The 51,196-nt window shown below is 41.7% G+C and carries 46 protein-coding genes and 4 pseudogenes; 21 read left to right on the forward strand and 29 right to left on the reverse strand.

Going from position 1 to position 51,196, the window contains the following annotated elements:
* Nucleotides 1-658 precede the first annotated feature (658 nt).
* On the forward strand, nt 659-1,057 hold the full coding sequence (locus tag BLW34_RS09535) for a response regulator (RefSeq protein ID WP_090578755.1): 399 nt from the start codon (nt 659-661) through the stop codon (nt 1,055-1,057).
* Between the two features lie 11 nt (nt 1,058-1,068).
* Complete coding sequence (locus BLW34_RS09540; RefSeq protein ID WP_090578758.1) at nt 1,069-2,523, forward strand: sensor histidine kinase; 1,455 nt, start codon at nt 1,069-1,071, stop codon at nt 2,521-2,523.
* A 53-nt stretch (nt 2,524-2,576) separates the two neighbouring features.
* Here the strand turns inward: BLW34_RS09540 and hemW are convergent, their stop codons facing one another.
* From hemW to BLW34_RS09565, 5 genes are all read right to left on the reverse strand, one after another.
* Complete coding sequence (hemW, locus tag BLW34_RS09545; protein WP_090578760.1) at nt 2,577-3,818, reverse strand: radical SAM family heme chaperone HemW; 1,242 nt, start codon at nt 3,816-3,818, stop codon at nt 2,577-2,579.
* A 35-nt stretch (nt 3,819-3,853) separates the two neighbouring features.
* Nucleotides 3,854-4,447 carry an RdgB/HAM1 family non-canonical purine NTP pyrophosphatase gene (gene rdgB / locus BLW34_RS09550; RefSeq protein WP_090578763.1) on the reverse strand — a complete coding sequence of 198 codons (594 nt, stop codon included), beginning with the start codon at nt 4,445-4,447 and terminating at the stop codon, nt 3,854-3,856.
* A gap of 7 nt (nt 4,448-4,454) precedes the next feature.
* Nucleotides 4,455-5,177 carry a ribonuclease PH gene (rph, locus tag BLW34_RS09555; RefSeq protein WP_090578766.1) on the reverse strand — a complete coding sequence of 241 codons (723 nt, stop codon included), beginning with the start codon at nt 5,175-5,177 and terminating at the stop codon, nt 4,455-4,457.
* 53 nt (nt 5,178-5,230) lie between these two features.
* Nucleotides 5,231-6,040: a type I methionyl aminopeptidase gene (gene map / locus BLW34_RS09560; protein ID WP_090578769.1), complete on the reverse strand. Its 810-nt coding sequence runs from the start codon at nt 6,038-6,040 to the stop codon at nt 5,231-5,233.
* A gap of 76 nt (nt 6,041-6,116) precedes the next feature.
* Nucleotides 6,117-6,716, reverse strand: coding sequence for an SPOR domain-containing protein (locus BLW34_RS09565; protein WP_090578772.1), 600 nt, complete (start codon nt 6,714-6,716; stop codon nt 6,117-6,119).
* 118 nt (nt 6,717-6,834) lie between these two features.
* Between BLW34_RS09565 and BLW34_RS09570 the strand changes: the two genes are divergently transcribed.
* Complete coding sequence (locus tag BLW34_RS09570) at nt 6,835-7,479, forward strand: c-type cytochrome (protein ID WP_090578776.1); 645 nt, start codon at nt 6,835-6,837, stop codon at nt 7,477-7,479.
* A gap of 76 nt (nt 7,480-7,555) precedes the next feature.
* Here the strand turns inward: BLW34_RS09570 and hemL are convergent, their stop codons facing one another.
* Genes hemL through BLW34_RS09585 form a run of 3 tightly spaced genes read right to left on the reverse strand, consistent with a single transcriptional unit; the run spans nt 7,556 to nt 10,350 of the window.
* Nucleotides 7,556-8,842, reverse strand: a complete 1,287-nt coding sequence (hemL, locus tag BLW34_RS09575; RefSeq protein WP_090578779.1) for a glutamate-1-semialdehyde 2,1-aminomutase — start codon at nt 8,840-8,842, stop codon at nt 7,556-7,558.
* A 14-nt stretch (nt 8,843-8,856) separates the two neighbouring features.
* Entirely contained in the window at nt 8,857-9,510 is a 654-nt protein-coding gene (gene thiE / locus BLW34_RS09580) for a thiamine phosphate synthase (RefSeq protein WP_177166006.1), read from the reverse strand.
* Nucleotides 9,511-9,519: 9 nt separating this feature from the next.
* Entirely contained in the window at nt 9,520-10,350 is an 831-nt protein-coding gene (locus BLW34_RS09585) for a bifunctional hydroxymethylpyrimidine kinase/phosphomethylpyrimidine kinase (RefSeq protein WP_090578782.1), read from the reverse strand.
* Between the two features lie 52 nt (nt 10,351-10,402).
* On the opposite strand from BLW34_RS09585, the gene BLW34_RS09590 reads away from it, so the two are divergent.
* Both BLW34_RS09590 and gloA read left to right on the forward strand, forming a co-directional pair.
* Nucleotides 10,403-10,591 carry a rubredoxin gene (locus tag BLW34_RS09590; RefSeq protein ID WP_090541976.1) on the forward strand — a complete coding sequence of 63 codons (189 nt, stop codon included), beginning with the start codon at nt 10,403-10,405 and terminating at the stop codon, nt 10,589-10,591.
* Nucleotides 10,591-10,974, forward strand: a complete 384-nt coding sequence (gene gloA / locus BLW34_RS09595) for a lactoylglutathione lyase (RefSeq protein WP_090541978.1) — start codon at nt 10,591-10,593, stop codon at nt 10,972-10,974. Before BLW34_RS09590 ends, gloA begins: the two co-directional genes overlap by 1 nt.
* Nucleotides 10,975-11,154: 180 nt before the next feature.
* On the opposite strand, the gene BLW34_RS09600 is transcribed toward gloA, so the two are convergent.
* The 6 genes from BLW34_RS09600 to BLW34_RS09625 form a co-directional block, all read right to left on the reverse strand.
* Nucleotides 11,155-11,862, reverse strand: coding sequence for an SAM-dependent methyltransferase (locus BLW34_RS09600; protein WP_090578786.1), 708 nt, complete (start codon nt 11,860-11,862; stop codon nt 11,155-11,157).
* 36 nt (nt 11,863-11,898) lie between these two features.
* A complete protein-coding gene (gene apaG / locus BLW34_RS09605) occupies nt 11,899-12,282 on the reverse strand; it encodes a Co2+/Mg2+ efflux protein ApaG (protein ID WP_090541984.1) in 384 nt (127 codons plus the stop codon).
* Between the two features lie 131 nt (nt 12,283-12,413).
* Nucleotides 12,414-13,871 (reverse strand): TrkH family potassium uptake protein, encoded by a 1,458-nt coding sequence (locus tag BLW34_RS09610; protein ID WP_090578789.1) that lies wholly within the window; start codon nt 13,869-13,871, stop codon nt 12,414-12,416.
* A gap of 11 nt (nt 13,872-13,882) precedes the next feature.
* The gene (trkA, locus tag BLW34_RS09615) at nt 13,883-15,331 is read right to left on the reverse strand and encodes a Trk system potassium transporter TrkA (protein ID WP_090578792.1); all 1,449 of its coding nucleotides are present in this window, start codon (nt 15,329-15,331) and stop codon (nt 13,883-13,885) included.
* Nucleotides 15,332-15,397: 66 nt separating this feature from the next.
* A complete protein-coding gene (locus BLW34_RS09620; protein WP_090578795.1) occupies nt 15,398-16,189 on the reverse strand; it encodes an inositol monophosphatase family protein in 792 nt (263 codons plus the stop codon).
* 2 nt (nt 16,190-16,191) lie between these two features.
* Nucleotides 16,192-16,749 (reverse strand): thioredoxin family protein, encoded by a 558-nt coding sequence (locus BLW34_RS09625; RefSeq protein ID WP_090578798.1) that lies wholly within the window; start codon nt 16,747-16,749, stop codon nt 16,192-16,194.
* 88 nt (nt 16,750-16,837) lie between these two features.
* On the opposite strand from BLW34_RS09625, the gene BLW34_RS09630 reads away from it, so the two are divergent.
* From BLW34_RS09630 to BLW34_RS09655, 6 genes and pseudogenes are all read left to right on the forward strand, one after another.
* A complete protein-coding gene (locus tag BLW34_RS09630) occupies nt 16,838-17,599 on the forward strand; it encodes a 16S rRNA (uracil(1498)-N(3))-methyltransferase (RefSeq protein WP_090578801.1) in 762 nt (253 codons plus the stop codon).
* A gap of 148 nt (nt 17,600-17,747) precedes the next feature.
* Nucleotides 17,748-19,082, forward strand: coding sequence for an amino-acid N-acetyltransferase (gene argA, locus BLW34_RS09635; protein WP_090578804.1), 1,335 nt, complete (start codon nt 17,748-17,750; stop codon nt 19,080-19,082).
* A 270-nt stretch (nt 19,083-19,352) separates the two neighbouring features.
* Nucleotides 19,353-19,625 (forward strand): oxidative damage protection protein, encoded by a 273-nt coding sequence (locus BLW34_RS09640; RefSeq protein ID WP_090578807.1) that lies wholly within the window; start codon nt 19,353-19,355, stop codon nt 19,623-19,625.
* Between the two features lie 72 nt (nt 19,626-19,697).
* Nucleotides 19,698-21,797, forward strand: a complete 2,100-nt coding sequence (gene ppk1 / locus BLW34_RS09645; protein ID WP_090578810.1) for a polyphosphate kinase 1 — start codon at nt 19,698-19,700, stop codon at nt 21,795-21,797.
* 19 nt (nt 21,798-21,816) lie between these two features.
* The gene (locus BLW34_RS09650; protein ID WP_090578816.1) at nt 21,817-23,364 is read left to right on the forward strand and encodes a CYTH and CHAD domain-containing protein; all 1,548 of its coding nucleotides are present in this window, start codon (nt 21,817-21,819) and stop codon (nt 23,362-23,364) included.
* Between the two features lie 69 nt (nt 23,365-23,433).
* Nucleotides 23,434-23,924, forward strand: a pseudogene (locus BLW34_RS09655) (transposase); the annotation flags it as partial.
* Between the two features lie 97 nt (nt 23,925-24,021).
* Here the strand turns inward: BLW34_RS09655 and BLW34_RS17405 are convergent.
* Nucleotides 24,022-24,081, reverse strand: a pseudogene (locus tag BLW34_RS17405) (hypothetical protein); the annotation flags it as partial.
* Between the two features lie 62 nt (nt 24,082-24,143).
* Entirely contained in the window at nt 24,144-24,299 is a 156-nt protein-coding gene (locus BLW34_RS16125; protein ID WP_177166007.1) for a hypothetical protein, read from the reverse strand.
* 89 nt (nt 24,300-24,388) lie between these two features.
* Between BLW34_RS16125 and BLW34_RS09665 the strand changes: the two are divergent.
* A pseudogene (locus BLW34_RS09665) lies at nt 24,389-24,562 on the forward strand (IS3 family transposase); the annotation flags it as partial.
* Nucleotides 24,563-24,954: 392 nt separating this feature from the next.
* On the opposite strand, the gene fba reads toward BLW34_RS09665, so the two are convergent.
* The 11 genes from fba to def form a co-directional block, all read right to left on the reverse strand.
* Nucleotides 24,955-26,019 (reverse strand): class II fructose-bisphosphate aldolase, encoded by a 1,065-nt coding sequence (gene fba / locus BLW34_RS09670; RefSeq protein WP_090578819.1) that lies wholly within the window; start codon nt 26,017-26,019, stop codon nt 24,955-24,957.
* A 129-nt stretch (nt 26,020-26,148) separates the two neighbouring features.
* Nucleotides 26,149-27,630: a pyruvate kinase gene (gene pyk / locus BLW34_RS09675; protein WP_090542006.1), complete on the reverse strand. Its 1,482-nt coding sequence runs from the start codon at nt 27,628-27,630 to the stop codon at nt 26,149-26,151.
* 26 nt (nt 27,631-27,656) lie between these two features.
* On the reverse strand, nt 27,657-28,835 hold the full coding sequence (locus tag BLW34_RS09680) for a phosphoglycerate kinase (protein WP_090578821.1): 1,179 nt from the start codon (nt 28,833-28,835) through the stop codon (nt 27,657-27,659).
* Between the two features lie 221 nt (nt 28,836-29,056).
* A complete protein-coding gene (gap, locus tag BLW34_RS09685) occupies nt 29,057-30,058 on the reverse strand; it encodes a type I glyceraldehyde-3-phosphate dehydrogenase (protein ID WP_090542011.1) in 1,002 nt (333 codons plus the stop codon).
* A 68-nt stretch (nt 30,059-30,126) separates the two neighbouring features.
* Complete coding sequence (gene tkt / locus BLW34_RS09690) at nt 30,127-32,142, reverse strand: transketolase (protein ID WP_090578824.1); 2,016 nt, start codon at nt 32,140-32,142, stop codon at nt 30,127-30,129.
* Nucleotides 32,143-32,301: 159 nt separating this feature from the next.
* Nucleotides 32,302-33,564 carry a sigma-54-dependent transcriptional regulator gene (locus BLW34_RS09695; protein ID WP_090578828.1) on the reverse strand — a complete coding sequence of 421 codons (1,263 nt, stop codon included), beginning with the start codon at nt 33,562-33,564 and terminating at the stop codon, nt 32,302-32,304.
* A gap of 102 nt (nt 33,565-33,666) precedes the next feature.
* On the reverse strand, nt 33,667-35,838 hold the full coding sequence (locus tag BLW34_RS09700) for a sensor histidine kinase (RefSeq protein ID WP_090578831.1): 2,172 nt from the start codon (nt 35,836-35,838) through the stop codon (nt 33,667-33,669).
* 9 nt (nt 35,839-35,847) lie between these two features.
* Nucleotides 35,848-36,414, reverse strand: a complete 567-nt coding sequence (locus tag BLW34_RS09705; RefSeq protein ID WP_256203724.1) for a DUF4390 domain-containing protein — start codon at nt 36,412-36,414, stop codon at nt 35,848-35,850.
* 34 nt (nt 36,415-36,448) lie between these two features.
* Entirely contained in the window at nt 36,449-37,726 is a 1,278-nt protein-coding gene (rsmB, locus tag BLW34_RS09710) for a 16S rRNA (cytosine(967)-C(5))-methyltransferase RsmB (RefSeq protein WP_090578836.1), read from the reverse strand.
* Nucleotides 37,719-38,675 carry a methionyl-tRNA formyltransferase gene (gene fmt, locus BLW34_RS09715; RefSeq protein WP_090578839.1) on the reverse strand — a complete coding sequence of 319 codons (957 nt, stop codon included), beginning with the start codon at nt 38,673-38,675 and terminating at the stop codon, nt 37,719-37,721. The genes rsmB and fmt overlap by 8 nt, the downstream gene beginning before the upstream one ends.
* A gap of 64 nt (nt 38,676-38,739) precedes the next feature.
* Complete coding sequence (gene def / locus BLW34_RS09720) at nt 38,740-39,246, reverse strand: peptide deformylase (RefSeq protein ID WP_090542027.1); 507 nt, start codon at nt 39,244-39,246, stop codon at nt 38,740-38,742.
* Between the two features lie 83 nt (nt 39,247-39,329).
* Here def and BLW34_RS09725 point away from each other — a divergent pair, with 83 nt between their 5' ends.
* The 4 genes from BLW34_RS09725 (at nt 39,330) to BLW34_RS09740 (ending at nt 44,858) form a co-directional block, all read left to right on the forward strand.
* Nucleotides 39,330-40,403 carry a LysM peptidoglycan-binding domain-containing protein gene (locus BLW34_RS09725; protein ID WP_256203725.1) on the forward strand — a complete coding sequence of 358 codons (1,074 nt, stop codon included), beginning with the start codon at nt 39,330-39,332 and terminating at the stop codon, nt 40,401-40,403.
* A 144-nt stretch (nt 40,404-40,547) separates the two neighbouring features.
* Entirely contained in the window at nt 40,548-41,642 is a 1,095-nt protein-coding gene (dprA, locus tag BLW34_RS09730) for a DNA-processing protein DprA (protein WP_090578845.1), read from the forward strand.
* A gap of 64 nt (nt 41,643-41,706) precedes the next feature.
* Entirely contained in the window at nt 41,707-42,165 is a 459-nt protein-coding gene (locus tag BLW34_RS09735) for a Smg family protein (RefSeq protein WP_090578866.1), read from the forward strand.
* Nucleotides 42,166-42,341: 176 nt separating this feature from the next.
* Nucleotides 42,342-44,858 carry a DNA topoisomerase III gene (locus BLW34_RS09740; RefSeq protein ID WP_090578848.1) on the forward strand — a complete coding sequence of 839 codons (2,517 nt, stop codon included), beginning with the start codon at nt 42,342-42,344 and terminating at the stop codon, nt 44,856-44,858.
* Nucleotides 44,859-45,019: 161 nt separating this feature from the next.
* Here the strand turns inward: BLW34_RS09740 and BLW34_RS09745 are convergent, their stop codons facing one another.
* Entirely contained in the window at nt 45,020-45,268 is a 249-nt protein-coding gene (locus BLW34_RS09745) for a hypothetical protein (RefSeq protein WP_090542036.1), read from the reverse strand.
* Between the two features lie 228 nt (nt 45,269-45,496).
* On the opposite strand from BLW34_RS09745, the gene aroA reads away from it, so the two are divergent.
* The 5 genes from aroA (at nt 45,497) to pyrF (ending at nt 50,524) form a co-directional block, all read left to right on the forward strand.
* Nucleotides 45,497-46,798 carry a 3-phosphoshikimate 1-carboxyvinyltransferase gene (gene aroA, locus BLW34_RS09750; RefSeq protein WP_090578851.1) on the forward strand — a complete coding sequence of 434 codons (1,302 nt, stop codon included), beginning with the start codon at nt 45,497-45,499 and terminating at the stop codon, nt 46,796-46,798.
* 37 nt (nt 46,799-46,835) lie between these two features.
* Entirely contained in the window at nt 46,836-47,507 is a 672-nt protein-coding gene (cmk, locus tag BLW34_RS09755) for a (d)CMP kinase (protein ID WP_090578854.1), read from the forward strand.
* Between the two features lie 130 nt (nt 47,508-47,637).
* Nucleotides 47,638-49,356 carry a 30S ribosomal protein S1 gene (rpsA, locus tag BLW34_RS09760; protein WP_090542042.1) on the forward strand — a complete coding sequence of 573 codons (1,719 nt, stop codon included), beginning with the start codon at nt 47,638-47,640 and terminating at the stop codon, nt 49,354-49,356.
* A gap of 9 nt (nt 49,357-49,365) precedes the next feature.
* Entirely contained in the window at nt 49,366-49,662 is a 297-nt protein-coding gene (locus tag BLW34_RS09765; protein WP_090578857.1) for an integration host factor subunit beta, read from the forward strand.
* Between the two features lie 151 nt (nt 49,663-49,813).
* Entirely contained in the window at nt 49,814-50,524 is a 711-nt protein-coding gene (gene pyrF / locus BLW34_RS09770) for an orotidine-5'-phosphate decarboxylase (protein WP_090578860.1), read from the forward strand.
* Between the two features lie 279 nt (nt 50,525-50,803).
* Here the strand turns inward: pyrF and BLW34_RS09775 are convergent.
* Nucleotides 50,804-51,024 (reverse strand): annotated as a pseudogene (locus tag BLW34_RS09775) (transposase); the annotation flags it as partial.
* Between the last annotated feature and the right edge of the window lie 172 nt (nt 51,025-51,196).

Below are 51,196 nucleotides of genomic sequence, written 5' to 3' on the forward strand. Positions count from 1 at the left end.
TTCCTCATCATTTATATCCGTTTTGTATGACATCTCTTAGCTTACTATCAAAAAATACTTGATTCTAATGGAAATCGTTTTGCCAGACAGCTTCTAAGCTTTACAGTCAAAGAATTTACCATAAAACCTCAACAAACGAGGAAAAAGCAGTTTCTGCAAGAGAAGGAAGTAGTTATTCCATAGTTACACGGCTGGGAGCGATGATTGAACCATGCTACCTGTTTAATCCCACAGTGGATCGCAATAGAAAGAGCGCTCCACAATACCTCGATACTGAGGAGGTCAGCTGGATTGAATGCTGGAATGAATACCATGCTAGATGAGGCCACGATACTTAACTTTCGGCATTTATTAGAGCTGCTGGAGCTATCAAGCTGTCTGTTCAGAAAATAATAGCTTTCCTATTTCTGGGGTATATCAATCAAAATTTCTTGCTCACTAAGAACAGCAAGGTGTAGTATTTTTCCCGCGGGAGATTTAAGAATGAGGGCAGGCAAAACTTACAACTCGTTTTTTATGAATAGCTTGATAATAGCCATCACTCTATTAATAGCAAGAGCCTTCATAAATAAGAAAGAATCTATGGATCGAGATGAGGCTTATCATTTCAAGGTCTGCTGACATTAGCTGTTACTTTGATTGAACAAAGGAGGTTTATATGAGACAAAGAATTGCCCACGTTGATGACGATCCCGATATCCGTGATACTGTCCGTCGTATTCTAAATACACACGGATATGAAGTTGATAGCTATCAAACAACGAAAGACTTTATCAACTCATTGAGTGAGCCTTCTGTTGTACCCGATTTAGCTATTCTGGATGTAATGGTTGAATCTATGGATGCAGGACTGACTACATACGTCGAATTACACAATCGTTTTCCTAAAATGCAAGTAATCTTTTTAACTTCACTCGGTGATATGATTTTGCCTTATTTTGAAAATAAATCAGAAGAATGGATCTGTATTATTGAGAAGCCTATTGAGCCATCAGGTTTGTTGTCAATCGTTCGTGATCGTCTGGGAACGACCAAGCCTGAGCTGAGCGTTTCTTAGGACGAGCCATCATGGCTACTGCTGATTTTTCTTGGAACACATCTACGCAGAAATTTACCTTGGCAGGAGGAAAAGAAAGCGGGCAAAAATTAAGTGATGAAATATTAATAGATAATATTCGCTGGTTTATCATTTTTCGATGGGCTGTGATTGGCGTGCTTGTTCTTTTTCAGGTTGTAGCGCTGATAGCATCCGATACGCTCACTCAACTAGGAATCAGGGAACAACAACATTGGCCACTTGCCATTACAGCCATTTTAAGTGCTGCCAATTTTGCCTATATCTATGCATTAGATTTCTGTCAGCCTTCAAAATATAACTCACCTTCAATCATCATTTGGGTGCAGATCATTGTTGATTTATTATGTTTATCGATAGTCGTGCATTATGTTGGAAGTACCGCAACACCTGCTCCTTTCTTCTATATTCTCCATATTGCTTTATCATGTATTTTCTTCTCGGCACTGGAAAGCTTATTTGTCGCAATCATAGTTTCCGCGATGTACTCGATTGTTTTACTCGCTGAAAGCGAAATGTTTTTTCAGGTATCACAATCAGTCCTTATAGACCCATACTTTTCAAGTGAAAGTTTGCATAAAGGTCGTGTTCTAGTATGGATGATCGCACTTGATACTTTGTTTCTTATTGTCTGGTATGTCGTCTCACGCCTTACACTTGTTATTCGTAAGCACGAACAATATCTCCGTGAAGCTTATGAGCAAATCAATCAGGCCCAAGTTGCAAAAGATCAGTACGCCATGCTTATGACACATCAACTCAAAGCGCCGCTCGATGCCATTCGAAGCAAAATCAATTTGATTAAAGGAGGATATTGCGGACAAGTTCCAAGCGAAATAGAAGAAGTACTAACCAGAATTGACAGACGTGGGCATAGTATGTCTAATTTAATTCTGGATGTACTTAGACTCGAACGACTAAAAACAGCCGGACGAAATACGGATGCAATGGAATACATTGATATCTCAGAGACGATTCATAAATGCGTCGATAAACTAGAACCAGTAGCAAAGGCCAGGAATATTGAAATAAAGCTATCGATCCAGAATTTTTTTTCCTGTGGCATCCCGGATCAGATAGAAATAATGCTTGAAAATATCATTGCTAATGCTATTACTTATTCTCATGATAATGCCGCAGTTGATATTGTTTCCATCGTTGAATCATCGGATAACTCAGCAATCGTGACAATCACTGATTATGGGATTGGAATTGAAGAAAAAGACTTACCGAATATTTTTGACGAATACTTTTATTCTCCAAGAGCAGTGATGCATAACCAATCATCCAGCGGCATCGGCCTATCGCTGGTTAAAATTGCTGCAGGCAATAACCACCTACAGCTCAAAGTTACCAGTGCACCAGGCTTGGGAACAGCATTTTCTGTGATTTTCTCAAATATTCGAGTTCCTAAAGGAGGGTCTTGGCCGCTTGTCATTCATCACTAAGATTATTTGTCATTAATTAACATTTAATGATTAAGAGAAATCTTTCTTAATTATTAAATGTTAATGTGCTCTTCACGTTTTTCCGGTAAAAAGATCTGCAGCAAATCATTCAAATACCGCCTGCCAACTACAGTTGGCATAATTCGATGATGATTCCAGCTAATTAATCCTTGTTGCTCTGCTTCGTCCAGTTGTTGTTGTACAACAGTAATAGGTAATCCAGTATGTGCCTGAAAGTTTTCAGGTTGGAAGCCACTGACCAAACGAAGTGCATTCATCATGAACTCAAATGCTCGATCTTCCGCTTGGACTTCGTGTTGAGATTGCACGGGATCACCTAGGGCATCTTCCTTACCTAAAATCTTCTTAAGATACTGCTTAGGTTGTTTATAACGCATTTGCCGTACTATTTTGTCTTGAAAGCTAATTTTGCTATGCGCTCCTGCACCGATACCCAAATAATCACCAAATTGCCAGTAATTCAGATTGTGGCGTGATTGATAACCAGGCTTGGCAAATGCTGAGATCTCGTAGTTTGCATAACCAAAACTTGATACTACTTGTTCAATCATCAATTGCATCTCAGCAGAGAGATCATCATCCGGCAGCGTGGGTGGGAAGCGATAAAATAGCGTATTTGGTTCCAGTGTCAGATGGTAAGCTGATATATGCGGAGCGCCTGAGGCGCATGCAATTTCAATATCATTACGTGCTTCTTCCAAGGTTTGATCTGGCAATGCATACATCAGATCAAGATTCACGTTAGCAAAATTCTTTAATGCAATCTCGACCGCACGATGTGCTTCCCCATCATCATGGATACGCCCCAATGCTTGCAAATGCCTTGGATTGAAGCTTTGAATACCCACAGACAGGCGATTGATTCCTGCAGCACGGAAATCTGCAAATTTTTGTGCTTCGAATGTGCCGGGATTAGCTTCCAGTGTGATTTCAGCAGAAAGCTCCAGTGACAGGAGCATCCTTACATGGGTAAGAATTTTATCAACTGCTTGGGCGCTTAATAAACTGGGTGTTCCACCACCTAGAAACACACTACTGACAGGACGCCCCCAGATTTGAGGTAATGCCATTTCCAGATCACGGATCAGTGCCGACACGTACTCCTGCTCGGGTAATACATTTCCCTTGTTGCCAATTTCATGCGAATTAAAATCACAATATGGACATTTCTTTACACACCATGGGATATGAATGTAGAGGCTCAATGGCGGTAAAGAGGTTAACCTGGGCGAACGAGTATTAAGGATGGATGAAACAGAAATAGCCGTTGCCATAATCAATCAGGTGCACTTTTTTGACACATAAACAGTCAGAGTTTGTTGGTTATAAGAAATTCGCTTAATTTTTTGAGCGCCTTTCCACGATGACTGATCCGATTTTTTTGTTCCATGGAAAGTTCCGCTGCCGTTTTACTCAACTCAGGTAAGAAAAAATACGGATCGTATCCAAACCCCCCTTCCCCGCGTGATTCCAATATGATTTCACCATGCCAACTACTATCAACAATGATTGGTTGTGGATCGTCAGCATGTCTCACCAGGACGATAATACAATAGTAATAGGCACGCCGATCTGATTGATTTTTCAATATGCCAATTAGCTTCTGGTTGTTACGTTCGTCTGATTTTGGCGCTCCTGCATAGCGGGCAGAGAATACACCAGGTGCGCCATCCAGAACATTGACACAAATACCCGAATCATCTGCAAGCGCAGGTAACCCAGTAGCTCGGCTAGCGTGGCGTGCTTTGGCAAGCGCATTCTCAACAAAGGTACCATAAGGCTCTTCAATTTCAGTTATACCCAAACTCGATTGCGGGATGACTTCAATATCAAGCGGTACAAATAATTGTCGTATTTCTTTAAACTTACCTGAGTTATTACTGGCAATGACGAGCTTTTGCATAATTTTATTAATCCGATGCGAGCGCTGATTTTTGCAAGGTAATCAGTTCCTGTATTCCTCGTTGAGCCATGTCCAACATAGCATTCAACTCGTTCCGGCTGAATGTTGCGCCTTCTGCAGTTCCTTGTATCTCCACCAAACCGAGATCCCCCGTCATCACGACATTCATGTCAGTATCACAAGTAGAATCTTCGGAATAATCTAAATCAATCAAGGGTACTCCATGATGCATGCCAACCGAGATAGCCGCAACGTGATCTCGAATTGGATTGCTTACGATCAACCGTTGCGCAAGCAAATGCTCGACTGCATCGTACAATGCTACAAACGCACCAGTAATACTTGCTGTTCTAGTTCCACCATCTGCTTGTATGACATCACAGTCAATCTGAATAGTACGTTCTCCTAATTTCTCCAGATTAATGATTGAGCGTAATGCTCGTCCTATCAAACGCTGAATTTCCATGGTGCGCCCTGATTGCTTGCCTTTTGCCGCCTCTCGCTGCATACGCTCGCTCGTCGAGCATGGCAGCATGCCATACTCAGCAGTCAACCACCCCTGCCCTGATCCTTTGAGAAAGGGAGGAACTTTGTCGACAATACTTGCCGTACACACGACTTTGGTATCCCCACACTCAATGAGTACAGCTCCTTCAGCATGCTTAGTATAACGACGAGTAATCTTGATCGGACGAATTTGGGTAAGAGCACGATTGTTATGACGAAACATCATTGGAGCCTATTATTGAAGATTTTCTGTTTTATATACAATTATTAAATTGTTCAGGTAGCAAAACGATAAGAAGTCGGTTTGGGTGGAGAGCCTGTTGATACTGTTAATACCTCATAACCGTTCTCGGTAACCAGCACTGTATGTTCCCATTGAGCTGATAAGCTGCGATCTTTAGTAATAACTGTCCAACCATCTGGTAGGGAACGGATAGCTGCCTTACCCGCATTGATCATAGGTTCTACTGTAAAAATCATTCCAGGTTTAAGCATTAGACCTGTTCCAGGACGCCCATAATGAAGAACCTGTGGCTCCTCGTGAAATTTTGCACCAATACCATGGCCACAAAACTCTTTCACTACGCCATAACCAGCACTCTCAGCTATCCGCTGAATAGCATGACCAATATCACCCAAATGTTTTCCAGGCCTGATTTCTTCTATCCCTTGCCACATCGATTCATAAGTCACCTCGCACAAGCGCCTAGCCTGTATTGATGGCTGCCCAACATAATACATCCGGCTGGTATCTCCATGATAATCATCATAGATTACCGTTACATCAATATTGACAATATCTCCTCCCTTCAATTTTTTATCCCCTGGAACACCATGACATACCTGATGGTTAATTGAGGTACAAATTGATTTTGGAAAAGGACTGTACCCTGGGGGAGCGTAATTAAGTGGTGCAGGTATAGTTTTTTGAACATCAACCATATAGTTGTGGCAAAGCCTATCAAGTTCACCAGTCGTAATTCCCGGAACAACATAGGGTGTAATGTAATCGAGGACCTCGGATGCTAATCTTCCAGCTATCCGCATTTTTTCAATTTCTTCAAGGGTTTTTATATGAACCGTCACAATTTCTTCCAAAGAATCCAACTATTACATAAAATAAATTTTTTATTTTTTATATTTTAGAGCTTACTACTTGTTTCTAGAAGCGCTCACATTCGGTTATTTCTAGCTTACTATCAGGAAATTGCTGTGCAAGCATAAAAATTTTTTCTTTCACTTCCTTTGTCGGTTCGCGAATAACGAATTTTACTTGCTCCAAACTCAATCTCCTCATATTTACGTTTAAAATACCCTTGCTTTTTAATTCTTCTATTAATTGTGTCGCTAAAGATCGTTCACGTAGCATGCCAAATGATATTGCGTTATGCCACTGACTATACTCATTATTTTGAATATACTGGTAAGGCATATTGAGTTTTTGTAGCTTATTAATTTGCCTTTTAATTTCACGCTCTGTTTTGGGGGAAAGAATATATACCCAATGCACAATAATCTCACCTGCGGGTAACTCACTTAAGTAACTATCTAATTCCAGTTCTGAAATATTATTTTTGATTCGCTGCAAATCAATACCAAATAAATTTCCCCATTTTAAGCATGCTACTCGTGAGGGTAATAATCTTATTTCTTCTAAATACGATTGCGTAATATGTACTTTATTTGTTCGATTCGATTCTAGCTGAATGATCATCAAAAAAACTATGTTAACAAGCAATAATAAGAAGAAAAATATTTTCATTCTGATGGATTATTAGCTATGACCGTTTACTGTTATTAATAAACCTTGTTAGAATGCGTTACTGAATACAGCGCTTTTCTTTTTATGAAAACCTTAAAAACCTTAAAATCTTCAAAATATGAAATTCATTAAAAATACTGCAGTCGTTTTTGCATTTATATTTTCAAATCAAGTTTTTGCCGATACATCTAATGCTCATGGTGATCCTGAAAAAGGCAAAGAAATTGCTATGGGTGTTTGTTCTGGCTGCCATAATGCCGATGGCAATAGCGTTATCCCAAGCAACCCGACTCTTGCTGGCCAGCATGCAGAGTATATCACCAAGCAATTAATGGATTTCAAGGTGGAAGGTGATTCACCGGCAAAACGCGATAATCCGACGATGGCCTCCATGGTTGCAGCATTAACTATAGATGACATGAAGAATCTTAGTGCCTACTATGCTCAACAAAAGACCAAAGTTGAAACTATTAGTGATGGCGATAAATCATTACTAGAAATAGGCAAAAGAGTATATGATGGCGGTAATTTAGAACATAATGTACCAGCTTGCTCAAGCTGTCATTCCCCTAACGGTGCAGGTATTCCTCCTCATTATCCTAAACTCGCAGGCCAGCATACAATCTACACGATTTCGCAATTAGAAGCATTTCGTCAGGGAAGTCGCACCAATGACAAAAATCAAGAGATGCAAAAGGTTGTATTGCGCATGAGTGCGCAGGAAATGAAGGCTGTAGCTGAATATATTGCAACGTTACAGTAGATCAGAATTCTGTTGTAAAGATTAAAAAATAATTGTTAAGTTACCCCGTTGATATTACCGGAGTAACTTAACACTTCTATAATACCCAAGAACTAAAAATACGATCTGCTGCAAACAGTGTTTTGTCTATATCTTCATTATTGTGCATAATTGAGACAAAACCAGCCTCAAATGCAGATGGTGCAAAATAAATACCTTCTTGTAGCATCGCATGAAAAAAGCGATTAAATGCTTCTTTATCGCATGCCATTACATCTGCAAAACTCTTGGGTAGTTCCTTACAAAAATATAAGCCAAACATTCCACCCACTGACTGAGCACAAAAATCCACGCCATGTTTATTGGCAGCAACAGTTAATCCTTGAGTCAGTTGATGAGTTTTAGCTGCAAGTGTTTCATAAAACCCAGGCACTTGCACTTCTCTTAACGTGGCTAATCCAGCAGCAACTGCCACTGGATTACCCGATAAGGTACCTGCTTGATATACTGAACCAAGGGGAGCTAAACATTGCATAATATCTCGCCGCCCTCCGAATGCAGCCATAGGCATACCCCCCCCTATCACTTTACCAAGTATCGTCAGGTCAGGTTTAATCTGGTAAAGTCCTTGGGCACATTCCAGACCTACGCGAAATCCCGTCATAACTTCGTCAAAAATCAGTACGCTAGCATGTTTTGTACATAGCCTTCTTAAGGCCGCTAAGAAATCCGGCGCTGCTTTTACCAGATTCATATTACCTGCGACTGGCTCAACGATAACAGCGGCAATTTCCTTGCCAATTTCATTAAAGATCTTTTCCAGGCCATCGACATCGTTATAACTTAATACTAGAGTATGAGCTGCAGTCTCAGGTGGAACACCGGCTGAACTTGGATGACCAAAAGTCAATGCACCAGAACCTGCTTTTACCAATAATGCATCATCATGACCATGATAGCATCCCTCAAATTTAATAATGCGGCTTCTACCTGTATAGCCTCGTGCTAAACGAATAGCGCTCATCCCAGCTTCAGTACCTGAACTCACCAAACGTACCTGCTCTATTGAAGGGAGCAATCTGCAGAGAAGTTCAGCAATTTCCAATTCTGCTTCAGTGGGAGCCCCAAAGGATAATCCATTCTGTGCCGCTTCCTGAACTGCTTTAACTACTTTTGGATGAGCATGACCAAGGATAAGTGGCCCCCATGAGCCGACATAATCTATGTAGGATTTTCCATCCACATCCCAGAAATAGGCGCCCTGACCACGTTTGAAAAAAATAGGCGTGCCGCCAACAGATTTAAAAGCGCGCACAGGCGAGTTCACGCCGCCAGGAATATATTTTTGGGAAGATTCATATAATTGTTGATTAAGTGAAGTCATTTACTTACTCGTTATTAGGATGAAGAAGAAAAAGTCTGATCAGTTTTCAAAAATAACTGGGTAAAATTTTTTGCTACGAATCGAATATTTTGAGCACCATATAACCCATGACTAACCGCGATAGAATCACTTCCATGATTGATCAGTGAAGCGGCATTTGCCAAAGTGATGCCACCAATTGCAACGATGGGGATGCCCAGTTTATTCTTTGCTTCAGATAACAAATCAGTTGATGCTCTTACTGTATTAGTTTTAGTTTTTGAGTGAAAAAAAGCACCAAATGCGACATAATCAGCTCCCTGTCTTTCTGCCTCAAGAGCCAATTCGAGTTGATTATAGCAGGACACACCAATAATTTTATCTTGTCCTAAATAATTCCTAGCATCACAAATAGCGATATCTTCTTTTCCAACATGCACCCCATCTGCGTCGACTTCTATGGCCAGATCATAATGATCATTAATGATAAAAAAAACATTGTGTTGCTTGCAAAGTCTGGCTAGTGCTCTTGCCTGATGTAGTCGCAATATAGAATCAGCGATTTTATTTCGATATTGAACATATTGAACGCCAGCCAGGAGGATTTGTTGCGTCATTGCACATAGTTGCACCGTATCAGCTATGTCGGGTGTAATGGCATATAAGCCATTAATTCCATAAGAAATCATTGAGAATCACTACTTTCCTTCTTCTACTTTATCTTCATCACACGCCCAGAAGAATCTATCTGGCAGGTATTGACCCATCCCGGGACGAAATCCTGATTTCAGGGCATGCCAAGTATAGTCTTGCGCTTCATAAACACTTTCAGCAATCGGCAAACCATGTGCGAGAGAAGCAGCAATTGCTGATGACAACGTACAGCCCGATCCATGGTAAGCACCGGGCAATCGCTGCCACTCATCTGAACGGACAACACCTCCAGAATCATACAATGTATTAATTACTTTGACGGTATTTTCATGAGTACCTGTAATCAAGGCATATTCGCACCCCATCTGCAATAGACGGTCTGCACTCTGCCTCAAATCAATAATCTCCAATTCGTCCTCATTCTCAAGCACCAGTCGCCTTGCTTCTATGCTGTTTGGTGTAATAATCGTAACTTGCGGAATCAATAAATCACGAATAGCTGTGATTATTTGCTCATTAGCGAGTGGATCGCCACGACCAGAGGCAAGAATCGGATCAAGAACTACCGGAATATTTGGGTAATCGGCAATTATTTCAGCTATGGCTACGACAGCTTCAACACTGCCGAGCAAGCCTATTTTGAAAGCGTCTACTGGCATATCTTCAAGCACGATACGAGCTTGATCTGCAACCCACTCAGAATCTAATGACATTATATTCTCAACACCAACAGTGTCTTGAATGGTCACCGCAGTGATGACGGAAAGTGGGTGACAACCCATACTTGCTAATGTGAGAATATCAGCTTGTATACCTGCGCCACCGCTTGGGTCGCTTGCAGCAAATGATAATACTTTTGGGGGTGGTTGAGACATGCAATAATACCGTAAAATATAATTTTAACTTAAAAGGATGTTTCTATCTATCATGTCAGCCGATGAAAATCAGGTTTATCACCGATACATGTGTTTGATCTGTGGTTATATCTATGACGAAGCCGAAGGTGCGCCGCAAGAAGGGATTCCTCCTGGAACACGATGGGAAGATGTGCCGATTAATTGGACTTGCCCTGAATGTGGGGCGCGTAAAGAAGACTTCGAAATGATAAAAATATAATGCGCATACTTCACACGATGTTGAGAGTAGGTAATCTCGAAAAATCTATTCATTTTTATACCAATATTTTGGGTATGAAAATCTTGCGCCAGAAAGAATACCCAGATGGAAAATTCACACTGGTATTTATCGGTTATCAAAATGAATCAGAAGGGAGTGTTTTAGAATTAACCTATAATTGGGGAATAGAAAAATATGTTCTTGGAACAGCTTTTGGTCATATTGCAATAGAAGTAGATGATGCTTATGAAGCATGTGAAAAAATAAAAAAACTGGGAGGTAAAGTAACGCGTGAAGCTGGTCCAATGAAACATGGTTCTACCATTATCGCATTTGTTGAAGATCCAGATAGTTATAAAATTGAGCTTATTCAAAAAAAGTGAAATGAAAATGAATTAGTATATTAATAAACTATATAAAGATCATCAACCCATCTAATTGCTGTTACCAAGATTGAAGATAATGCTAAAAGATATTTAACATATATTAATAATTAGCTAATTTAGAAATCGTTGGTAATAGCAGCAATTATTTTTGATGAGTGTAAAGAGAATTTCTCCAAGTTATCTGCACAATAAAAAGACCGTAGGTTTCTTATTAATTTCTGGTAGATAACTTCTCCATGCCTTAATCTTTTTTGTGACAATATATTGATCCTTTAAAGTAAGATTGCTGGCAATACATAAATCAGTCTCATCACTACAATTTTGAACTAATATTTCAAGCAATTTTTGATTTCGATATGGGGTTTCTATAAAGATCTGGGTTTGATTAGTCCTTGCTGATTCTTCATCTAATTGGATAATTTTCTTGATGCGCAGTTCGTTTTTAATAGGTAAATAACCATGAAAACGAAAACCCTGCCCATTCAATCCAGATGCCATTAATGCCAATAAAATGGATGATGGCCCCACAAGCGGAACAATAGATGCATGCTTTTGATGAGCAGCTCGCACGAGATTAGCACCTGGATCAGCAACGGCCGGGCAACCCGCTTCTGATAATAGTCCTATATCATTTCCTGCAAGTAATGGTTCAAGTAGCTGATCGATTTCGTTTAAGCCGGTATGTTCATTCAAGACCTGCATTTCAATTTCCTGTAAAGGCCGTATACATCCAATTCGTTTCAGAAAATGCCTAGCAGTCTTTGGATGCTCAACAATAAAATATTTGAGTCTAGCAATACGTTGCTGCACATTTTCAGGAATGATCTCAGCAAGCTCTACTTCTCCTAATGGAGCTGGTATAAGGAAAAGTGTGCCAGGATGCATACTGCAGAATATCTCTAAGTAATCGTTGCTATTAAATTAATGGAGCACTCTTGGAACACTCAAAATGAATTCAGGAATATCTACGGTAAAATGAAAGCCGTCCTCAGCGACCATCTGATAACTACCCTTCATTAAGCCAGCCAGGGAGGAAATCGCGGTACCGCTGGTATATTCAAAACTATCACCAGGTTTAAGGAGTGGCTGCTCACCTACCACACCCAAACCTCTAACTTCGTGAATATTGCCATCTCCACTGCTAATAATCCAATGGCGGCTTATTAGCTGTGATGCCACCGTCCCTGTATTGGAAATAGTAATGGTATAGGCAAATACGTGGCGATCTGCTTCTTCATCTGATTGTTCGGGCAAGTATGTAGTGCGGACCGATACATCAATATCGTATTTTTTCTCGTCATTCATAATCTATTATATTCCACACATTTTTCAAATTACAGCAAGTTGCTTACCTAAATTAAAACTAAATATAACCTCATATTGTAATAGCGTAATCTTAATTAATGCCCTGGTATAAAGTTGAGTAAACTACTTTCCTACTTTCTCCAAAACGCAGCAGTAAATACGATCAACAAAGTATAAAACTCCAGCCTTCCCAATAACATGGCAAAACTGCATATCCAGATCTGAAAATCCGTCAAAGAAGCATAGGTAGTGGCTGGCCCGATCTGATTAAGCCCTGGCCCCAGATTATTGATAGATGCAACAGTAGCCGAGAACGCTGTTATTTCATCCAGGCCACTTAATGTCAGCACCATAGTCATGAGAATCATGCTCACCAAATAAACAAATAAAAAAACGAACACTGCAAAGATAATTCGATTAGCAACGACACTTCTCCCTAGCTTGACAGGTGAAACAGCTTGGGGATGCATAATCGTGATCATCTCACGAAAAAACTGCTGATATAAAATCCTTGCACGGATCATTTTAACTCCCCCTCCCGTTGATCCCGAGGAAGTACAAAAGCCGGATAAAAACAGCATCCATAACGGAGCAAATATTGGCCATAAACTATAATCAGCATTACTGTATCCGGTAGTCGTCGCAACGGAAACAACATTAAAAGATGCATAGCGCAGTGCTGTTAATGGATCGGTATAAACCCCTGTAAACCATAGATAGCCAGCAAGTACTATACAGCTCGCCAATACGATAAAAAAATAAGGCTTTATCTCAGGATCATAGTAATACGGCGAAATACTCCTTGCCCGCCAGACTAAAAAGTGCGTCGCAAAATTGATACCACCAATCAGCATGAATATGATTGCAACCAACTCGATTATGGGTGAATCCCAATAGCCATAGCTCGCATCGTGCGAAGAAAAGCCTCCTAACCCCAGGGTTGTGAATGCATGCATGACCGCATCGAACCAGTTCATTCCCGCTAGCTTATATGCGATCACACAAATCAGCGTAAGCGCCACATACACCAACCATAGCCCTTTTGCTGTCTCGGCAATGCGAGGTGTCAACTTGGACTCTTTCATGGGACCAGGTATTTCGGCCTTGAGGATCTGTCTACCTCCTACGCCTAACATGGGCAGAATGGCAACGGCGAGTACGATTAATCCCATACCCCCCAGCCATACCATTTCACCTCGCCACAGATTGATCGAGTAAGGCAGTGTATCCAGGCCCGTCAAAACCGTTCCACCGGTAGCAGTCAATGCAGATGTTGCTTCATAGTATGCTTTGGCAAAGCTGATTTCCGGAAAAAAACGCAATAAAGGCAGCATGCCGAAAAAAGGAAGAAGGAGCCAAACCAGCACGACCAATAAAAAACCATCACGGATCTGTAGCTCACGCTTATAGCGACGTGTCATCAATGCGATAGCAGCGCCACAGATCAATGTTATCTGAATAGCCCCACCAAAAACAGCAGATGAGCCATCTTCCGACCAGTATGCAATACCGTACGGTACCAGCATCGTCAGGCCGAATACGAGAATAATTTTACTAAGTATATTGGCAACTGACAAAAAATGATTCATAAAGCGATCAATTATAAAAAGGATGCGCTAACCTGAAATAACCTTTCAATTTGCCGAATCATTTTCTTATTGACAACAAACAGGATTACGTGATCATCTGATTCAATAACTGTATCGTGGTGTGCAATAATGACGCGTGCCTTATCCTGATCTTCGATAGGAATATCTTCACCAATATCGCGTGTACTCATCCATCTCTTGTCCTTGAGTGGTAAACCACGCACGATAGCACCGATCGTTGCACCCTTTGGCAATTTGATATCTTCTATTTTGCGCCCTACTACATTGGATGATTTGGTATCGCCATGCGCCACCACTTCAAGCGCCTCAGCTGCTCCTCGGCGCAAGCTATGAACTGCTGCCACATCACCCTGCCGAACGTAAGCAAGTAATGAACCGATCGTTACTTGTGCAGGTGAAATTGCAATATCGATTCTATCGCTTTGAACCAAATCGACATATACACTTCGGTTGATCAGAGCAATCACCTTATGCGCGCCCATACGTTTAGCCAACAATGATGCCATGATGTTATTCTCATCATCATTGGTCAGTGCACAAAATACATCCATTTCAGCTATATTCTCACTCTCCAGCAATTCTTCATCCGTGACATCACCATGCAGCACCAATGCATTTTGTAGATCCTGGGCCAGAAGCTCACATACCTTGCCATCACGTTCGATGATCCTAACTTGATAATCTTTCTCCAGCGCTTCTGCAAGACGTCTGCCAATCTTCCCGCCTCCTGCAATCATGACACGCTTGACCGGTTTATCCATGCTGCGTAATTCACTCATTACGACCCGAATATCCTTAGTCGCCGCAATAAAGAAAACTTCATCTCCAGCCTCAATGACAGTGTTTCCTTCAGGAATAATGGGACGATCTTTGCGGAATATCGCTGCTACCCGTGTATCGACATTGGGGACATGCTTACGTAATTCCCGTAATGGATGTCCTACCAGCGGCCCTCCTTGCAGTGCTCTCACAGCGACCAGGCTTACTTTACCCGAAGCAAAATCAAGCACCTGTAATGCTTCTGGAAATTCGATTAACTTCTCAATATATTGAGTCAGTATCTGCTCAGGGTAAATAGCATAATCAACACAAAAATTTTTCTGTGAAAAGATATCAGGATGCTCTAGATAATCGCTCGCACGAATTCGAGCAATTTTGGTAGGCGTATTAAATAAGCTGGCAGCAATCTTACAGGCTACCAGATTGATTTCATCACTCTCGGTAACCGCTAGTACCATATCTGTATCTTCAGCACCCGCCCGTTTAAGTACGGAAGGATGCGATGCATTACCGACTACTGTTCTCAAATCAAGGCGATCTTGCAATAAGGCAAGTTGATTAGCTGCAATATCAACCACAGTAATATCATTTGCCTCACCTACCAGACTTTCGGCGACAGTAGAACCTACTCGACCAGCTCCTAGAATGAGAATTTTCAATTCTGCAACCTGTTTCTGGAATAAATATATTAGAAAGCTTGCAAAAGCATCTTACAGCGCAGCAATCTAACCATTTTGATAATGTGCCCTCACCCAGTCGCGCCATTGTATAAACAATGCGGGGTCAAGCGCAGCAATCACGGAGCGTCGCCACGGTGATCCTGCCCAATAATCATCCTGATCAAAGCTACACATGGATCCGCCCGCTTCTTCCAGAATCAGGCAACCGGCAGCATAATCCCAAGGCTTTTGGCCGCCATGTAGATATAGATCAAAGTAACCTGCGGCGGTATAGCACCATTCCAAAGCACAAGCACCATAGTTACGCTGTGAAGCATAGGGAGGATAAGCCGCTATTTTCTCAGCCAGCTTACGATCTAAACGCTTAAAATCAACATTTGCTATTGCACTTCGTAAACTTATCTCACGCTTTCTTATTGGTAACGCAACCCCATTTAGGTACGCACCTTTGCCTTTTTCGGCATAAAACAATTCTTTGGTAACAGGATTATAGATAACGCCCAGGACACTCCTGCCCTTGCGCATCAGTGCGACAGAAACCCCGAAATAGGGGAGGCCATTAAAAAAATTGGAAGTGCCATCAATTGGATCAATGTTCCAGAGTCCAGCATCGCCCGCTTCCCACTGGACGAGCTGTTGCTGCTCAGACATCTCCTCACCCATTATGGCGGCAGGGTAAAGTTTTTGCAGCTTGCTTAGCAAACTTTCCTGCGCTGCTAAATCGGCCTCGGTATAAAAGCTGCCATCTACTTTATGTTGGCGCGTAACTTGCATATATCGCGGCATAATTTCTTCCTGTGCGACTTCCTTCACCGCAGCGATAACTTGTTCCAGCATGTTCAGTCAGCCCGCCATTTAATCGAACACCCAATGCTGGGTATTTGATCCTTTGGCCCCTGTCCTGTTCGAGCAACTTGCACCATCGCTTCAAACAAATCACGGCGAACGTCGATAGGTGCTGCTTCCTTGCGGGATGCATCCAATCGCCCGCGGTACTGTAATTCCAATTGGCCATTGAAGCCAAAAAAATCTGGCGTACACACTGCCCCGTAAGCTTTTGCAATTTGTTGAGTTTCATCCCACACGTAGGGAAATAGATAATCAAACTCCTTAGCTATTTTGACCATATTGTCAAAAGAATCTTCAGGATAATCCATAGGATCATTCGACATGATCGCAATTGCGCCTATTCCATATGCAGCCAACTCTTTTACATCGCGAATAATACGTTCACGGATTGCTTTCACATACGGACAATGATTACAAATAAACATCACCAATAGTCCATTTTCCCTTCTTGCAGAAGCTAGGTTATAACGTTTCCCATCCACTCCGGGCAAATCAAAATCGATTGCTTTCCAGCCAAAATCGCAAATAGGCGTTTCAAGACTTGCCATATTTTTCTCCTCATCGAAGGTCTTATTTATCTTTGATATATTATCATGGATGGAACTGTAACCAGCCTTCTCTCGGGCCATCACTACTATGACTGCACGTTTTTACTATCCTGATCGCATGATTCCGGGTCAAATCGTTACATTACCCACAAGCACTAGTCATCATGTCACATGTGTTCTACGGCTTAAGCAAGGTGACAAAATAACATTGTTTAATGGGGAAGGCGGAGAATTCTCAGGAATAATCAAATGCACTGATAAATCAAGAAATACTGTCATGATCTCACAATTTCATGAAATTGAACGTGAGTCACCACTTTCTATCAGCTTGGTTCAAGCTGTTTCCTCCAATGAAAAAATGGATTGGATCATACAAAAATCGGTTGAGTTAGGTGTCAACAGTATTCAGCCTGTTACAGCAAATCGCAGTGTTGTTCGACTTTCCAAAGAGCGCGCAAATAAACGTCTGCTACACTGGCAACAAGTGATTATTGCTGCTTGCGAACAATGTGGCAGAAACCGTATTCCGAAACTCTTACCGCTGCTGACATTATCAGATTGGTTTAGCCAACAGTTTGAAGATAAGCAAAAAAATATTGAAAATAGGCATGCTCATAATTTTTTGCTTTCAGTGACAGCAAATGAACGCCTATCCGGATTCCCGCTACCAATGACGGAAACACCCCTAATATTGCTTGTCGGCCCTGAAGGAGGTTTTACAATAGAAGAAGAAAAAACAGCTTATGCTGCGGGGTTTGTTTCAATTTGCTTAGGCCAGCGCATCCTGCGAACAGAAAGCGCAGCGCTTGCCGCTATAGCGGCAATGCAGACTTTATGGGGAGATTATTAAATCGGTTGTTAGATTTACAGCTTGGGATAATTGTTTTTCTTGCGGAAAGCATATTATGAATTGCTTATTCTCCAATAAACTTCTTATGCCAACATACTCTCATGAAAAAGCTGATTGATCATCATATCCACAACATCATTATCTGAACATGACACGCAATACTGATTTTGTCACTTGGTTCCGTTCCGTTGCACCTTATATCAACGCATTTCGTGGTAAAACTTTTGTGGTCGCATTTGGCGGTGAAGTCGTGGCCAATGAAAATTTTGTTGAACTGGTACACGATTTCAATCTATTAGCAAGCCTTGGAATTCAACTGATTCTCGTGCATGGCGCGCGACCGCAAATTGAATCTCAATTGCAGCAACAGAACTTACAAGTCATGTATATAAATGGAATACGCGTGACAGATACTGCCACACTTCAGTGTGTTAAAGAATCAGTCGGGAAAGTTCGCGTCGAAATTGAAGCCTTGATGTCGATGGGGTTGCCTAATTCACCCATGGCCAATGCCGCCATTCATGTTGCAAGCGGTAACTTCGTAACAGCCCGTCCCATCGGTATTCTTGAGGGTACTGATTTGATGTATACCGGAGAGGTACGGAAAATTAACACCTCGGTTATCCGCGCCCGACTGGAAAATGGGGAAATCGTTTTACTCTCGCCACTGGGCTACTCACCCACCGGTGAAATCTTTAATCTCACACTAGAAAATGTTGCAACCGAAGTCGCTATTGCCCTTCAAGCAGAAAAACTTATTTTTCTAATGAATCCACTTGGCATCATGCATGAGTCTACGGAACGAGGTGGCGCTTTATGGCGTGAATTGACTATTACGGAGGCAAAATCAGTACTGAGAAAACTTGCCGCACCAGTTGATTTAGCAGATGATATTCAGTTATACCTCCCTTGCGCGGTACATGCTTGTGAGAATGGGGTAGCACGAGTTCATCTAATCAGCCGTCATATAGAGGGTGCTTTATTGCAAGAATTATTTAGCCACGAGGGTATCGGCAGTATGATTACGCAAGGTCCGCTACAAACCATACGCGGCGCCCAAATAGAAGATATAGGCGGTATCCTGCAATTAATTGAACCACTGGAAAATGAAGGCGTACTGGTACGACGCAATCGTGAACTATTAGAAATCGAGATTGATCGTTTTACCGTTCTAGAGCACGATAACATGATCATTGCCTGTGCCGCCCTTTACCCATTTCCTGATGAGAATGCTTGCGAGTTGGCTTGCCTTGCGGTCCATCCACACTATCGCAGAACAGGTTGCGCCAGTAATTTACTTAAACATATTGAACACCAGGCCCAAGTGCGAGGCTACCTCAAATTATTCGTCCTGACAACGCGGACAGCCCATTGGTTTATTGAGCGGGGTTTTACGGAAACTACACCAGACAAACTGCCCAAAAGCAAACAGAATCTTTACAATTACCGGCGCCGCTCAAAAGTATTCATGAAAAAAATATAAATCTGGGGTAATAGCAAGAATCAACGAAGTGCAGAATTCTCTGTTGAACAGTAGAACTTTTCACGACCAACCGAGGAAAATAGGATCAATAAAAATGCCAAAGTAATAACTGTCCTAAATCACTCTTTATCTCAAACCCATTACATCAAGATGAAAATGAATGTAATCCAGAGTGTTGCGTTACAATAGCACCTTGACAATCGTTTGTTTTTATATGCCTTATAATCGAGAATAATCCATTTTCCTTTATTGACCTGTTGGGAAAACTAAATGACAAGAATAGTAAAATGTATCAAGCTAAGGCGCGAAGCAGAGGGATTGGATTTCCCCACTTTCCCAGGTGAGTTGGGAAAGCGCATTTTTGAAAATGTATCTAAAGAAGCTTGGAATCAGTGGATTCAGCACCAAACTATGCTGGTTAACGAATATCGCCTGAATCTCGCCGATATCAAGGCACGCAAATATCTCGCAGCACAAATGGAGGCTTATTTTTTTGGTGACGGCGCTGATCAGCCAACCGGTTATATCCCACCTGACAAGTAAGTTTATAATAAGAATACAGTACTCTACATTAATAGATACCGGATTACCGCCATAAAGCAAGACAAGCCGAAAATGCTAGATCCATCCAATATAAGTGATTTGATTAGCCCTGCCCCATTTCTCAACCGGGAACTTAGTCAGATTGAGTTTAACCGACGTGTGCTTGCTCAGGCCGAAAACAAAGATACGCCATTATTGGAAAGATTACGATTCCTCTGCATCGTCAGCAGTAACTTCGATGAATTTTTTGAAGTTCGTGTTGCTGGGTTAAAAGAACAAATCAAATTGAATACACCCGGCTTTGGGTCAGATGGTATGCTGCCTCGCCAAACTTTCAAACTGGTTTCCGAAAAAACGCACCAAATTGTTTCGCAACAATATCGGTTACTCAATGAAAGCATTCTGCCGAAATTAGTACAACATGGTATTCGCTTCCTTCGTAGAAGTAACTGGAACGACCATCAACGCGAATGGATTAAAGCTTATTTCTTTCGTGAGCTTATGCCCATGTTAACACCGATTGGTCTAGATCCTTCCCACCCTTTCCCGCGGGTATTGAACAAAAGTCTTAATTTTGCGGTAGAGCTGGAAGGGAAAGATGCTTTTGGACGCAATTCTGGAATGGCAATAGTTCAGGCGCCACGAATTCTTCCTCGTATCATACGACTTCCCAATGAAGTCAGCACTGAAGAATATAGTTTTATATTTTTATCTTCGATTCTCCATGCACACGTAAGCGAATTGTTTGTCGGCATGCAAGCGATTGGCTGTTTTCAATTTCGCGTCACCCGTAATAGTGATCTGTTCGTTGATGAAGAGGAAATCAAAGATTTGCGCATTGCCTTGGAGGGTGAATTACCTCAACGCCATCTTGGTAATGCTGTACGACTCGAAGTGGCAGATAACTGTCCACCGCACATGTCCGAATTTTTGCTCGGTCAGTTTGGCCTTACTCAAGATGATTTATATCAGGTCAATGGGCCAGTCAATCTGGTACGTCTTATGCAAGTTCCGGACCAAATTGATCGTCCAGAATTAAAATTTCCTCTATTCATTCCAGGCCTACCTTTTTCCACCCAGAAAAAGAAAACCTCAGATATTTTCCAGATGATTCGCAAGAACGATATTTTATTGCATCATCCATATCAATCATTCCAGCCTGTTATACAGTTTATCCAGCAAGCATCAGTAGATCCAGATGTCGTCGCTGTCAAACAAACAGTTTATCGAACAGGTTCAGATTCTACTGTGATGGAAGCACTTATAGCCGCAGCCAGTCGAGGAAAGGAAGTTACGGTAGTTGTCGAGCTGCTGGCTCGATTTGATGAGGAAGCCAATATTAATTGGGCCAGTCGACTCGAAGAAGTGGGTGCTCATGTTGTTTATGGTGTTGTCGGTCACAAGACTCACTCCAAGATGGCAATGGTTGTGCGACGTGAAGAAGGCAAACTACGTCGTTATGTACATCTCAGTACAGGTAATTATCATCCTGGAACGGCCCGACTCTATACTGATTTCGGATTACTTACTTACCATGAAGAAATCTGTGCCGATGTCAATGAAGTTTTTTTGCAACTGACTAGTCTTGGGAAGGCCAGTAAATTGAAGCATCTATGGCAATCCCCTTTTACTCTTCATAGTCAAATTCTAAATGCTATTAGAAATGAAATGGAGAATGCCAAAGCAGGTAAACCCGCTGGAATCATTGCCAAAATGAATGCACTGCTAGAACCCAATATCATTCAAGCATTATATGCTGCCTCTCAAGCCGGCGTAAAAATCCAACTCATCACACGAGGTGCATGCGCTTTACGACCAGGGGTACCCGGTATGTCAGAAAATATTAAAGTACGTTCTATCATTGGGCGCTTTCTTGAACATACACGCATTTTTTATTTCCGTAACAATAATTATCACAATGTTTATTTATCCAGCGCTGACTGGATGGATCGTAATTTCTTTCGTCGCATTGAAATCTGTTTCCCAGTGCTGGATCCACGCCTGAAAAAGCGTGTAATCTCTGAAGGCCTAAATCCTTATCTCAGAGATAATACCCAAGCTTGGGAAATGGATGCCAATGGTCATTATAAATGTAAATCTGTTCGACCTGGCCGGCGTTTCAGTGCTCAAGAAGCATTGCTTACAAAACTAGCGGCAGCAAAACAAAGCTAAAACTGATGGACCTGGAACGATGCCTAAAGAAATCGAACTCAAGCTAACGCTACCCGCTAACTGTATTAAATACCTGCATCATTTACCGCTACTTGACGCTTTGAGCATTTCCAAGCCCGCCAAACAAAAGCTTCATACGATTTACTACGACACACCGGATTTAGCTTTAAAAAAACAGCATTGTGCACTACGCCTACGTCGAATTGGAAAACATTGGATACAGACCATCAAAACAGAAGGCAGTGTCGCATCCGGACTGCATGAACGCGACGAATGGGAAGTGGCTGTCACCACAAATCAGCTTGATTTCACTCAGTTAAGTGACCCTAAACTGATCAAATTATTGAGTCACTCTAATTTAAGTAAACAGCTACAGCAGATATTCATTACAGAATTTACTCGCTATACACGTATTCTGCAAATGAGTGATGGTAGTCAAATCGAGTTTTGCCTTGATCATGGCAAAATTAGCGTAGACCACACAAAGGAACCCTTCACTGAAGTCGAGCTTGAATTGAAATCGGGCAAACCAGTCCAATTATTTCAGCTTGCGCTTGCACTTGAGCAGGCACTTCCATTTCCAGTCAGGTTGGAGAATATAAGTAAAGCTGAGCGCGGCTATATACTTTATACAGGACAGAATATCCCTCCCGTTAAAGCCTTGCCTGTTGTGCTTAAGGCTGATATGGATCTAGTCACGGTATTTATCCTAATCGCACAGAATTGCCTTGATCAATTGACCAGGAATGAACATGGTGTATTGGCAGGTAACGATATCGAATATCTCCATCAAATGCGTGTTGCGCTACGCCGACTCCGCTCTGCATTTGATGTTTTTTCCACTGTTATCGTAAATAAAGCGCCTATCGTACATGAGCTTAAGTGGTTAACCCGCCAATTAAACCCAGCACGTAATTGGGATGTTTTTGTTACGGAACAAATTTCCCAAATTCATCATATTTTTGCAAAACATGCAGGTATAGCTGCACTCATAAAAACGTGTGAAGTATTACGCAAAAAACATAATAAAGCCGCACGCAATAGTATCAGATCGAAACGTTATACAGAATTGATACTGAAACTGAATTTATGGCTTGATGAAGTGCTCGAATATTCAACTCGATCGCATAGTTTAAAGAGCACGGCTAAGATAGCATTAAGTGAATTTACGGGATCCTTGCTGACAAATCATCATCAGCAAATCCTTAGGGTTGGAAAAGAAATTGAAAAACTTGATGCAACATCACTCCACGCTCTCCGCATTAGCATAAAGAAACAACGTTATGCTATGGAATTTCTTCAAACCCTCTATTCACCGGAAAAAGTTAAAAAATATATTCGCTCACTATCCGAGCTACAAGATATTCTTGGCGCCATCAATGACAGTGCAAATACCCAGAAGCTTCTTGAAGAAATTCCGAGTTCGAAGACAAAGGCATTAATGTCACGAGAAGCTATTGGTATCATTGTGGGATGGAATAGGCTGCATCTAGAACAGAAAAAAGCGGAGCTTAAGCGTACCCTGCTACCTTTCTATGATACGCCCCTTTTCTGGGAAGTTTATTGAGACACGATGACATGGCCTAATAGACCCGGACATTCCAGTTAAGAGAAAATAGTCTTAATTGGAGGAAAAATGATAACAACGAAGCAGTACACAAAAGAATTCAAGCTAGATGCAACCAGCCTGGTTCTGGACCAGGGATATACGATAACAGAAGCAGCCTGAAGCCTAGAAATTAACACCAACATACTCAGGCGATGGATCAAGGAATATCAGGTAGATGATAATGGGCAAACATTCCGTGGCAATGGAAAACTGACGCCGGAACAAGAAGAAATCCGACGTCTGAAAGTACAGATCAGGCAACTCAAGCTGGAGAGACAGATATTAAAGGAAGCAACGGTCTTCTTCGCGAAAGAAACGAAGTGAAATATTCGTTCATTACCCAAAAGAAGAAGACCAGCCCAGTTGGTCGTTGGAGAGCCCGGAGCCTGATGCGGGAAGCCGGAGTACACGTAAAATATCGGAATAAATATAAAGTAATAACAAATAGTAAACACAATCAACCGGTGTTTGAAAATAGATTGAACCGGCAGTTTGATGTTGCAAGCTCGAATCAAGTATAGAAGCTGTCTGGTAAAACATTAGACAGACGCATTTTTCAAGTGTTATTTTCATCATGGCGATTCGAATCATATTTTCGGCAGTGCCGGTCAGGATCTCGAAGTCCTTTGATAAACGGCGAAAGTTACCCAACCAAGAGAACGTGCGTTCGACCACCCACCGCTTCGGTAAAACAGCCCATTTACCTTCGACTTTTTCTGAAATGTGCAAGGCCAGGTCTAACCCATTAGCTGCGAAGTCAACCGCTGTGCCTCGATAGCCGGTATCTCCCGGTCCCCTGAGAACGCTTTGAGTGAAGGGTATTTATTAACAACACCTTCCAACACACCGCAAGCACTTTTGGTATCGCGCAGGTTAGCGGCATGCACTTTCACGAGGAGTAAATTGCCGAGAATGTCTACCTCACTTAGCTTGTTATCAAAAAATACTTGATTCTAATGGAAATCGTTTTGCCAGACAGCTTCTTAAACAAGAATAGTGCCAGTGGCAACACTACCAAACCCGCAGTGCGGCGCAGCAGGATGTATTGCAGTATATTGCTGTGTTTTATAACAGCCACCGGCTGCATTTATACTCGGGATACAAAAGCCCCAATCAATATGAAACAGAAGCAGCAAAAATGATAAAAGTTACTTAACTGGGGTGTCTAGAATTAGTTGACCACGCCATGACTTCACTAAGACACAGAGCTCCCCTCCCTCGTCGCCGACGCGGCTTTAGCGAGGATTCCAGCAAGCGCTGCTCCAACCACGACTCAAACTCCTGGCAAAAGTCGTCAATCGCACAAAAAAATCGCTATAGTATCCATCAGAATCTGAGTCCTCTGATGATGAAGCTCTTTCCCAAAATCGTTTCATCATAAGAAATTCAGATTCCTTTTACAGCTTTTCTTACGTCGAACTCACGTTATTTTACTTTTTTATATAAGCAAGATTGAAGAAGCGTGGCAAAAAGTAAGACTGCTGGATACTCTGAGAATAATCAACCCAATTTCCAGCAGCCGTTTTATACCCTCTTGCTTAAGAGTATTTAGGTAATAATAGGATTTAATTCACCTTTTGCATATTTAGTAGCCATTTCATCTAGCATGATCGGTTTAATTTTACTTGCCTGCCCTGCGCTACCAAATGCTTCAAACCGTGCTTTACAAATTTCCTTAGCGGCTACGGTAGCATCCTTCAGGAATTTTCTAGGATCAAACTCACTCTTGTTCTTAGCTAAGTGCCGACGAATTGCTCCGGTCATAGCTAATCGAATATCCGTATCGATATTAACCTTACGCACACCGTTTTTGATACCTTCTTGAATTTCCTCTACAGGCACACCGTAAGTTTCTTTCATTTCGCCACCATATTCACGGATGATTTCAAGCCACTCTTGAGGAACAGAACTGGAGCCATGCATCACTAAATGTGTATTAGGGATTCTTTTATGGATTTCTTTGATCCGTTCAATAGCCAAAATATCGCCCGTTGGTTTCCGTGTAAATTTGTAGGCACCATGGGATGTGCCAATTGCAATGGCAAGTGCATCCACGCCAGTTTTTTTCACAAAATCGGCCGCTTGCTCAGGATCGGTGAGTAATTGATCATGAGATAACACGCCTTCAGCTCCATGGCCATCCTCCGCTTCTCCCATTCCAGACTCAAGCGATCCAAGACAACCCAACTCGCCTTCAACAGAGACACCAACCGCATGAGCCATGGCGACAACTCTAGCGGTAACATCAACGTTATATTCATAGGATGAGGGTGTTTTGGCATCCTCTTCAAGGGAGCCATCCATCATGACACTGGAAAAGCCGCTACGAATTGCGTTTACACATACCGCAGGTGAAGCACCATGGTCTTGATGCATCACAACAGGAATATGTGGATAGGCTTCCACAGCTGCTGCAATCAAATGACGCAAAAAAGGCTCTCCAGCATATTTACGCGCTCCGGCTGAGCCTTGCATGATCACCGGGCTATTGCATTCGTCAGCTGCCTGCATAATCGCGTGAATTTGCTCGAGATTGTTTACATTAAATGCAGGTAATCCATATCCATTTTCTGCTGCATGGTCTAAGAGTTGTCGCAATGATACAAGTGCCATTTAGGTCTCCTTCATTTGAAATTTTGTATCAGATTTATCATAAAAAATTAGAATTGATAATAGGAATTCGTATCGAAGTAAATGGAATTCCTGGCTTATAAATTAGGATCTACCTTGAAATAAGAGGCATTAGCAATTTATTGAAGTTGGAGCTACCTCAATACTTTCCATGTTTATTGGTTTCCCATTGTCGCCTACTCGAACAATTTTCATGGTATTGGTACCCCCTGCTTTGCCAACAGGCTCTCCTATTGTCATGACAATCAAATCACCATCACGCACAGCTCCGCGCTTAAATAACTCATCTTCTGCCAAATCTAGAATAACCTCTGGATCAAATAGGCCCTGACCAAATTCTATGGGATAAACCCCACGAAACAGAGTCATTTTACCAAGTGTATCCTCTTGCGGACTTAAGGCAAATATGGGCACTTTTGAGCTTCTCCGTGACATTAACAGTGCAGTTACTCCACTCTGAGTAAGCGCTGCAATCGCACGAATTTTAAGACTGCTGGCAGTATACATCGTTGCACGAGCGATGGCCTCTTCAATACTAACCGGCTGAATTTCTAGCGAACGTTGCAAGCTCTGATTTACTGTGTATTCTTTTTCTGCTTCAAGACAAACTCTTGCCATGGCTTCTACCGACTCAACAGGATATTGCCCTGCAGCAGATTCGGCAGACAACATAACAGCATCAGTTCCATCCAATACCGCGTTAGCTACATCTGATACCTCTGCACGAGTTGGAATGGGGTTAATGATCATTGATTCCATCATCTGTGTTGCAGTCACAACAAGTTTATTTTTAGTGCGAGCAGAACGTATCATGCGCTTTTGCAATGCTGGCACTGTAGCATCTCCCACTTCAACAGCCAGATCACCACGAGCAACCATGATTGCATCCGATGCATCCAAAATATCGTCTAATGCGAGAATGGCTTCGGAGCGCTCAATCTTTGCCATGATCAGGCTATTGCCTCCAGCCTCTTGCATTAAAGAACGCGCTTGACGTATATCCTCACCAGTGCGAGGAAAAGATACCGCCAAATAATCCGCTTTCAATGCTGCAGCAGTTTTGATATCTTGCATGTCCTTATTTGTCAGGGCAGGCGCACTCAGTCCACCACCTTTTCGATTAATACCTTTATTATTCGATAGCACACCTCCTTGCTTGACTTGGCAATATATTTCACTTCCCATTACCTTGGTAACATTAAGAACAATACGACCATCATCTAACAATAATGTCGCACCGGCCTCTACGTCATTAGGTAGCTCTTTGTAGTCAAGCCCTACTCTCTCCTCATTACCTAATTCACACTTGGCATCAAGTATGAATTCATCGCCTACCTTAAGCCAGATCTTCCCATGGTCAAATTTACCAATACGTATTTTAGGCCCTTGCAAATCGGCTAATATTCCAATTGTACGACCAGTAGCGCGTGCAAGGGCACGAGTGAGATCAGCATGAGCTATATGCTCTTCGCGAGTACCGTGTGAAAAATTTATTCTCACAACATCAACGCCTGCCAGAATCATGTGCCGCAGAATCGTAGGATCGCTACAAGCAGGCCCCAGCGTAGCAACAATTTTTGTTCTTCTAATCATTCCTAAAAGAATTTTCAGATTAGTTCTTAACGTCCACGCAATTCGAGAATTTCAACCGCCGGGAGTTTTTTCCCTTCTAGAAATTCAAGAAAAGCTCCCCCTGCCGTAGATATATATGACACTTTGTCGTATATATCATATTTCTGGATTGCAGCTATAGTATCGCCCCCCCCAGCCAAGGTAAAAGCTTTGGTGTCAGCAATTGCTTTTGCAATGGTATATGTGCCCTCTCCAAACTGATCAAACTCAAACACGCCCACGGGTCCATTCCAAACGACTGTGCCTGCCTTCATTATAATATCAGCCAATTCTTGAGCGCTTTTTGGTCCAATATCGAAAATCATGTCATCATCCGATACTGCATCTGCATCTTTTACCACCGCTGGCTCATTAGCATCGAATTTCTTGCCAACCACAACATCTATAGCGATCGGAATCATCGCATCACGATGCTTCATTTTATCCATCAATATCTTCGCAGTGGAAACCAAATCATCTTCGCACAAAGATTTACCAATATTTTTTCCCGCAGCCTTAAGGAATGTATTAGCAATCCCACCACCTACCACCAGCTGATCTACTTTCTCAGATAGTGATTCAAGCACAGTCAGTTTGGTTGATACTTTGGAGCCTCCAACAATCGCAACCATAGGTCGTGCTGGATTATGTAAAGCTTTAGTCAAGGCATCTAATTCTTCTGTCAATAGAATACCTGCACATGCAATCGGAGCATATTTTGCAATCCCATAAGTCGATGCTTCAGCACGATGTGCAGTACCAAAAGCGTCCATTACAAATATGTCGCATAACTTAGCATAGTTCTGTGCGGTCGCATCGTCGTTCTTTTTCTCACCCTTGTTAATACGGCAATTCTCTAGAACGACTAACTCACCCTGCGCAATTTCAAACCCACCATTCGCCCAATCCCTGATTAAACGTACCGGCTTACCTAAACGTTCCGCAATATTATCGGCAACAGGCTTAAGCGAATTCTCCTCACTCCAGACGCCTTCTTCCGGTCGGCCCAAGTGAGAAGTTACCATGACTTTCGCGTCACGATCTAAACAATATTTAATAGTGGCCATAGATGCTGTAATGCGCGCATCCGATGTAACTTTGCCATCTTTAATGGGCACATTTAGATCAGCACGAATAAAGACACGCTTGTCTTTCAGATCAAGATCAGTGAGTTTGATAACAGACACATTAACTCCAATATAGACACTAAATATTAATAAGAATAGTTTGCAATCTTGATTGACTGCTGGCTAACTCAAAGGGATAAATCTATCTACTATGATGTAAGCATTAGATAACCCCGAGTAATATCATAATCATCTTTTGTTAATATCTGATTATGATGTTTAAATCTCTAGGCCTTTTACTCGAAGTAAATCTTATGCTCTTATTCAGATTCTTTGCGGACTTACTTGCTAGCAATAACGCGAGCCATCTCTAATACTTTACAGGAGTATCCCCATTCATTATCGTACCAAGCAACGACTTTAACAAAGTTTTTGTCTAACGATATGCCTGCCTCAGCATCAAAAACAGAAGTACAGCTCTCACCACGGAAGTCAGTAGATACTACTTTGTCGGCTGTATAACCGAGTACACCTTTCAGCGTGCCTTCCGATGCAGATTTCATGACATTACAGATCTCCTCGTAAGTGGCATCTTTATTTAATTCTACGGTAAGATCCACAACAGAAACATCAGAAGTTGGCACCCTAAAGGCCATACCAGTGAGCTTCTTATTCAATTCAGGAATAACCGCGCCAACTGCCTTCGCCGCTCCTGTAGAGGAAGGAATGATATTTTCAAGAATTCCTCGACCTCCTCGCCAATCCTTATTAGAAGGGCCATCCACTGTTTTTTGAGTAGCCGTTGCAGCATGAACAGTAGTCATTAAACCACGTTTGATTCCCCAAGTATCATTCAATACTTTAGCAATTGGAGCGAGACAGTTGGTTGTACAAGACGCATTGGAAACGATAGCTTGCCCATTGTAGGATTTATCATTAACGCCATATACAAACATTGGTGTATCGTCTTTAGATGGTGCGGTCATAATGACCTTTTTGGCACCAGCCGCAAGATGCTTTTCACAAGTTTCTTTAGTGAGAAAAAGCCCCGTCGCTTCCACCACCACATCAACACCGACCTCATTCCATTTTAACTCAGCAGGATCTTTAATAGCAGTTAGACGTATCTTCTTGCCATTGACTACTAAAGTATTGCCTTCAACTGAAACACTCCCGTTAAAACGGCCATGCACCGAATCATGTGTCAGCATATAAGCCAGGTAATCAGGCTCAAGTAAATCGTTAATTGCAACCACATCGATATCGCTAAATTTTTCAATTGATGCACGAAACACCATTCGCCCAATACGACCAAACCCATTGATTCCTACTTTAATTGTCATTACACAGACTCCTTAAACAAAAAAACCATAACTAAGCACGCCTATCCTGTCTGAATAGGCAACACAATTTATAAAATTCTCTTTACAGCATTTACGACATTCTCAATAGTGAAACCAAAGTATTTAAACAACTCTTCGGCTGGAGCGGATTCTCCGAAAGTATCGATTCCAATGATTTCTCCTTCAAGACCGACGTATTTATACCAGTAATCTGTCACACCAGCTTCTACCGCAATACGTTTAATACCTTTTGGCAATACACTTTCCTGATATGTTTGGTCTTGGCGATCAAACAAGTTAGTGCATGGCATGGATACTACACGCACCTGGATACCTACCTCAGACAATGCTTTCTGCGCAGCCACGGCCAGCGCTATTTCTGATCCAGTCGCTATAATGATTGCTTGCGGTTTTCCATCCACAGCTTCGGATAGGATATAGGCTCCTTTATCGATCAGCTTAATAGTCGCCGCATCTCTTTTCTGGAAAGGTAAATTTTGACGGCTAAAAATAAGTGTCGTTGGTCCATCCTTGCGCTCAATCGCACGCGCCCAAGCTACAGTTGATTCAACCGTATCACATGGTCGCCATACATCCATATTGGGTATCAGGCGTAATGTTGCTGTTTGCTCTACCGGTTGATGTGTCGGACCATCCTCCCCCAAACCAATTGAATCATGAGTAAACACAAAAATGTTACGGATCTTCATTAAAGCCGCCATGCGCAAAGCATTGCGCGCATATTCCGAGAACATCAGGAACGTAGCCCCATAAGGAATGATACCGCCATGTAGCGACAAACCATTCATAATGGCACTCATACCAAATTCACGCACACCATAATAAATATAGTTTCCACCAGATTCTGCGCTTACACCACTTGAACCAGACCACAGCGTCAGATTAGAACCGGCTAAATCAGCTGACCCTCCTACCAGTTCAGGAAGGACTGGCGCTAATCCCTCAATCGCATTCTGCGATGCTTTTCTAGTCGCAATAGTCTCTCCCTTTGCGTTAACACGATTTATAACGCTGTCAGCATATTCAAACCAGTTAGCTGGTAATTCCCCGGTCATACGACGCTCAAATTCAGCTGCTTCTGCAGGATATTTCTTCCCATACTCTGCAAACTTATGATTCCATTCGCTCTCAAGTTTCTGACCTTTTGCACGTGCATCCCATGCACCGTAGACTTCTTGAGGAACCTCAAAGGGAAGATAATGCCAGCCAATATGAGGACGAGTAGCCGCGATTTCTTCGTCTCCTAATGCCGCACCATGGACTGCGTGTGTATTGGCTTTATTGGGCGATCCCATCCCAATGACAGTCTTGCAGCAAATCATAGAAGGTTTGCCTGAAACCTTTTTAGCGGCTTCAATAGCAGCTTCAATTGCATCTGGATCGTGACCATTTACATTAGGAACAACATGCCATCCATATGCCTCAAAGCGTTTAGGTGTGTCGTCAGTAAACCAGCCTTCTACATGTCCATCAATTGAAATACCGTTATCATCATAAAAACAAATGAGCTTACCCAGCCCTAATGTACCTGCCAGAGAACATGCCTCATGTGAAATACCTTCCATCAAACATCCATCACCAAGAAATACATAAGTATAGTGATTAACGATATCAAAGCCGGGGCGATTGAATTCATCCGCGAGAATCTTTTCTGCTAATGCCATGCCGACAGCATTGGTAATTCCTTGCCCCAGGGGACCTGTCGTTGTCTCTACTCCTGAAGTATAGCCATATTCTGGATGTCCAGGCGTTTTAGAATGAAGCTGTCGAAAATTTTTAATATCTTCTATTGACACATCATAGCCAGTCAAATGTAATAGCGCATAAAGCAGCATAGAGCCGTGCCCATTCGATAAAACGAAGCGATCACGGTCGACCCATTTGGGATTATTGGGACTATGACGCAAATGGTGAATCCAAAGTACTTCCGCAATTTCCGCCATACCCATAGGCATACCAGGGTGACCAGAATTAGCTTTTTGTACTGCATCCATGGCCAAAGCACGAATAGCACTCGTCAAATTCTTGAATACTGGCGCGTTAAAATCCTCAAATGCTCCCATCTACACTACTCCCAAAAAAATTCAAAAAACAAAACATCCATCTTCCGCGCCACATGACAACAAAAGTTGGCAAAAACCGCTATTATCACCTAAGACGAAGTGCTCTACAACATTGATTCATTGATACACGCAATCACACCTTCTTTGTGTTATATCAACTCAACTATTCTGGTTACGCAACTTAATACCCAGTGTTTTTATCTTACGATAAAGATGTGTACGCTCCAACCCTGCGCGCTCGGCAACACGCGTCATATTGCCACCTTCTTGATCAATCAATTTCTCGAAGTAATTTTTTTCAAATAAGTCTCGGGCTTCACGCAACGACACATTCAAAGGAATATCCGGAACAATTGATATCGCTGTCGGTAACGGAGGCGCTAAGGCTTGCTGGACAACTTCTGCTGAGATCTCATTACTGGCACAAGTTAAGGCGAGCGAGCGTACTACACTCGTCAATTGAGCCAGATTGCCAGGCCAATCATAATTACGCAATGTATTCAATGCAGCTGTACTAAAGTGAATGAATGGCGCTTCGCCTGATTCAATGCAATTTGAAAGTATCTGATTAGCTAACTCAGGAATATCTTCACGGTGCAATCTTAATGATGGAACACTGATACAAAGACTGCTCAAAGTTTCATATAATTTAGGGTTATAAATACCTTGCGCAGTTAGTTCTGCCAAGGGCAAAGTCGTAGCACATACCAGACGCACATTATATTTTTCTAATTTACTCAAGAGCAGAAGTAATCCCTTTTGCTCCAATTTATTGAGTTCGCCAATTTCTCTTAAAAACAGCAAGCCATCCTTCGCTTGCTCAAGTAAATTTAGAGGGTTCTCTGCAAGAAAAGAAAATGATTCTGGCTCAACCCATGGCGTATTGATTCGATGCAAGAAATGAGCGCAGTACTCCATGCCCACACCTGGCTCACCCATCAGCAGCAGAGGCACTTTCAAGCTGGCAACTTGCTCTAGCTTCTTTTTTAATTCTGCAATCAAAGTTCCCCGACCCAGGCTTACCAGAGAAAAGGTCGGGATCGGCTTACTTTGACCACCGCGTAAAGCTTGTCCAATGGTGCTAAGCAACTTTTGTAATGGTATAGGTTTTTCCAGATACCCTACAGCTCCAATGCGCGTCGCCTCTACGGCAGTATCTATGGTGCCGTGCCCAGACATCATCACAACTGGCATGGTAAGTAATCCACTATTAGCCCAATCTTTAAGTAATGTTATGCCATCCGTATCCGGCATCCAGATATCCAATAGCACTAAATCTGGACGAGTCTGATTGCGCCAGCTGCGAGCCTGTTCTGCATTTTCCGCTAAAACAACTCGATATCCTTCGTCATTCAAGATCTCCGACAAGAGTTCGCGTATGCCAACTTCATCATCAACAACAAGAATCGTATTGTTGGCCATTATATGGTAATTTACCTCCAGAACTGGAATACAACTAATTGCTTTGCAGTAGTAGCAGCAACATCATTAAATTAACAATTCAAGCATTACTTCATGTGATGGTTATGTTACTTGATGAGGAATCGATATAGTGTGATCCGATAATAATCTTGGTAATACAATGGTCACCTTGGCTCCGTGTGGTTGGGTATTTTCGATTTGGATTGTACCATTATGTTCATCAATAATTTTCTTGACAATCGGAAGTCCGAGTCCCGTGCCTTTTGCCTTGGTCGTTACATAAGGCTCAAATACTTGGGCTTTAATCTGCTCAGCAAATCCTTTTCCGTTATCACTTACGCTAAACTGAATACCATTCGGAAGTATTTCGGTACGCACTGTGATCGTGGGATCTACTATGTCAACCAAGGCATCTTGAGCATTTTGTAGCAAATTATGAATAACTTGCCTCAATCTTGTAGGATCTCCGCGTATCAGAGAAGGATCAGCAGTCAACTCTAAAATAATTTTTGAGCTATGATTGCGATCTGATTGAGTATGTGCGGTCTCATATAACGCAAGTACCTCATGTATTAATCTATTAAAATCAAGCTGATATAACTCCAATTCAGGCACGCGCGCATATTCGCTGAATTCATTGACCATTTTCTTAAGTGCTTCAACCTGATTAACAATCGTTTCGGTAGAGCGTTGTAAAATTCTTGCGTCCTGCCCGGTTAATTTTTCCATCAATTTGTGCTGCATGCGCTCTGCAGAAAGCCGAATGGGCGTCAAGGGATTCTTGATTTCATGAGCTAGGCGGCGTGCAACCTCACCCCATGCAACTGTACGCTGAACCTGCAATAAACTGGTAATATCATCAAATACTACAACGCCTCCTCCAGTTACCTGCGGAAGGCGTGATCCTCGAAGGAGTAGAATTTGATCTTTGCTTTCACTAAAATGCAATACTTGCCGTTGCCAATCTCCCATTTCTGCAGAATTGAATCCTCTTCGTATTTCTGTTGCCAGCATACGCAATTTTGATTCCTTTTCCGCACATTCTTCAATCGTTAACCCCACCAGATTGGTCAATGGAATCTGCAAAATTTGCTCGGCACTACGATTGACAGTACTCATATGTAATTTCTCATCGAATACCATCACTCCAGAGGAAAGATTAGCCAGTATACTTTCAAGGTAAGCACGGGCATTTTCAATCTCCTGCTGATTTCGTTGTGCCGTAACACGCGCCACTTCAAGCTGCTCAGTCATGAGATTAAAAGATTCGGTGAGTATTCCAAGCTCATCGTTACTTTGTACTCGGTGACGCCTGCTAAAATCTCCTTGCGCCACAGCTCTTGTTCCTTCAGCCAGCATACCCAGAGGCGCGCTTAATTTTTCGCTAATAAGAAAAGCTGCAGCAAGTGCAGAAAAAAGCGCTAAAAATAATGCCAATGTTAATGTTACGCCATAAAGCCGAGTCAATCCTTGGCGAGATAACGTTAATTCTTGGTAATTGCGGTATCCTATCTGAACGATCTCGGCATTCTCCGCAAGTAACCTAGGCACTTGCTGCAAAACTTGAAGCACACGAATATCGTCATCAAGATTTAATACATTGACGGGAACCAGCACACGCAAATACATGCCTTTGCCAGGGATAGATTCCACTGCGCTATAGCTCTTCTGCATTCGAATCTGCCGCATGGCAGCAGCATTGGGTATTTCTGGAAACAGTGCAATATCATCAATGCTGGAAAAAGCAATCGCCTTTCCCTCTTGATTGAACAATGTTGCCTCTTGTATTTGTGACTGAACCAATAACTGATTCAATGCTGATAAAGGGGATACAGGTGATTCAGATAACGTCAATGCGGTAGTCTTAGCTTTCTTCCCAAGCTCTTCAAGTAAATTATCAAGCATGGTTTGTCCTAAATTCAGACCTCCCTCTAATGCCTGATCAACTTTTACATCGAACCACGATTCGATGCTTTTTCCTAGAAACTGTACCGAAATACCATATACTAAGACCCCCGGAAGAATGGCCATCAGTGAAAAAACCGTCAATAAACGAAGTGCCAGTCTTGAGCCAAATACCCGGGCCTTTAGTCTCCTGCTTAACCTCCATAATAAAAAACCTACTACCACCAGCAAAAACAACACAAAAACCACATTGAAAACAATTAGCCAACGGTAAAGACGTTCAAGAAACTCCGTATTGGCCCCCGCTGTCGCTAACAAAAACAGCATGACCACACTCAACCCCGTAACGATGGTGATAACGTACTTCATGGATATATTTTAGGGTAGGTTCTGAGGAGCAATAGGCAATTTAATATGCCATTCTTTTTTTTCCGAGATCAAATTCCAGTCTTTTGAGCTAAACCATTCTAGTTGAACTGGCTTAGCTAACCGGGAAATATCCAACCATACTTGCAAAGTTGCAATATATTCCACACCTTGCTTGAGCGAAGAGCTCATTTCAATGGGAATATCATGCTGCTTCCCCAAAGCCTGCAGCGCTTCTTGGAGGGTATCAAAGCTTTGTGGCATCATCATTCGACCACTTAAGTAGTATTGTCGGGTAAGCGCATGATAGCTCAGCCCTATGCGCCTTTTACTGCGGGCTACTTCTTCGTCCAGCCAATACCACCGAGAATCTATCAGTTCAAATTTAGATACAAAATAAAGTATGATGCCTTTTTCCAAGGCCTGCTCTAAAGTACTATTAAGCGTAATATCAGCGTCAAGACTTATTTGGTAACCTTCACCCATCGCTTCCAGAGCGAACGACTTTATTTCTATACCACCCTCACCACGAACCGGTACCGCTGAGAATAGCAGTGAAATCAGGAGTATTGCTGCCATGATCTGCAACAATCCTTTTAGTCGCAGCATTCCATCAAGCCTTACAAAGCAAGGCATAGAAAAAACCGTCATGCAAGAAGCTGGGCAATAACTGCCCATTAGTCATAGCAGGATGCGAAAGAGGCAATAAACGTGCATCTTGATGTAATTGTTGGAATTTATTAATTAACAGCCAGTTTTCTTCATGAAAAACAGAGCAAGTTACATACAGCAACTTACCTCCTCTCTTCAGAATTTTCCATAAAGCATTGAGAATTTTCTCCTGAGTGTCAGCAAAAGCAGGCAAATCAGTATATCGTCGCAACCATTTGATATCAGGATGACGGCTAACTACACCTGATGCACTACAAGGCGCATCAGCCAAAATTCGGTCAAACAGTTGACCATTCCACCATTCTGAGGGATAAAGTGCATTGCCATATACCAAACGATCAGGCTCATTTCCAAGCCGCTCAAAATTTTCTGCTACACGTGCTAACCGCTGCGCATCACTATCGAGTGCGGTCAATCTTATTTGCGCTGATTCCATTAAATGCGTGCTTTTTCCACCAGGTGCAGCACAAGCGTCTAGCACGTGCATGCCATCATGCACATCTAGCAGTGACGCAGCTAATTGCGCTCCCGCATCTTGTATTGATACTAATCCTTCTATAAATCCTGGTAACTTCTCTACCGCTACCGGTTGAATTAATTTCAGCGCCACATTCCAGACTAAATTTGCTTTAATACCATGCTCGTCAAGTATTTTTTGATATGCCTCGACTCCGATTTTCCGAGAGTTAACTCGCAATGTCATTGAAGGATGTTGATTACTTGCATTCAGAATGGCCTCATAATGTTGAGGATATTGTTTACGTAACTTGTCGATCCACCATTGAGGATGGGAGTATTTTCCAACATCATTTTTATTAACCAGTTCCCATAATGTAGTGCCTTTACGTATAAAGTTCCGTAAAACAGCATTAACTAATCCAGGCGCACCTCGTTTATTACTTAAGAGACGAGCAGTAGAAACAGCATGATCGACAATCGCATAGGAAGGCGCTTTACTGTATTGCAACTGATATAAACTTACCAATAACAAGTAGCGCAATTTAAGATCTTGTAACGTTTTATCTAACAATAAGCTGAGTAATGCATCAAGTTGCCCGTAATAACGCAGCACTCCATAGGCCAGATCCTGAATTGCACCCCGCTGTTGATGAGAAAGCAGCGGATTCGACCGCCATATTTCCTGTAAAACCAGCGTTAGATTTGCGCCTGCCAAAACACGCCCTATGGCAGCTACAGCAAGGTGTTGGGCTTTATTCATTTACCGGACTAACAGTCATCACTGTAGAAAGAAACTGACCTGGCTGCAAGAAATGTCCCGCCAGAAATTCTGCAATAGGCATTTTTCTTCCACCCGATTTTTGTACAATTTCTAAAATCAGCGCACCTCTTCCACAACTCACGACGAGACCTTCGCTCCCAGCCGCAAGAATTTCTCCTGCTTTGCCAGAAGCATTTTTTGCAATCCTCGCTTGCCATATCTTCAATATATTGCCCTGAAGATACGTATAAGCTCCTGGATAAGGATTCAATGCCCGAATACGTCGATCAATTTGGTTCGCATCTAATCGCCAGTCAATCTCTGCTTCTTTTTTTTGGATCTTGGATGCATAGCATGCCTGTGTTTCATGCTGGGGAGTTGCAGTCAGCTTACCAAGCTGCAATAACTCCAACGCTTCGACAATACTCTGTGCGCCTAAGTCAGCAAGTTTATCGTGAAGAGTTTGTGCTGTTTCATGAGGATCAATAGGAATGTCACGTTGCAATAATATAGATCCAGTATCAAGCCCCTCATCCATTTGCATGATAGTGATACCGGTTTTCTGGTCACCCGCCAATATGGCTCGTTGAATGGGTGCCGCACCTCGCCAGCGAGGTAATAGCGAGGCATGGATATTCAAGCAACCATGATACGGAATTTTTAGCACTTCCTTCGGTAGAATTGACCCATACGCTGCTACTATCATTAGATCGGCATCAAATGCCCTTAGTTGCGCATGGACAGCTTCCGATTTTAATGTAAGCGGTTGCAACAAGGGAATACCATGTGCTTGCGCAACTTTTTTTACATCACTCACCTGAATTTTCATTCCACGCCCTGCTGGACGGTCTGGCTGGGTCAACACCAACACTACCTGATATCCACCATTCAGCAAATAAATCAATGCATTGGCTGCAAACACTGGTGTACCCGCAAAAATAATTCTCATGAAAAACTTCGGATCAATACATTCTTTTCTTTACAAGAAAAGGATTTAGGTAAAATAAGGGAAATTAGGACTTGGCATCGCGCTGCCGTTTTTTTAATTTTGATCGAATTCGTGATTGCTTGAGTTGTGACAAATACTCAATAAATACTCTACCCATCAAATGGTCCATCTCATGCTGAATACACACTGCAAATAATCCGCCAGCATCCAATTCAAACAAATTACCATCCAGACCCATTGCTCTGATTGAAATATTTTCAGCCCGTTTTATTCTTTCGAAAATTCCTGGCACCGACAAACATCCCTCCTGGCAATCAGATTCTCCACTGCTTGCAATGATTTCCGGGTTAATGAATACATGAAGCTGATCACGAGTATCAGAAACATCGATAATAATCACCCGTTGATGGACATCCACCTGAGTTGCCGCCAATCCAATTCCCGCTACAGCATACATAGTTTCCGCCATATCTTGAACCAGCATACGAATTTCATCAGTAATTACTGGTATAGAGGCAGCAACCTTATGCAGTCGTTCATCAGGATATTGTAATATTTTCAGAATTGCCATAGCAAACTAGCGTAATTCGGTTTAACAGATTCTGCTGTTAGATCGTAAGCTTTGAAAGGGCTAAATAATCTAAGCTTAAAGAATTGCATCTAAAAAAATCTCACAATATATTAGAAATTAAATCTATGCGTGTATTGATTATTATATCCGCGATTTTATTTATAAACGTATTTTCTGGTGTAACCGTAAAGGCAGGAGAAATTGAACTACAACATAATGTACCCGATCGCTATATTGTTATTCAGGGTGATACGCTTTGGAGCATTGCTTCTCGCTTCTTGAAAGATCCCTGGCGATGGCCAGAAATATGGAATCAGAACCGGAAACAAGTGAAAAATCCATATACAATTTACCCTGGTGATATCATCGTACTCGAAAAAACAGCTGAAGGAAGTCAATTAAAACTTTCCAATGAAAAGGCAGCCGTAAAATTATCTCCTAAAATGCGGATAGAAAAATTAGGGGTACATGGTATTCCAAATATTCCTGTCAATAAAATTAAACCATTCCTGAGTCAACCATTGGTTATCGAAAAGCATGCTCTTAACAAAGCGCCCCTTATATTGGGCACAAGTGACAATCGGGTAATATTAAGCACGGGCGACACCATCTATATACGTGATTTGCCAGCTGACCAAGGTGCTTCATGGCAGGTTTTCCGTGCTGGCAAGGCATTGATGGACCCGGATGATAATAATCGTATCCTCGGATATGAGGCAATTTATTTGGGTGATGTAGAGGCAAAAAATTATGCTCTGATCAGCACTGTAAAAGTAACGCATTCTGTTCAGGAGATATTAAATGGCGATCGTTTGATTCGCTCCCCCGCTGATACGCTTGCAGATTATGTGCCTCATGCACCGAATTTTGCTGTCGAGGGGCGTATTATCTCTGTCTATGGTGGTGTAGCGGAGGTCGGTGAAAATGCTATTATCACGCTTAACAAAGGCGTTCATGATGGATTGGAGGAAGGTCACGTTCTCGCCATTTATCGGAAAAGTAAAGTAAAATCACCTATAGGCAAGATCGTAGCACTACCTGATGAGCGCATTGGCTTAGTGCTTGTTTTTCGGGTATTTGATAAAGTATCTTATGCATTAGTCACACAAAGCTCTCAAGCAATCAAAGTATTGGATGCGGTACGAACACCTGATTAAGCCTTATATAGGACTAAAATTGCGCATATCAACAGTGAATTGAAATTACTTACAGACTTTTTTTACGCAAAACAGTCTTTCTTTTTTCTGCAATCAGTTGCACTTACTCTCTTTTTACATTCACGATAAGCATTATTTTTTACCATGAAAGTTCCGCCAGATGTTGAATCCTGGCTAAATCTAAGCCTAATAAACGGCTTAGGTGATGAGTCCATTCGTAAGCTGCTCATTGCTTTTGGCAGCCCAACAGAAATCCTCTCAGCAGATACGTATCAACTTGAACGTTTCGTAAAAAAACAAGTTGCCTATAATATTAATCGGGGCGCAGACAAGAGCAAAGTTGATGCTGCGCTTAAATGGCTGGAAGATTCTTCCAACTTCATCATTACACTCGCAGATCACGATTATCCTAAGCTATTACTTAATATTGCCGATCCTCCCCCATTACTTTACCTGAAGGGGCAGCGCAAACTTCTCAATGCACCCGCCCTTGCCATAGTAGGTAGTCGCAATGCGACACCCCAAGGTATAGCCAATGCTGGCGCCTTCGCTGAAGCTGCTAGCAATGCAGGATTTTGCATCGTTAGTGGTATGGCACAAGGTATTGATACTGCTGCACATCAAGGTGGTCTGCGTGGGATCTCAGCAAGCATTGCTGTGGTAGGCACAGGACTCGATATTGTCTATCCCGCAAGAAACCGTGAGCTAGCGCACCTGCTGGCAAAAGATGGTGCACTTATTTCGGAATTTCCACTGGGAATGCCCGCACTGGGCAGAAATTTCCCTCGCCGTAACCGAATTATCAGTGGCATAAGTCTTGGTTGTCTGGTTGTTGAAGCAACTCTACATAGCGGCTCCTTGATTACTGCCAAGCAAGCACTAGAACAGGGACGAGATGTGATGGCCATTCCCGGCTCCATACATTCACCTTTATCAAAGGGCTGTCACACATTAATTAAACAAGGTGCAAAATTGATAGAAAATATCCAGGATATCTTAGATGAGCTTAATTGCCAGCCTGTTCTAGCCCATGGAAATATTAACGTAACGATTGACTTTAGTGAATCCCAGGAGAATTCAATATTACTACCTCACTTAGGCTATGATGTGACTGATATCGATACTATTTGTACACGAAGCGGCTTGACGGTTGAAGCAGTATCCTCCATGCTATTGACGCTAGAGCTAGATGGAATCGTTGCCAGCTTACCTGGCGGACGTTATCAAAGAATTCGTTAATGCCATTGATAAAATATATACAAAAAAATCTGCTGAGGTGCATACAACGAAAGAGAGCATCTATATGTACGAAATCCTGATTTACTTATTTGAAAACTACTTTGACAAAGGGGGATACCCAGATTCTGCAGTATTAACGCATAAATTAACTATAGCTGGCTTTGAAGAAGACGAAATTAATCGAGCACTTAATTGGTTATCAGATCTTACGAAACATGATACTGATCATTATCCTGCAACATTTGCTCAAAGTAACTCACTACGATGGTATACCCCTTCTGAAATGGAAGTGATTGATAACGAAGGACGTGGGTTTATTCTTTTTCTTGAGCAAGCAGGCATTCTCAACCCACTACAACGAGAATTATTAATTGATCGTGTTCTCAAAATGAATGGAAATAATTCCAGCTTAGAAAAAATTAAGCTCGTGGTTTTGCTTGATCTATGGATACAAAATCAATTAACTGATCTTAATATTCTGGAAAAACTATTCACAGCAAGTAATCCGCGGTATCGGCATTAATTGTTGAAAATCAACAAACTCTAATTCAATTTTAGATAAATACGTGATTTGTCGGGCAATATATGCCCTTAAAATGAAGTATATTGGCTACACAAAACATGCCTTTAATTTCCTTCATAATCTGAACATCCTAATCTAGCAATTGACAAAAAATATAGCCATCTAGTCAAAATTCCATGAGCAAAAAATTGATCATCGCCGAGAAACCTTCCGTAGCAGCAGATATTGCCCGTGCATTAGGTAATTTCACTAAGGAAACTGATTATTTTGAAAATGATGAATACGTTTTATCATCTGCAGTAGGCCATTTACTGGAGCTGGCTGTACCAGAAGATTATGAAGTTAAGCGTGGCAAATGGAGCTTTGATCATTTACCAGTTATTCCCCCCTATTTCGATCTTAATCCTATCGAGAAAACAGCCACACGTCTGAAATTGTTGATAAAACTCATCAAGCGGAAAGATGTAGATACTTTAATCAATGCTTGTGATGCTGGGCGAGAAGGGGAGTTAATTTTTCGCTATATCATACGTCATGCGGGAACAAAGAAACCCATTAAACGCTTATGGCTACAATCCATGACGCCCACAGCCATTCGAGAAGCTTTCTCAAAACTACTTGATGATAGTGAAGTACAGTCTCTGGCGGAAGCCGCCACTAGTCGTTCTGAATCAGATTGGCTAGTTGGAATCAATGGCACACGCGCAATGACAGCATTTAATTCTCAAGAAGGCGGTTTCCATAAAACAACTGTTGGACGTGTTCAGACTCCAACGTTAGCCATACTCGTCGAACGGGAAGAAGTCATCAAAAAATTTGTACCTAAAGACTACTGGGAAATACACGCCACTTTTTCTACTGACAATAATCACTACAAAGGAAAATGGTTTGACGAAAAATTTTCAAAAGATAAGGAGAATAGCGAAGCCAGAGCAGAACGCATATGGGACCAAGGCAAAGCAGACGCTATCAAGATCAGATGTCAAAGCAAACCAGGCATAGTGAGTGAAGAAAGCAAGCCCGCCAAAGAAACCTGCCCTTTATTATATGACCTCACGAGTTTACAGCGAGATGCCAATAGCCGCTTTGGTTTTTCTGCTAAAACAACCTTAGGGCTTGCTCAAACGCTTTACGAGAAACATAAAGTATTAACTTATCCACGTACCGATTCGCGCGCACTTCCGGAAGATTACATTGCGACGGTTAAAGATACACTTCATTCACTTGATAAAACTCAATATGGTGTATTTGCCAGGCAAGTTCTGGATTCGGATTGGGTAAAATTAAACAAGCGCATTTTTAATAACACAAAAATCTCCGATCACTTTGCCATCATTCCAACCTCGCTTGAACCTAAAAAGCTAAATGAGATTGAAACAAAGCTTTACGATCTGGTAACTAAACGTTTTCTTGCAATCTTCTATCCTGCTGCAGAATTTCTTGTGACAACTCGTATCACGCGAGTTGAAGGTGAGCCATTTAAAACAGAAGGCAGGATCATGATCAATGCTGGATGGCAAACCGTATATGGAAAATCATTAATAAATGATAATAGTAGTGATGGCATAGTTTTGCCTGCGATCAACGCTGATAAACCAGTTATTACAGAGGAAATCAAGGTTATTCCTAACCAAACTCGCCCTCCAGCGAGATTCAATGAATCAACTCTCCTATCTGCCATGGAAGGAGCAGGAAAACTGGTGGAAGACGAAGAACTACGTGCAGCAATGAGTGCCAAAGGACTTGGCACACCAGCAACGCGCGCAGCCATTATTGAAGGCCTCGTATCTGAAAATTACTTGCAACGCATTGGACGAGAATTACATCCTACTGCCAAAGCATTTTCGCTCATCACACTACTGCGTGGATTAAAAATACCCGAATTGATCTCTCCAGAATTAACAGGTGATTGGGAATTCAAATTGCGCCAGATCGAACAAGGTAAATTAAAGCGTGAAATGTTCATGACTAAAATTGCTGAAATGACGAAGCATATCGTTGAGCAAGCAAAAAATCATCGAGGAAAAACAATCAGCGGGGATTTTGCGATACTCAAGGTACCCTGCCCTAAATGTGGCGGCGTTATCCACGAAACATACAAGAAATTTCAATGCCAGCAATGTGATTTCGCTCTATGGAAAATTCTAGCTGGACGGCAATTTGAAGTGGGCGAGATGGAAACTCTCATTTCACAAGGTGAAGTTGGGCCATTGCAAGGGTTTCGCAGCAAAATGGGACGGTTATTCAACGCAAATATTAAGCTTACCGACACGTTTGAAATGAAATTTGAGTTTGGTGGTAATGATACAGAAGAAGCTGATGCAATCGATTTCTCCAATCAGCCATCTCTTGGCAGATGCCCTAAATGCAGCAGCCCAGTCTATGAACATGGGTTATATTATGTTTGCGAAAAAGCAGTAGGCGTCACTCACACGTGTAATTTCAAAACTGGAAAAATTATTCTCAACCGATCCATCGAACACGAGCAAATTACTAAATTGCTGCAAACTGGTAAAACTGATCTGCTGACTAAATTTATCTCTAAAAAAGGACGACCATTTTCAGCTTATTTGGTTATCGGAAAAGAAGGTAAAATAGAGTTCGAATTTGAGCAAAAGGCTTCAAAAGGAAAAACAGCAAATTCCGATGAATCAAAAACATCACTGCCGTCAAGTAAGAAAAAAGAAGCATAGAAAATTAATCATATTGCCATAAGGCATGCAATCCCCCTTCGTATATTAGTTCCTCAATATTTCTTATTTCTTGAAACAACAAAAGTGAATACTGAAATGAATTTTTCTTTCAAACACAGTATTCACTCTGTTTAGCGACGATAAGTTTTTTAAAGACTCAATTAACCATAGACATTAATAATATACTTGGCAATTCCAGATGTTGCAGCAATAAGAATGGCTAATCCTCCAACTACGGCTATTCCTTCTATAAGAAAAGAAATTAGCGCTTCACGAGTAGTTTTAAATTCTTGTTCACCATCTTTGTTACGTCGACGATCTTTGCGCTCCTTTACCCAGAGTTGTATTGCAATAACAAATGGAATAGCCAGTACAGAAATAAGTAGTGAATTTAAAGAATCATCTTCCATTGATCAGCCCCATTATCGATTAGTTGTAATTTGATTAAAATGTGTCCCACTTTTTTTGAGTTTCATTTAGTATAGTATTCCTAGAAAATTGATAATTATAGCAGGCGCTACAAATTCCCGTTCTGCCTCTACACCTTTTAGCTTATATCTAAGCCATGCCTGTCAATCTAATCTACCATTATAAAAAAGAAATGATGACATATAGAATATTTACTTTCCTAGAGACTTATGGATTGGCTTAATCTGCCTGTTGCCAATGGTGCACGCGGTATCGTTCAACTGCCAGGTTCCAAAAGCATCTCCAATCGGATCCTTTTGCTCGCAGCACTAGCAAATGGTAAAACACTTGTTCGAGATCTGCTGATTTCCGATGATACGACACAAATGCTGAATGCGCTGCGAGCACTCGGGATTACAATCAATCAAATCAGCAAGAATGATTTCAGCGTCGAAGGTGGAAGGGGAAAATTCCCTGTCAAACAAGCCGATTTGTTTTTGGGTAATGCTGGTACCGCTTTTCGGCCTCTTGTTGCTGTGCTTGCCATAATGGGTGGTCACTATCGATTGTCCGGCGTGCCACGCATGCATGAACGCCCAATTGCTGATTTAGTTAATGCATTACGACAATTGAATGCCAGTGTTACTTACCTTGGAAATGAAGGTTTCCCACCATTAGAAATTAAACCTGCTGAGATACAAAACAAAATAATTACAATCAAGGGCGATGTTTCCAGTCAATTTCTCAGTGGACTTTTAATGGCATTACCATTAACAGGTGAAACTGCCACAATTATCGTAAACGGAACACTTATTTCAAAACCATATGTTGAACTCACCCTGGCTCAAATGGCGCGTTTTGGCATTCAAGTCACACAAGAAAATTGGCAACGTTTTACTTTGCCAGGCCCACAAACTTACAAGAGTCCCGGTGAAATAATTGTTGAAGGCGATGCCTCCTCAGCATCCTATTTTTTGGCTGCTGGAGCAATTGGTGGAGGGCCGGTACGCGTTGAAGGCGTTGGTATGGAGAGTTTACAAGGAGATATTCATTTTGCTGATGCGCTAGAAAAAATGGGCGCACATATCACAAAAGGGAAAAATTGGATTGAATCCTCTTTGCCAGCCCGTAATACTTCTAATCATCAATTGAAAGCTATTGATCTCGATTGCAATCATATCCCCGATGCAGCGATGACATTGGCCACAACGGCCTTATTTGCAAAAGGAACAACGACACTCAGAAATATCGCAAGTTGGCGGGTAAAAGAAACCGATCGCATTTCAGCAATGGCAAAGGAATTACGTAAACTTGGGGCTCTGATTGAGGAAGGTAAAGATTTTATACGTATTACACCACCTGCCACTTCACTTACTCCCAATGCAATCATCGATACCTATAATGATCATCGTATGGCGATGTGTTTTTCACTTGTGTCTCTAGGTGCACCAGTACGCATCAATAATCCGGGCTGTGTTGTCAAAACCTTCCCAGATTATTTTGAAAAACTTGCGATGATTATGCTTTCCTGACGCTACAAATCTTCATATTTCTACTTAAGAGGTTTTCATGGAAACTGGCGCTATTCCAGTCATTACTATTGATGGTCCCTCAGCTTCTGGTAAAGGTACAGTCGCACAACTCGTTGCCCAGAAACTTGCACTTCATTATCTTGATAGTGGAGCACTCTATCGCCTCGTAGCATTGATAGCAATGCGATCAAATACTGATTCTGCTAATGAGTTGGCCATAGCAAATATTGCTTTACATTTAGATGTAAATTTCTATGGCTCATCTATTCAATTAAATAGTGAGGATGTCTCAGATGCAATTCGTACCGAAGAATGCAGTAAATTAGCCTCTGTTATTGCTGGTCAACCCGAAGTCAGAAGAGCATTACTACAGCGCCAACGAGCATTTCTCCAACCACCTGGTCTGGTAACAGATGGCAGAGATATGGGCTCAGTTGTGTTTCCAGATGCTCCGCTTAAAATTTTTCTCACTGCAAGCGCCGAAGAACGAGCACAGCGACGCTATAAGCAGTTGATAGAGAAAGGAATAAATGCTAACATCCAAAGCCTATTGCAGGATATTTCCGAGCGTGATATGCGTGACAGTAATCGCGATACTTCTCCTTTAAAGCAAGAGACAGATGCAAAATTGCTAGATACAACTTTGCTCAGTATTGAAGAAGCTGTTAACGAGGTACTACGGCTGTACAATCAAATCTGCAAGAACTGAACTTGATGAAAAGAAGTTTTATTTTTTACACAATAAAATAAAACCATATCATACAATTTAAGTAATTTTTTATTTAACTAACTAACCATCTCATTTATGGGATGAAATTAAAATCGGGTAATTTTTTACAATGACTATTGTTTCCAACATAACTCCTTCCTCAGAAAATTTTGCCAAACTCTTCGAAGAAAGTCTTACACGTAAAGAAATGCGTGTGGGAGAGGTCATTACTGCAGAAATTGTGCGTATTGACTATAACTTTGTAGTGGTCAACGCAGGCCTCAAGTCCGAGAGTTATATTCCTATTGAGGAATTTAAAAATGATAAAGGCGAGATTGAGGCTAAGGCGGGAGATTTTGTCAGTGTTGCCATTGATGCCCTTGAGGACGGCTATGGTGAAACGCGCTTATCCAGAGATAAAGCCAGGCGATTAAATGCTTGGCATGATCTGGAAGAAGCTATGGAGAAAGGCACCATCGTCAGCGGCATGGTCAATGGTAAAGTGAAGGGTGGGTTAACTGCCATGGTTAACGGCATTCGTGCGTTTCTGCCGGGCTCATTGGTAGATATTCGCCCTGTCAAAGACACTACTCCTTATGAAAATAAGGAAATGGAATTTAAAGTCATCAAGCTCGATCGTAAACGTAATAATGTCGTCATATCTCGACGAGCAGTATTAGAAGAAACTCAAGGAGCAGACCGAGAATCTCTATTGGCAAACTTGCAAGAAGGCGCCATTGTGCATGGTATCGTTAAAAACATTACCGACTACGGTGCGTTTGTCGATTTAGGCGGAATAGATGGACTGCTTCATATAACAGATTTAGCTTGGCGTCGTGTAAAACATCCTTCTGAAATCATCAATGTTGGTGATGAAGTAACGGCCAAGGTACTCAAATTTGATCAAGAAAAAAATCGTGTTTCACTAGGCATGAAACAATTAACTGAGGATCCTTGGGTAGGTCTTTCAAGACGCTATCCTCCAGGAACACGCCTTTTTGGTAAAGTAACTAATCTTACAGACTACGGTGCCTTTGTAGAAATTGAGCAGGGAATTGAAGGATTAGTACATGTTTCAGAAATGGATTGGACCAACAAAAATGTCTATCCATCAAAAATAGTACAATTAGGTGATGAAGTAGAGGTCGTCATTATAGAGATAGATGAGGAACGTCGCCGCATCTCGCTTGGAATGAAGCAATGCAAACCTAATCCATGGGAAGAATTTGCAATGAGCCACGAAAAAGGAGACAAAGTAACTGGACAAATAAAATCTATTACTGACTTTGGTGTGTTTATTGGATTACCTGGCAATATTGATGGTTTAGTGCATTTATCCGATCTCTCTTGGACTCAATCTGGAGAAGAAGCAATATGCAATTATAAAAAAGGCGATGAGGTAGAAGCTGTTGTATTATCGATCGATGTCGAGAAAGAACGTATCTCGCTTGGAATAAAACAGCTGGAAGGAGATCCATTTACTGTATATGTAGCAGCGCACGATAAAAATAGTATGATCAAAGGTATTGTAAAATCAATCGATGCCAAAGGTGCGGTGATTACTTTAACTGACGAAGTAGAAGGTTATTTACGAGCTTCTGAAATTTCTCGTGACAAAGTTGAAGATATACGAGCTCTTCTCAAAGAAGGGGATCAAATTGAAGCAATGATCATTAATGTTGATCGTAAAAATCGCAATATCAATCTTTCTATTAAAGCAAAAGATCAATATGAGGAAAATAGTGCATTACAGATGGTAACTACCAAGACTCCTGCCAGTACAGGCACTACTAATCTGGGAGCATTACTCAAAGCTAAAATGGACAGTAAAAATTCTGAAGAACAATAAAGGACATCGATGACGAAATCTGAATTGATTGCCAAGCTTACTGCTCGATACCCTCAGCTCTTGGCAAAAGATACTGAGTTAGCCGTCAAAATGATACTTGATGCCATGGCTAATAGCCTCTCTAGAGGAGAGCGCATTGAAATTCGTGGATTTGGAAGCTTTGATTTAAATTATAGACCAGCTCGTATTGGTCGTAACCCAAAGTCCGGAGAAAAGGTTCACGTACCTGAGAAATATGTTCCACATTTTAAAGCTGGAAAGAAAATGCGTGAACGTGTTGATTTCCAACTTAAAGATGAATCATGATCAACCATTTAAAATGAGAAGGATGCTCTTTCTTGCCTAAGAATTAAAATAATTCTTTATCGATGAAGAGCATATCTTTATATTTTAGAATTAAAGATTATGTAATTTTTATTTGACTCTTAAATATAATACTTTTTTTATTTCTGATTGCATGAATAATCCTCGTATTATTGTTGCTCTTGATTTTTCCAATAAAAAACAAGCACTCGAATTAGCAGGCAAACTAGATAAAAATTTATGCCGAATAAAAATTGGTAAAGAACTTTTCACCATTGCTGGCCCACAATTGATAGAACAATTGATGGCCTATGGTTTTGAAATTTTTCTTGATCTAAAATATCATGATATTCCTAATACTGTAGCTGGCGCTTGTAGAGCAGCATCAGATCTAGGCGTATGGATGATTAATGTTCATGCGCTAGGAGGGAGAAAAATGCTCATTGCCGCTCAAGAAGCGCTCTCCACAAAAAAAACGAAACTAATCGCAGTAACTCTACTTACCAGTTTAAATAAGAGTGATCTCAATGAAATAGGTTTGAATGAAGAGCCAATCAATATTGTGCAACGCCTTGCCTTACTTGCTAGCGATTGTGGTCTTGATGGTGTAGTCTGTTCTGCTCTGGAAGCACCGCAGCTTAGGGGAATCATTAAAAAAGACTTCTGTTTGGTAACGCCAGGAATTCGACCTCTTAATTGTAGTGCAAATGATCAGATGCGCATAACAACACCTCAAGAAGCTATACAAAATGGTGCTAATTACCTGGTAATTGGTCGACCAATTACACAATCTCCCGATCCTCTCTTAGCGCTTCAGCGATTGAACCATGAAATTGAAACAATCGGTTGTAATGATAGTAATTAAAAATCTTTGACTTGGCTGGATCAATAATCCGATAAAATCAGGAGAGCTTATTTCTGCTAATCTCTCAGAGGAATGTGCGCTTCAAAGCGCACTTATGGTACTGTATATTCATCCAGGTTCATAGCAAAAACTACACTGCAAATTCCCTCTGATAAACCTCTTAGCACAGTTGATGGCACATCCCTCTGAGTCAAATACCCCCGGCAAAGCCGGGGGCTTGTGATATGGTTAGCGCCTCAAAGGCACCTATAACACACCTTGAGCCGCCACAATGGCGGCTTACCTTATAGCAAGCCTCATCTGATCATATCGCTCATCTTCCTCTTCTTGATTCCGGATATACACTCGCACCAGATGCTCATCTAGACCAACCGTAGAAACAAAATATCCTCTAGCCCAGAAATGCTCGCCCGTGAAATTCCTTCTTCGATCCCATACTTCCGGGCAATTTGAATCGCACTCTTGCCTTTAATGTACCCAACTACATTCGATACTACATAGTCGGTCCTGCAAAATGCCTAAGATCCTCATGAATTCTCCGTTTCAGGGAAGAAATTCACTTCCTAAACTCTCAAGGATTCATAATATCCGCATCTAAACCTGAGGGAAATTAAGGTATTTAATATTTAAGATGGCTATCGACGACTTTTTCCGCGCCCGTCTCGATCAAAT

This window comes from Nitrosomonas sp. Nm58 (assembly GCF_900107335.1).
Taxonomy (GTDB): Bacteria; Pseudomonadota; Gammaproteobacteria; order Burkholderiales; family Nitrosomonadaceae; genus Nitrosomonas.

Bases quoted from the DNA above. Each gene is read 5' to 3' on its own strand.
- rdgB (WP_090578763.1), bottom strand. From the start codon at position 4,447: ATGCAAAAGCTCGTCATTGCCAGTAATAACTCAGGTAAGTTTAAAGAA.
- ppk1 (WP_090578810.1), top strand. From the start codon at position 19,698: ATGCTAGATCCATCCAATATAAGTGATTTGATTAGCCCTGCCCCATTT.
- gloA (WP_090541978.1), top strand. From the start codon at position 10,591: ATGCGCATACTTCACACGATGTTGAGAGTAGGTAATCTCGAAAAATCT.
- BLW34_RS09625 (WP_090578798.1), bottom strand. From the start codon at position 16,749: ATGGCAAGTCTTGAAACGCCTATTTGCGATTTTGGCTGGAAAGCAATC.
- rsmB (WP_090578836.1), bottom strand. From the start codon at position 37,726: ATGAATAAAGCCCAACACCTTGCTGTAGCTGCCATAGGGCGTGTTTTG.
- BLW34_RS09695 (WP_090578828.1), bottom strand. From the start codon at position 33,564: ATGGCCAACAATACGATTCTTGTTGTTGATGATGAAGTTGGCATACGC.
- dprA (WP_090578845.1), top strand. From the start codon at position 40,548: ATGAAAGTTCCGCCAGATGTTGAATCCTGGCTAAATCTAAGCCTAATA.
- thiE (WP_177166006.1), bottom strand. From the start codon at position 9,510: ATGATTTCTTATGGAATTAATGGCTTATATGCCATTACACCCGACATA.
- BLW34_RS09705 (WP_256203724.1), bottom strand. From the start codon at position 36,414: ATGGCAGCAATACTCCTGATTTCACTGCTATTCTCAGCGGTACCGGTT.
- BLW34_RS09535 (WP_090578755.1), top strand. From the start codon at position 659: ATGAGACAAAGAATTGCCCACGTTGATGACGATCCCGATATCCGTGAT.
- hemW (WP_090578760.1), bottom strand. From the start codon at position 3,818: ATGGCAACGGCTATTTCTGTTTCATCCATCCTTAATACTCGTTCGCCC.
- hemL (WP_090578779.1), bottom strand. From the start codon at position 8,842: ATGACTTCACTTAATCAACAATTATATGAATCTTCCCAAAAATATATT.
- BLW34_RS09585 (WP_090578782.1), bottom strand. From the start codon at position 10,350: ATGTCTCAACCACCCCCAAAAGTATTATCATTTGCTGCAAGCGACCCA.
- rpsA (WP_090542042.1), top strand. From the start codon at position 47,638: ATGACTATTGTTTCCAACATAACTCCTTCCTCAGAAAATTTTGCCAAA.
- BLW34_RS09565 (WP_090578772.1), bottom strand. From the start codon at position 6,716: ATGAAAATATTTTTCTTCTTATTATTGCTTGTTAACATAGTTTTTTTG.
- BLW34_RS09570 (WP_090578776.1), top strand. From the start codon at position 6,835: ATGAAATTCATTAAAAATACTGCAGTCGTTTTTGCATTTATATTTTCA.
- BLW34_RS09765 (WP_090578857.1), top strand. From the start codon at position 49,366: ATGACGAAATCTGAATTGATTGCCAAGCTTACTGCTCGATACCCTCAG.
- BLW34_RS09610 (WP_090578789.1), bottom strand. From the start codon at position 13,871: ATGAATCATTTTTTGTCAGTTGCCAATATACTTAGTAAAATTATTCTC.
- pyk (WP_090542006.1), bottom strand. From the start codon at position 27,630: ATGATTAGAAGAACAAAAATTGTTGCTACGCTGGGGCCTGCTTGTAGC.
- aroA (WP_090578851.1), top strand. From the start codon at position 45,497: ATGGATTGGCTTAATCTGCCTGTTGCCAATGGTGCACGCGGTATCGTT.
- BLW34_RS09650 (WP_090578816.1), top strand. From the start codon at position 21,817: ATGCCTAAAGAAATCGAACTCAAGCTAACGCTACCCGCTAACTGTATT.
- BLW34_RS09745 (WP_090542036.1), bottom strand. From the start codon at position 45,268: ATGGAAGATGATTCTTTAAATTCACTACTTATTTCTGTACTGGCTATT.
- pyrF (WP_090578860.1), top strand. From the start codon at position 49,814: ATGAATAATCCTCGTATTATTGTTGCTCTTGATTTTTCCAATAAAAAA.
- fmt (WP_090578839.1), bottom strand. From the start codon at position 38,675: ATGAGAATTATTTTTGCGGGTACACCAGTGTTTGCAGCCAATGCATTG.
- BLW34_RS09620 (WP_090578795.1), bottom strand. From the start codon at position 16,189: ATGCTGGAACAAGTTATCGCTGCGGTGAAGGAAGTCGCACAGGAAGAA.
- fba (WP_090578819.1), bottom strand. From the start codon at position 26,019: ATGGCACTTGTATCATTGCGACAACTCTTAGACCATGCAGCAGAAAAT.
- BLW34_RS09630 (WP_090578801.1), top strand. From the start codon at position 16,838: ATGACTGCACGTTTTTACTATCCTGATCGCATGATTCCGGGTCAAATC.
- BLW34_RS09700 (WP_090578831.1), bottom strand. From the start codon at position 35,838: ATGAAGTACGTTATCACCATCGTTACGGGGTTGAGTGTGGTCATGCTG.
- apaG (WP_090541984.1), bottom strand. From the start codon at position 12,282: ATGAATGACGAGAAAAAATACGATATTGATGTATCGGTCCGCACTACA.
- BLW34_RS09600 (WP_090578786.1), bottom strand. From the start codon at position 11,862: ATGCATCCTGGCACACTTTTCCTTATACCAGCTCCATTAGGAGAAGTA.
- BLW34_RS09640 (WP_090578807.1), top strand. From the start codon at position 19,353: ATGACAAGAATAGTAAAATGTATCAAGCTAAGGCGCGAAGCAGAGGGA.
- def (WP_090542027.1), bottom strand. From the start codon at position 39,246: ATGGCAATTCTGAAAATATTACAATATCCTGATGAACGACTGCATAAG.
- tkt (WP_090578824.1), bottom strand. From the start codon at position 32,142: ATGGGAGCATTTGAGGATTTTAACGCGCCAGTATTCAAGAATTTGACG.
- argA (WP_090578804.1), top strand. From the start codon at position 17,748: ATGACACGCAATACTGATTTTGTCACTTGGTTCCGTTCCGTTGCACCT.
- BLW34_RS09590 (WP_090541976.1), top strand. From the start codon at position 10,403: ATGTCAGCCGATGAAAATCAGGTTTATCACCGATACATGTGTTTGATC.
- BLW34_RS09540 (WP_090578758.1), top strand. From the start codon at position 1,069: ATGGCTACTGCTGATTTTTCTTGGAACACATCTACGCAGAAATTTACC.
- rph (WP_090578766.1), bottom strand. From the start codon at position 5,177: ATGTTTCGTCATAACAATCGTGCTCTTACCCAAATTCGTCCGATCAAG.
- BLW34_RS09740 (WP_090578848.1), top strand. From the start codon at position 42,342: ATGAGCAAAAAATTGATCATCGCCGAGAAACCTTCCGTAGCAGCAGAT.
- cmk (WP_090578854.1), top strand. From the start codon at position 46,836: ATGGAAACTGGCGCTATTCCAGTCATTACTATTGATGGTCCCTCAGCT.
- gap (WP_090542011.1), bottom strand. From the start codon at position 30,058: ATGACAATTAAAGTAGGAATCAATGGGTTTGGTCGTATTGGGCGAATG.
- BLW34_RS09735 (WP_090578866.1), top strand. From the start codon at position 41,707: ATGTACGAAATCCTGATTTACTTATTTGAAAACTACTTTGACAAAGGG.